The 57,671-nt window shown below is 47.2% G+C and carries 52 protein-coding genes and 2 pseudogenes (1 of these 54 running past the window's edge); 37 read left to right on the forward strand and 17 right to left on the reverse strand.

Going from position 1 to position 57,671, the window contains the following annotated elements; translation table 11 throughout:
- Positions 1–47: 47 nt before the first annotated feature.
- A complete protein-coding gene (locus K331_RS0116490) occupies positions 48–290 on the forward strand; it encodes an IS3 family transposase (RefSeq protein ID WP_264177759.1) in 243 nt (80 codons plus the stop codon).
- Between the two features lie 59 nt (positions 291–349).
- Here K331_RS0116490 and K331_RS0116495 read toward each other — a convergent pair whose 3' ends face one another.
- The gene (locus K331_RS0116495) at positions 350–718 is read right to left on the reverse strand and encodes a winged helix-turn-helix transcriptional regulator (protein ID WP_018884553.1); all 369 of its coding nucleotides are present in this window, start codon (positions 716–718) and stop codon (positions 350–352) included.
- 18 nt (positions 719–736) lie between these two features.
- A pseudogene (locus K331_RS29750) lies at positions 737–1,092 on the reverse strand (MmcQ/YjbR family DNA-binding protein).
- A gap of 131 nt (positions 1,093–1,223) precedes the next feature.
- Between K331_RS29750 and K331_RS0116505 the strand changes: the two are divergent.
- From K331_RS0116505 to K331_RS0116515, 3 genes are all read left to right on the forward strand, one after another.
- Positions 1,224–2,087 carry an MBL fold metallo-hydrolase gene (locus tag K331_RS0116505; protein WP_028591144.1) on the forward strand — a complete coding sequence of 288 codons (864 nt, stop codon included), beginning with the start codon at positions 1,224–1,226 and terminating at the stop codon, positions 2,085–2,087.
- A gap of 95 nt (positions 2,088–2,182) precedes the next feature.
- Positions 2,183–3,199, forward strand: a complete 1,017-nt coding sequence (locus K331_RS0116510; protein WP_036635125.1) for a helix-turn-helix transcriptional regulator — start codon at positions 2,183–2,185, stop codon at positions 3,197–3,199.
- A 118-nt stretch (positions 3,200–3,317) separates the two neighbouring features.
- Positions 3,318–4,112, forward strand: coding sequence for an SDR family NAD(P)-dependent oxidoreductase (locus K331_RS0116515; RefSeq protein WP_028591146.1), 795 nt, complete (start codon positions 3,318–3,320; stop codon positions 4,110–4,112).
- A gap of 80 nt (positions 4,113–4,192) precedes the next feature.
- Here K331_RS0116515 and K331_RS0116520 read toward each other — a convergent pair whose 3' ends face one another.
- Positions 4,193–4,720 carry a spore coat protein gene (locus K331_RS0116520; protein WP_051289872.1) on the reverse strand — a complete coding sequence of 176 codons (528 nt, stop codon included), beginning with the start codon at positions 4,718–4,720 and terminating at the stop codon, positions 4,193–4,195.
- A gap of 255 nt (positions 4,721–4,975) precedes the next feature.
- On the opposite strand from K331_RS0116520, the gene K331_RS0116525 reads away from it, so the two are divergent.
- From K331_RS0116525 to K331_RS0116535, 3 genes are all read left to right on the forward strand, one after another.
- A complete protein-coding gene (locus tag K331_RS0116525) occupies positions 4,976–5,602 on the forward strand; it encodes a spore coat protein (RefSeq protein ID WP_028591148.1) in 627 nt (208 codons plus the stop codon).
- Between the two features lie 115 nt (positions 5,603–5,717).
- Complete coding sequence (locus K331_RS0116530) at positions 5,718–7,175, forward strand: amino acid permease (protein ID WP_028591149.1); 1,458 nt, start codon at positions 5,718–5,720, stop codon at positions 7,173–7,175.
- Between the two features lie 140 nt (positions 7,176–7,315).
- Positions 7,316–7,699 (forward strand): hypothetical protein, encoded by a 384-nt coding sequence (locus K331_RS0116535; protein ID WP_028591150.1) that lies wholly within the window; start codon positions 7,316–7,318, stop codon positions 7,697–7,699.
- 263 nt (positions 7,700–7,962) lie between these two features.
- Here K331_RS0116535 and K331_RS0116540 read toward each other — a convergent pair whose 3' ends face one another.
- Together K331_RS0116540 and K331_RS0116545 are read right to left on the reverse strand one after the other, a co-directional pair.
- Complete coding sequence (locus K331_RS0116540; RefSeq protein ID WP_226383617.1) at positions 7,963–8,568, reverse strand: LysE family transporter; 606 nt, start codon at positions 8,566–8,568, stop codon at positions 7,963–7,965.
- Between the two features lie 93 nt (positions 8,569–8,661).
- Positions 8,662–9,768: a sensor histidine kinase gene (locus K331_RS0116545; RefSeq protein ID WP_028591152.1), complete on the reverse strand. Its 1,107-nt coding sequence runs from the start codon at positions 9,766–9,768 to the stop codon at positions 8,662–8,664.
- A 443-nt stretch (positions 9,769–10,211) separates the two neighbouring features.
- On the opposite strand from K331_RS0116545, the gene K331_RS0116550 reads away from it, so the two are divergent.
- A complete protein-coding gene (locus K331_RS0116550) occupies positions 10,212–11,249 on the forward strand; it encodes a glycoside hydrolase family 88 protein (RefSeq protein WP_028591153.1) in 1,038 nt (345 codons plus the stop codon).
- Positions 11,250–11,398: 149 nt separating this feature from the next.
- A complete protein-coding gene (locus K331_RS0116555; protein WP_028591154.1) occupies positions 11,399–12,442 on the forward strand; it encodes a dienelactone hydrolase family protein in 1,044 nt (347 codons plus the stop codon).
- Positions 12,443–12,509: 67 nt separating this feature from the next.
- Here K331_RS0116555 and K331_RS31055 read toward each other — a convergent pair whose 3' ends face one another.
- The 3 genes from K331_RS31055 to K331_RS0116570 form a co-directional block, all read right to left on the reverse strand.
- Complete coding sequence (locus K331_RS31055; protein WP_051289873.1) at positions 12,510–12,989, reverse strand: FixH family protein; 480 nt, start codon at positions 12,987–12,989, stop codon at positions 12,510–12,512.
- 29 nt (positions 12,990–13,018) lie between these two features.
- Entirely contained in the window at positions 13,019–14,386 is a 1,368-nt protein-coding gene (locus K331_RS0116565) for a PepSY-associated TM helix domain-containing protein (protein WP_028591155.1), read from the reverse strand.
- A gap of 152 nt (positions 14,387–14,538) precedes the next feature.
- Positions 14,539–15,411 (reverse strand): MurR/RpiR family transcriptional regulator, encoded by an 873-nt coding sequence (locus K331_RS0116570; RefSeq protein WP_028591156.1) that lies wholly within the window; start codon positions 15,409–15,411, stop codon positions 14,539–14,541.
- A gap of 186 nt (positions 15,412–15,597) precedes the next feature.
- On the opposite strand from K331_RS0116570, the gene K331_RS0116575 reads away from it, so the two are divergent.
- The 11 genes from K331_RS0116575 (at position 15,598) to K331_RS0116625 (ending at position 31,417) form a co-directional block, all read left to right on the forward strand.
- The gene (locus K331_RS0116575; protein ID WP_028591157.1) at positions 15,598–16,617 is read left to right on the forward strand and encodes a Gfo/Idh/MocA family oxidoreductase; all 1,020 of its coding nucleotides are present in this window, start codon (positions 15,598–15,600) and stop codon (positions 16,615–16,617) included.
- A 1-nt stretch (position 16,618) separates the two neighbouring features.
- Entirely contained in the window at positions 16,619–17,605 is a 987-nt protein-coding gene (locus K331_RS0116580) for a Gfo/Idh/MocA family protein (protein WP_028591158.1), read from the forward strand.
- Positions 17,606–17,694: 89 nt separating this feature from the next.
- Entirely contained in the window at positions 17,695–18,180 is a 486-nt protein-coding gene (locus tag K331_RS0116585; protein ID WP_028591159.1) for an NTF2 fold immunity protein, read from the forward strand.
- Between the two features lie 271 nt (positions 18,181–18,451).
- A complete protein-coding gene (locus K331_RS0116590) occupies positions 18,452–19,411 on the forward strand; it encodes an ABC transporter permease (protein ID WP_028591160.1) in 960 nt (319 codons plus the stop codon).
- The gene (locus tag K331_RS0116595) at positions 19,411–20,280 is read left to right on the forward strand and encodes a carbohydrate ABC transporter permease (protein ID WP_028591161.1); all 870 of its coding nucleotides are present in this window, start codon (positions 19,411–19,413) and stop codon (positions 20,278–20,280) included. The genes K331_RS0116590 and K331_RS0116595 overlap by 1 nt, the downstream gene beginning before the upstream one ends.
- A gap of 25 nt (positions 20,281–20,305) precedes the next feature.
- Positions 20,306–21,844 carry an extracellular solute-binding protein gene (locus K331_RS0116600; RefSeq protein WP_051289874.1) on the forward strand — a complete coding sequence of 513 codons (1,539 nt, stop codon included), beginning with the start codon at positions 20,306–20,308 and terminating at the stop codon, positions 21,842–21,844.
- Positions 21,845–22,034: 190 nt separating this feature from the next.
- On the forward strand, positions 22,035–24,341 hold the full coding sequence (locus tag K331_RS0116605) for an AraC family transcriptional regulator (RefSeq protein WP_028591163.1): 2,307 nt from the start codon (positions 22,035–22,037) through the stop codon (positions 24,339–24,341).
- Between the two features lie 36 nt (positions 24,342–24,377).
- A complete protein-coding gene (locus K331_RS0116610) occupies positions 24,378–26,465 on the forward strand; it encodes a glycoside hydrolase family 65 (protein WP_036635129.1) in 2,088 nt (695 codons plus the stop codon).
- 91 nt (positions 26,466–26,556) lie between these two features.
- The gene (locus tag K331_RS0116615) at positions 26,557–27,702 is read left to right on the forward strand and encodes a glycoside hydrolase family 88/105 protein (protein WP_028591165.1); all 1,146 of its coding nucleotides are present in this window, start codon (positions 26,557–26,559) and stop codon (positions 27,700–27,702) included.
- Entirely contained in the window at positions 27,699–30,431 is a 2,733-nt protein-coding gene (locus K331_RS0116620) for a glycosyl hydrolase family 95 catalytic domain-containing protein (RefSeq protein WP_028591166.1), read from the forward strand. The genes K331_RS0116615 and K331_RS0116620 overlap by 4 nt, the downstream gene beginning before the upstream one ends.
- 317 nt (positions 30,432–30,748) lie before the next feature.
- A complete protein-coding gene (locus K331_RS0116625; protein WP_028591167.1) occupies positions 30,749–31,417 on the forward strand; it encodes a Type 1 glutamine amidotransferase-like domain-containing protein in 669 nt (222 codons plus the stop codon).
- Between the two features lie 28 nt (positions 31,418–31,445).
- Here K331_RS0116625 and K331_RS0116630 read toward each other — a convergent pair whose 3' ends face one another.
- Both K331_RS0116630 and K331_RS0116635 read right to left on the reverse strand, forming a co-directional pair.
- Positions 31,446–31,925 carry a GNAT family N-acetyltransferase gene (locus tag K331_RS0116630; protein WP_028591168.1) on the reverse strand — a complete coding sequence of 160 codons (480 nt, stop codon included), beginning with the start codon at positions 31,923–31,925 and terminating at the stop codon, positions 31,446–31,448.
- A gap of 139 nt (positions 31,926–32,064) precedes the next feature.
- Positions 32,065–32,406, reverse strand: a complete 342-nt coding sequence (locus K331_RS0116635; protein ID WP_028591169.1) for a winged helix-turn-helix transcriptional regulator — start codon at positions 32,404–32,406, stop codon at positions 32,065–32,067.
- 352 nt (positions 32,407–32,758) lie between these two features.
- Between K331_RS0116635 and K331_RS0116640 the strand changes: the two genes are divergently transcribed.
- From K331_RS0116640 to K331_RS0116660, 5 genes are all read left to right on the forward strand, one after another.
- A complete protein-coding gene (locus tag K331_RS0116640; RefSeq protein WP_028591170.1) occupies positions 32,759–33,565 on the forward strand; it encodes a carbonic anhydrase family protein in 807 nt (268 codons plus the stop codon).
- A 548-nt stretch (positions 33,566–34,113) separates the two neighbouring features.
- On the forward strand, positions 34,114–34,521 hold the full coding sequence (locus tag K331_RS0116645; protein ID WP_028591171.1) for a MarR family winged helix-turn-helix transcriptional regulator: 408 nt from the start codon (positions 34,114–34,116) through the stop codon (positions 34,519–34,521).
- 78 nt (positions 34,522–34,599) lie between these two features.
- Positions 34,600–36,363 carry an ABC transporter ATP-binding protein gene (locus K331_RS0116650; RefSeq protein WP_028591172.1) on the forward strand — a complete coding sequence of 588 codons (1,764 nt, stop codon included), beginning with the start codon at positions 34,600–34,602 and terminating at the stop codon, positions 36,361–36,363.
- The gene (locus K331_RS0116655) at positions 36,356–38,206 is read left to right on the forward strand and encodes an ABC transporter ATP-binding protein (RefSeq protein WP_028591173.1); all 1,851 of its coding nucleotides are present in this window, start codon (positions 36,356–36,358) and stop codon (positions 38,204–38,206) included. Before K331_RS0116650 ends, K331_RS0116655 begins: the two co-directional genes overlap by 8 nt.
- 411 nt (positions 38,207–38,617) lie before the next feature.
- On the forward strand, positions 38,618–39,367 hold the full coding sequence (locus K331_RS0116660; protein WP_028591174.1) for a sialate O-acetylesterase: 750 nt from the start codon (positions 38,618–38,620) through the stop codon (positions 39,365–39,367).
- A gap of 36 nt (positions 39,368–39,403) precedes the next feature.
- Here K331_RS0116660 and K331_RS0116665 read toward each other — a convergent pair whose 3' ends face one another.
- Entirely contained in the window at positions 39,404–40,555 is a 1,152-nt protein-coding gene (locus K331_RS0116665; protein ID WP_051289875.1) for a glycoside hydrolase family 88/105 protein, read from the reverse strand.
- A 132-nt stretch (positions 40,556–40,687) separates the two neighbouring features.
- On the opposite strand from K331_RS0116665, the gene K331_RS0116670 reads away from it, so the two are divergent.
- Positions 40,688–41,524, forward strand: a complete 837-nt coding sequence (locus K331_RS0116670; protein WP_028591176.1) for an AraC family transcriptional regulator — start codon at positions 40,688–40,690, stop codon at positions 41,522–41,524.
- Between the two features lie 27 nt (positions 41,525–41,551).
- On the opposite strand, the gene K331_RS0116675 is transcribed toward K331_RS0116670, so the two are convergent.
- Positions 41,552–41,929: a MerR family transcriptional regulator gene (locus K331_RS0116675; protein WP_028591177.1), complete on the reverse strand. Its 378-nt coding sequence runs from the start codon at positions 41,927–41,929 to the stop codon at positions 41,552–41,554.
- 133 nt (positions 41,930–42,062) lie between these two features.
- On the opposite strand from K331_RS0116675, the gene K331_RS0116680 reads away from it, so the two are divergent.
- Both K331_RS0116680 and K331_RS0116685 read left to right on the forward strand, forming a co-directional pair.
- Positions 42,063–43,034: an aldo/keto reductase family protein gene (locus K331_RS0116680; protein ID WP_028591178.1), complete on the forward strand. Its 972-nt coding sequence runs from the start codon at positions 42,063–42,065 to the stop codon at positions 43,032–43,034.
- A 375-nt stretch (positions 43,035–43,409) separates the two neighbouring features.
- A complete protein-coding gene (locus K331_RS0116685; RefSeq protein WP_028591179.1) occupies positions 43,410–43,946 on the forward strand; it encodes a GNAT family N-acetyltransferase in 537 nt (178 codons plus the stop codon).
- Here the strand turns inward: K331_RS0116685 and K331_RS0116690 are convergent.
- On the reverse strand, positions 43,930–44,883 hold the full coding sequence (locus K331_RS0116690; protein ID WP_028591180.1) for an AraC family transcriptional regulator: 954 nt from the start codon (positions 44,881–44,883) through the stop codon (positions 43,930–43,932). The genes K331_RS0116685 and K331_RS0116690 overlap by 17 nt on opposite strands.
- A 192-nt stretch (positions 44,884–45,075) precedes the next feature.
- On the opposite strand from K331_RS0116690, the gene K331_RS0116695 reads away from it, so the two are divergent.
- Both K331_RS0116695 and gnpA read left to right on the forward strand, forming a co-directional pair.
- Positions 45,076–46,113 carry a glycoside hydrolase family 88/105 protein gene (locus K331_RS0116695; RefSeq protein WP_025678013.1) on the forward strand — a complete coding sequence of 346 codons (1,038 nt, stop codon included), beginning with the start codon at positions 45,076–45,078 and terminating at the stop codon, positions 46,111–46,113.
- A 1-nt stretch (position 46,114) separates the two neighbouring features.
- Positions 46,115–48,280 (forward strand): 1,3-beta-galactosyl-N-acetylhexosamine phosphorylase, encoded by a 2,166-nt coding sequence (gene gnpA, locus K331_RS0116700; RefSeq protein WP_028591181.1) that lies wholly within the window; start codon positions 46,115–46,117, stop codon positions 48,278–48,280.
- A gap of 194 nt (positions 48,281–48,474) precedes the next feature.
- Here the strand turns inward: gnpA and K331_RS29760 are convergent.
- Positions 48,475–48,825 (reverse strand): annotated as a pseudogene (locus K331_RS29760) (carbohydrate ABC transporter permease); the annotation flags it as partial.
- A gap of 279 nt (positions 48,826–49,104) precedes the next feature.
- On the opposite strand from K331_RS29760, the gene K331_RS0116710 reads away from it, so the two are divergent.
- A complete protein-coding gene (locus K331_RS0116710) occupies positions 49,105–50,688 on the forward strand; it encodes a GGDEF domain-containing protein (RefSeq protein ID WP_028591182.1) in 1,584 nt (527 codons plus the stop codon).
- A 170-nt stretch (positions 50,689–50,858) separates the two neighbouring features.
- Here K331_RS0116710 and K331_RS0116715 read toward each other — a convergent pair whose 3' ends face one another.
- Positions 50,859–51,302, reverse strand: a complete 444-nt coding sequence (locus K331_RS0116715; protein ID WP_018884502.1) for a DUF6376 family protein — start codon at positions 51,300–51,302, stop codon at positions 50,859–50,861.
- Between the two features lie 410 nt (positions 51,303–51,712).
- Between K331_RS0116715 and K331_RS32710 the strand changes: the two genes are divergently transcribed.
- From K331_RS32710 to K331_RS0116730, 3 genes are all read left to right on the forward strand, one after another.
- Positions 51,713–52,660 carry a hypothetical protein gene (locus K331_RS32710; protein ID WP_051289877.1) on the forward strand — a complete coding sequence of 316 codons (948 nt, stop codon included), beginning with the start codon at positions 51,713–51,715 and terminating at the stop codon, positions 52,658–52,660.
- Positions 52,661–52,913: 253 nt separating this feature from the next.
- Positions 52,914–53,690: a carboxymuconolactone decarboxylase family protein gene (locus K331_RS0116725; RefSeq protein WP_028591185.1), complete on the forward strand. Its 777-nt coding sequence runs from the start codon at positions 52,914–52,916 to the stop codon at positions 53,688–53,690.
- A 112-nt stretch (positions 53,691–53,802) separates the two neighbouring features.
- Positions 53,803–54,183 carry a cupin domain-containing protein gene (locus K331_RS0116730; protein WP_028591186.1) on the forward strand — a complete coding sequence of 127 codons (381 nt, stop codon included), beginning with the start codon at positions 53,803–53,805 and terminating at the stop codon, positions 54,181–54,183.
- Positions 54,184–54,288: 105 nt separating this feature from the next.
- On the opposite strand, the gene K331_RS0116735 is transcribed toward K331_RS0116730, so the two are convergent.
- Together K331_RS0116735 and K331_RS0116740 are read right to left on the reverse strand one after the other, a co-directional pair.
- Positions 54,289–54,654 (reverse strand): hypothetical protein, encoded by a 366-nt coding sequence (locus K331_RS0116735; RefSeq protein ID WP_028591187.1) that lies wholly within the window; start codon positions 54,652–54,654, stop codon positions 54,289–54,291.
- A gap of 102 nt (positions 54,655–54,756) precedes the next feature.
- The gene (locus K331_RS0116740) at positions 54,757–55,638 is read right to left on the reverse strand and encodes an AraC family transcriptional regulator (protein WP_028591188.1); all 882 of its coding nucleotides are present in this window, start codon (positions 55,636–55,638) and stop codon (positions 54,757–54,759) included.
- 223 nt (positions 55,639–55,861) lie between these two features.
- Here K331_RS0116740 and K331_RS0116745 point away from each other — a divergent pair, with 223 nt between their 5' ends.
- From K331_RS0116745 to K331_RS0116755, 3 genes are all read left to right on the forward strand, one after another.
- Positions 55,862–56,683: a DMT family transporter gene (locus K331_RS0116745; RefSeq protein WP_404821502.1), complete on the forward strand. Its 822-nt coding sequence runs from the start codon at positions 55,862–55,864 to the stop codon at positions 56,681–56,683.
- A gap of 35 nt (positions 56,684–56,718) precedes the next feature.
- Positions 56,719–57,051, forward strand: coding sequence for a chaperone CsaA (csaA, locus tag K331_RS0116750; protein ID WP_018884492.1), 333 nt, complete (start codon positions 56,719–56,721; stop codon positions 57,049–57,051).
- A gap of 429 nt (positions 57,052–57,480) precedes the next feature.
- Positions 57,481–57,671 carry the 5' end (the start) of a cytochrome ubiquinol oxidase subunit I gene (locus K331_RS0116755; protein ID WP_028591190.1) on the forward strand. Its footprint extends 1,174 nt past the window's final position, so 191 of the gene's 1,365 nt are visible here — the first part of the coding sequence; it begins with the start codon at positions 57,481–57,483; its stop codon lies off the right edge, out of view.

Raw genomic sequence — 57,671 nt, forward strand, 5'->3', positions numbered from 1 at the left:
TTCACAGCGACCAAGGGTTCCAGTACACGTCTCATGCTTACCACGACATGCTGCCAAAGGTTGGCGCCCAAATCAGCATGTCTCGCCGGGGCAATTGCCTAGACAACGCCTCCATGGAGAGTTTCTTCTCGCATCTCAAAACGGAAGGACTCTATCCCTATGATATACGAAATCTGGCAGAGGCACAAAGACGAATTGAGAAATACATACGTTTTTACAACCGAAGACGACCACAGCGTAAATTAAACAAACTGACGCCGGTAGAGTACCGACGCCAGTTTCTAGCTTAGGTGTTTTTTCAATGTCCACTAAATGGGGTCTTGACCATTACAGGATTGGAGTCTTTTACTTAGCGTGCACTCTTTGAATGAAGGTTGTTCAACGAACGATTCTTTTCTCCCCATTCACACATCATGTCCAAGATCGGAATCAGGGATCGTCCGCGCTCAGAAAGAGAGTACTCCACTTTGGGAGGAATTTGTGGATATTCGGTTCGAATAATCAGCCCGTCGGCTTCCAGCTCCTTCAGCATGACGCTCAAGGTCTTAAATGAGATGATGCCAATATTTCGTTTTAGCTCATTGAACCTCATGACGTTATTTTCAACCAGCCAGTATAGTATTGTCATTTTGTACTTGCCGCCGATCAATGATAAAGTGTACCCAAAACCTGTTTCTTCTGCATGGAGTCCTGAAGGAACACAGCTTTCTGACTGCATAGATAGCACCCCTTTCTATTAAGAATTTTTTAGTGCCTGTCTTTTGGGGATTTTAGGCTTGGTTAGTTCAAAGCTATGCCTTACCATATCGTGTATTTCCTGCTCTGGGAGCTCACCATCTAGGATGACGGTATTCCAGTGCTCTTTGTTCATATGATAGCCGGGCTTCACTTCCTTGAATAGCCACGAAGGAAGTCAGCACGACTAGGCTCGCATTTTAGATTGACACATAGATGCCCTTCACGCTGAAATATAAGAGCAAAGGACTTGTTATTCCCACGATGACGTATGACAACCCAATCCTCACCGAACGGAAAATCTTGATAGGAACCCGGGTAGGACAGACAATATTCTATAATGTTATCTCTTGTCATGATTAGTTACCTCCACAGCACAAAAATTCTTGTCTACTTGCTCATATCATATCAGTTGTGCATAGGATTCTGAAACCCAGAGAATATTGATATAGTATAGTAGACAGTTTTGAAAGAGAGGAATTGTGGAAATGAAGCATCAATTTGAACAGCTTACACCACATATTATCATCATGCATGCCGAGCATGAAACAGATCGACCTATTCTGGCTGCAATTACAGGCTCGCGTCGGACACTGCTGCTGGACGCTGGCAATTCTCTTGAGCATGCCCATGCTTTCAAGGCTGAGCTAGAGAGAAGAGGAATTCGAGAACCGGATATCCTGGTATTGACTCATTGGCACTGGGATCATAGCTTTGGGATGCATGCATGGGATATCCCAGCGATTGCCCACACTAGAACCAGTGAGATGCTGACACGGCTGGCCGATCTGACTTGGTCGGAGTCCACGCTGGAGACACTGATAGCTGATGGCACGATTAATGACGAAAGTGCGAGTCACATTCGCCTCGAATATGATGACCCAGCCCAGGTCCGAGTGATAGCTCCAGATATACATTTCTCAGAAAGACTGAAGCTGGAGTTGGGCGACGTAACATGCGAGCTAGTTCATGTGGGTGGGGATCATTCCGAAGATTCCTGTTTTCTCCACGTACTGGAGGATAACGTGCTCTTCCTGGGGGATGCACTTGCTCCAGCAATTTATGGTGGGCCACGGCGTTACCGCTCTACAGAGTTTCTAAGACTCCTTGGGCTGGCTTATGCTTATGATTCAAGCTGGTATGTGGAATCTCATGGCAGACCGATGAGTAATTCAGATTTTCGGGCGGATCTGGCCCCATGGGAGCAGCTTGCTCATACCGTCGATCTTATTGGTGGGGATCGGGACAAGCTCTTACAAGAGCTGACAGCTAGTCTGAGATTACAAGAGCTGCCACCAGATTTGATCGAGAGCGTTGATTATTTTATAGCAGGCTTGAATGAACAAAATTAATGATGATGCATCTGACTGTGAAGAACCGCCAATGTGGCGGTTTTTTGTCGTATAGTGCATTATAGACAATGAAATACATATAGAGTACAGGGGGGATGGCAGTGAAGTTCCATGCTGCGGACCATATCAAAATCGTGCCGGGTTTCTGGTCTGGGTTGCGTCAATTCAATATCACACCGCAGGATATTGCTCTTCAAGCAGGACTCCCGCTTACGGTCATTTCAGAGCCTGTCGTAACGACAGCTCAATATTTTGCAATTTGGCGAGCTTATTCAGACCTTATGGGAGATACGGCCCGTGGTATCATCAGCCTAGCTACGGCCTTCGAAGCAGCACATTATCCTCCAGCTGCCCTGGCGACTTATCATGCCCGTGATTATCGGGATGCACTGAACCGCATGGCACAGTACAAGCCATTCTGTCCTCCAGAGAAGCTGCGGATCACTGAGTCGGGTGAGCTTTGTATCATTGAGCTAGGATGGTTAGATCCCCATCATGCAGGTCCATCTATACTCATAGGTATCACCTTCGCCTATCTTCTAGAGCTTGGCCGCAGAGGGACAGGGCGGGCTATAACCGCCTTATCAGTGGAGCTTTCCCAGCCCATGGGGGACAGGGTGACGCTTGAAGCCTATTTTGGCTGCCGGATTCGGACAGGCACTGTTGGGAATCGGTTGATTCTGAAGCGCGAGCATCTAGATCAGCCGTTTATTACGTATAACGAGGAACTGTTGGCGATTCTGACTCCAGCACTGGACCAATCCCTGGATGAGCAGCAGGACAAGCCTTCTATTAGCGAGCAGGTAAAATGGCTCATCAAGCGCAGTCTCTCCGGGGGGCGAACCGACATTCAAACAGTCTCACGAGAGCTTGGCATGAGTGGGCGGACGCTTCAGCGTCGACTTGCAGACGAGAAAGTCAGCTTCAAGCAGCTGGTGGGGGATGCAAGACATGAGCAAGCCAGAGAGCTTCTTGTAGATCCTGCCCTCGATATTAAAGAAGTGGCTTTCCTCGTTGGCTATGCGGATCAGAATTCCTTCTATCGGGCTTTCCGACTGCGGGAGGGAGAGACGCCCTCGAATTGGCGTGTGAAGCAAGAATTTTGGCGGTAGGTACTAGTTACTATAATACGCTGGAGCTGTAATATGTTCACTACCGGATACAAGTAGGTTCTCACACAACGAAGAAGAATCAGCTTGCCGAGAATGTGAAGCAGAAGGATGATTGAACATGGATATGGGGCTGCGCAACAAGACAGCTTTGGTTACGGGATCGACGAAGGGAATTGGGAAAGCTATCGCTATAGAGTTGGCCAGAGAAGGTGTACATGTATTGGTCAACGGACGTGATAACATAGAAGTAGAGAGAACGATTCAGGAGATTCAATCGGAATTTCCGATGACCTCTCCTCTTAACGCTACAGCAGATCTGGTGGATGAAGAACAGAGAAAGAAGTTATTCGAAAAATATCCTCAAGTTGACATTTTGATTAACAATATGGGGATCTATGAAATTATGCAGTATGAGGACGTTAGCGATGACGTATGGAACCAATACTTCCAGACGAATGTGCTTGCTGCCAATGGATTATGCAGACACTATTTGCCGAATATGCTGAGTCAAAACGATGGTCGTATTATCTTTATTGCGAGCGAGGAGGCCGTCATGCCATCAGGCCAAATGCCGCAGTATGCTGTGACGAAATCCATGCTGCTCTCCCTGTCGAAGAGCTTGTCCAAATTAACCAAAGGCACTGAGGTAACCGTTAATACGATTATGCCAGGACCTACACTTTCGGAGAATGTACAGGATATTATCGAGGGGATTTATGCCAAGCAGGACATGAGCTTTGCGGAAAAAGAAAAGCAATTCATGAGCACCCAATTGCCCCAATCTGAAATTCAACGATTTATTCGACCTTCCGAGATCGGGAGGCTCGCCACATTCATCTGCAGTCCATACGCTTCGGCCTTCAAAGGTTCCCCAATCCGTATGGATGGGGGAATGGTGCCTACGATATTCTAAGTTATTTTGTACTAATAATGACAGCAGTCCAGGAGATCTCCTCCTACGGACTGCTGTTTTTTTATGCAAGGCTGTGTGCTTCACATGGATATGGCCTTATTGGCCATGGCAACATCGTTGGATAGAAGCTTGGGAAGGTCATAGGATGGATAAAACCCGTGCTCAAGCATAAATTGAAACACTTTAGCGTGTAGTTGAATAGCTCCATTCAATTGTTTCTGTAAGGTCTGACGTAATTGTGGCGTCGCAGTCTCTGTAATGCCAATGGCATAACTACGTACCGAGGTCTTGGCAAACCCCAGAAGCAGCCCAGCATAGAAGGCAGTCATATCCATTTCTTTTCCACCTTTTCTTATGCCCTCTGGAGCAAGTGGGTAGTATTGCAGGAGCTCTGTCAGATTTTGCTCAATGGTCTGAATCGCCTCCAGATACAATTGATGGAGCTGCGGGTTCACCACCTCATTCACGACCATTTTAAAGAGTGTCAACTGATTGCTCTGAAAGGCAGTTAATTCATGCAGTTCAAGTGTCTCATGCCAGGCGAGATGCTGCTTAGAGCGGTGGGGTTCATAATTATACAATCGAATTCCTCCTAGATGATTATGCATTAGCCTATGCAGTGCGCCTTTATGCGTTACTCATGACCGGCATAATCTCTTGACAGACAGGTGTTACAGGCGGCCATTACACTAGCTAATTCCATACATTCCTGAATAATCTACGAAGTTGGTAAAGATAATAAACGCAGATTGCAAACAAGGAATCACCGCGCTTGCAGTTAATTATTGCGACAGGCTTGTAAGGCTCTCAAGAACATGAGACATCAAGCTTGTCATGTACAAATTACAGGAGGAATCACACACATGGAAATGCAAAATCACCAGAATATTGAAACAGGAAAAATCCCACCACAGCTTAATCATGGCGGACATGAGATGTTCGATGTTCATGAGGTATTGGCAAGCGCTGTCCATGCATTGGACACCTATACGATGCTGAGCCAGCAGGTCAAGGACCCCGAACTGCAGGACATTCTGCAACGCCAGATGCAATTTATGGCTGAGGAGTACAACACCACTTTGGAATGCTTCAAGACAGGGCTGGACCCATCACAGCCTACAAAGAGCTATAAGATGAAGCAAGGCAATGATTTCGTATTCGGAATGAAACCAGGCCAACCGAAGAAGCCGATTCAATCCGCAGCGGAAATATCTGATCAGATTATTTCCTTAAGCATGCTGAATGCTGTGAAAGGCGGAGCTGTGATGAAGACTAATGCGGCCTTGGAAGCAACAAATCCGGTCGTTCGTCGTGTCCTTGCAGACTCGCTGCCTAACTGTATCGAGATGGCCTATGAGATTTCACTATATCAGAATAAGCATGGCTACTATCAGGTTCCACAGCTGCCACAGCAGGATATGCAGCTCATGCAAAATGGTTTTGCTCCTGCAACCTTGCAACCGCAGATCCCTGGCACCGTTACTCACTAATCAAGGCTATACCGACAAAGAGCAAGAGATATGGTAAGATCTACTGCCGGCATCTCTTGCTTTCTTTTTTGTTCTCATTATAAGGACTTAATTAAACAGTAAAGGAAGGAAATGAATGAGTAAAGCGGCTTCGAGCTCCTCGACCAAAGAAGGAACATTAAAATGGTGGCAATTAAGCCTTCTCGGTGTGGCTGGTACGATTGGAACAGGCTATTTTCTGGGCTCCAGTCTGGCGATTTCCATTGGGGGACCCGCTGTGTTGCTGGCTTATGTTTGTGCTGCCATGGGTACATACATCGTTTTTGATGCGCTGGCCCTAATGACATCAGATCATCCGGAGCAAGGTTCTTTTCGCTCCTATGCGAAGAAGGCATTCGGAGGGTGGGCTGGCTTCGCTAGTGGTTGGATCTATTGGTTCTCCGAACTGCTCATCATGGGAAGTCAGCTGACAGCCTTGTCCATTTTCTCCCGATTCTGGTTCCCGACGGTTCCCTTATGGATCTTTGCAGCAGGCTTCGGTATCGTTGGACTTTGCATCGTTTTTTTTGGTAATAAAGGCTTTGATCGGGTTGAAAATGTATTGGCCATCATCAAGATTGCTGCGATCTTCATGTTCTTGGCCCTTGCTGTGGCACTGTTAGCAGGGTGGTTTGGAGGAGCGAAGTACGATCATAAGGTGCCGCTTGATGCTACCTCGATCTTCCCGACAGGAGCGATCGGATTGTGGTCTGCCTTTCTGTTTGCCTTTTATGCATATGGTGGCATTGAGGTGCTCGGTATTATTTCTTATCGATTGCAAAAACCAGAGGAGGCCCCAAAAGCAGGGAAGGTTATGTTGATATCTTTGGCAGCAGTATATGTACTTTCTATTGGTCTGGCATTAACGATGGTCCCTTTGAAGGCATTTAATCCCAAGGAGAGTCCGTTCGTATTGGCCCTTAGTAGTGAACAGTTGGCCTTTATTCCACACGTGTTCAATGGTGTGCTCATCGTTGCCGGATTCTCTACCATGACAGCGTCTCTCTATGCAGTTACGTCCATGATGCTCACACTGGCACAGGAGGGAGATGCGCCCCGTCTGTTCTCCCGAACATGGAAAAAGAAATACCCCTTGTACGCGTTATCTCTCATTGGCTGTGGGTTAATTGGGACCATTGTGATGTCTCTCCTGCTGCCTGGGAAAGTGTATGAGTACATTACGACGGCGGCTGGGATCATGCTGCTCTACAATTGGGCATTTATCCTGCTATCCTCAGGCAAGCTTCTGAAGAAGAAGAGATTCAGAGCGGCCAAGCGCTGGATTGGATTGTTGCTGATTGCCATGGCCGTATCAGGAACATTATTTCATGCACTTAGCCGTCCTGGGTTCTATATGAGTCTGGTGCTTGTTTCCCTAATCGCAGTAAGTGATTGGGTGGTGCAGCGAGTTCGCAAGAAGGGTAGCTCGGCACCAAGTTCTGATTCGACACCAAGCTCTCATACCAAGCATGGGTTCAATATGGAAAAAGTAAAAGGTTCAGTATCCGGACTCCGCATAACGGGAATCCGGCTGCACAAAAACAGAGTGAAATGAGCAGACATAGCATTTCCTAATTATATTAAGTTTTTATTAAATTTTTGGTGTTCTACAATTCATTGTTGATAAACAAAAAAAATTAGAGTAATCTTATCAGGCTATCAGGTTGCATCATCTTAGATAACAGGAGATAAAAAATGAACGTAGGCATCTTTCTAAAAGAAATCGAAGTAGAGTTTACAGCATTTATTAACGACAACAACAATTTAGATGGTAAAAAGCGCTTTATTGTCAATAATTTGCTGGCCTCTTACCTTCACACCCACTTTGAACATACTTTTAGGCATATTACATTTCGGCAGTATGGATGGGTGGCCTCAGATAATCTGGTTATTGATTTTTTATACTCTCAAGCCCATCCTGTGTGGAGAAAAGGATCTCTCGTTTATGATGTTGCTAAGATTAACGAGAATGAATCTGGAGCAGTAATTAACCCTTTATTCGGAATAGATAGGGCGAGAGCAGTAATTGACCCTTTCAATGTACATCATTTCTTGGATTATGCTCTACAGGGAATATGAGTTTAATACACAAGCTTATGAAGCTTTTATAGAGACGGATTGTAATATGAAGCGCGACACCTATATGGTTCAGGATTTGACTCAGTTGGTGTTCTAGCGAATCGGACGATCCCAAGGAGACTAAACGCCAAAATTCATGCGGTTTCCGATGCATTCGGGAACCCACTTCGCTAGGCCCGTGATTCACTTCGAGACTATGGCCTTTTGATACACATGTAATTGGGAATGTAGCAGGTCTTGGACACATGAGGTTGAAGGCAGGCCTAGGTGAAGAATAGGAACTGGATAGCTTTTCCCCCGAAATATACTCCAAAGCCGACGAGTGAAAGGCCAGATACGACAGAGATGAATTTGAGAATACCGAAAGTAAGGTATTTGCGGAACAGACTTGCCGCTGCGGCCATGACGACATCCCATAAAAGAATGCCTAGGACGATTGCGCCACTATTCAACAGCACTTGTTGGACTGAGGATTCATTCATGCTCTTGGCCAATATCGAGCCGTAAATACCAAGCCAGAACATGATGGAGAGGGGATTGAACAAAGACATCAGAAAGCCCTGCAGGAATGACCAGGAGAGTCCTGACTCACGGCTTCTCGACTGCGATGCAGTGAGGGTTCCCGCATTTTTCATACTTTCTATCCCCGTATAGATGAGTACAAAGCATCCAAATAACCACAGAAAAACCTTCACAAACGGAAGCTCAAGCAGGTGGATAATTCCTAAAAAAACCAGCAGCATGTGCAGGATATCTGCGCAAATGGCACCCAATCCAACAAACCATGCAGGAAAAAATCCACCCCGAATCCCCTTGTCCAATTGTGCAGCATTGATCGGCCCAATGGGTGCAGAAAGGGATAAACCCAAAAAAATATGGCCTATAAATGTGGTAATAATATGACTCCCCTCCTCAAATAGCTATAGACAGCATATTCTTGGCAAGGGCTTTATAGGACAAGGCTAGGAAAAGACCGGATTCTCGTTCCTTGGCAATGACAGTATGAATTTGAATAGATTACCTTTGTGCTCCAGTATTAGCGTTCCACCATGCAGATCAATAATGTTTCTAGCTATGGACAGGCCTAATCCTGTCCCTGTCTGGATCCCTTCGCTGCGTCGGGAGTAGTCAACTTTATAGAAACGCTCGAAGAGCTTATGTTCTTGCTCCGGCGTGAGCGGATGCCCATTATTCTCAACTTCGATATGAATATGCTGGTCATCCAATTTCAGTGAGATGCGAACGGTACCGGGCTTGATTGAGTATTTCAGGGCGTTCATCAGCAGATTATCAACAGCGCGGGCTATTTTTTCACTATCAATAAAGACGCTAACCGGCATGTGATCAATGTCCTTCACAATACGAAGCTCGTTCTCATGGGCGATCGGTTCGAATTCGAATAGTAATTGCTCCAGCAGCTGCTGGACATCAATTTGCTGAAGCTCCAGGTGAGTATCTATACTGGTCAGCCGGGTGTATTCAAACAGATCATCCAGCAGCCTCTTTAGGTGTGTTGCCTTGCTGTACGTATTTTGTACGAAACGGTCATACTCCTCCTGATTATGAAAGGAGTTGGTCCTTAAGAGCTCTAAATACCCAATAATGCTCGTAAGCGGGGTGCGCAGGTCATGAGAAATGCCTGTAATCATCTCCATCTTGGAGGTCTCCATTTCACGTTCCTTAATGATCTGCTGCTGCAATCGTTCGGCCATCATATTGATATTCCGCGCGACACTTCCGAGCTCATCCTGACGGTTCATAGATACCCGATAATGCAGGTTGCCCTCGGAGATGACGTGAAGGCCATGCTCTAGCGTGCTTAGATCCTTTACGATACGGCGTGTCAACAATAAAAAGATACAAATGACATTTATGATGAAGATAACGGTCATGAGATAAGGAAAGGTGTTAAAAAGCCATGTACTATTCAGCCCATTAAAAGTCTCTAGTAGAAGGTATATCAACAGATTATTAATCATAGTAGCAATAATGATGCTCAGCACCATCCGAATTAAAATATGGACCTGTATACTTCTTTTTCGACGCAATTTTGGTGAGAATTTATTCAATGTTATAGCCAACTCCCCAGACGGTTTTGATATAGTATAGTCTGCAATGACTATATATCGTCAACTAAACGAATGGACTTAAGTGGTACCGCGTTTGCGACAGACATATACCGCCCACCCGTTTGGTCTGACATCTTGATTACTCAGTATGCTGCTTGATAATAGGGTTAATTCATTGGGAACAGGTATTAAATATTAGAGTTAAATGTGCACAATTCCAGAGAAAACATGAAGAAGACTTGATTTTATATACAATCAGGTAGATGATCTACATAGGGAAGAGCTAAGAGGTCTATTCCTTCGGCAAGCTAAGGCAGAGAGGGATCGACCAGAAGATTTTGGCGAGCAAGACGATTTATCTTCAGCAAAATAATGAATGCGCTTACTATTTATGTGCTTGAGCAGCCTACACCAGAGGCATTACAAGGATGGGAGAGATTCATATGAAGAAATTCGAATGTAATGAAGCAGAAGTAATGGAACTGATCGATCGGGTAGTTCGGCGAACGATGAACATGGATTTTACCTGGAATTGGTCCTGCGGAGTGGCTTTTTACGGGATCAGCAAAGCTTGGGAGGTAACTCGGAACCAGGAATACATTGATTTTCTCGTTCATTGGGTGGAGGAGTATCTGGAGCTTGGTATACCAACCCTGATGGTCAATTCCTGTGCAATGGGACATACCTTGCTGACCTTGCATGAAGCTACGGGGGATGAAAAATATCTGGAGCTGGCGCTTATGAAAGCGGAGTATCTGCGCAAGGATGCTATACGCTTTGGTGAAGGTGTATTCCAGCACACGGTCTCATCAGATAACGATTTCCCTGAGCAAGCGTGGGCCGATACTTTATTCATGGCAGCCTATTTTCTGCTCCGACTTGGCTTCAAGCTGGACAATAAGGAATACATTGACGATGCACTGAATCAGTTCTATTGGCATGAGGAATATTTGCAGGATACGAAGACAAATCTGTTCTACCACGCGTGGGACAATGTGAGACAGGACCATCTATCTGGGATCTACTGGGGCAGAGCCAATGCGTGGGCGGCATACACTATGGCGCAGGCGTACAAGATGCTGAATCCGTTCATGCCGATGTGGATGCAAATTGGTGGTGCACTTGGAGACCAGCTGAGTGCATTGGTGCGACTGCAGACAGCGGACGGGCTGTGGCGGACCGTATTGAATGACGAGTCGTCCTATGAGGAGACCTCTGCTTCGGCAGGTATTGCAGCTGCGATCGTCATTAACGGACATCCACTGCATCAGAATTACATGAGAGCAGCCTATAAGGGTATCCTTGCCAATATTGATGAGGATGGCTCTGTACGTAATGTATCGGCAGGTACTGCCGTCATGTATTCAGCGGATGACTATAAAGTGATCTCCAAAAAGAGAGTGCAGGGCTGGGGACAAGGCCTGACCCTGGCGTATTTGGTATCCATGATTCAGAATAAGGAGCTTGTAAGCAAGATCTAACTAAGCTCTTAGAAATTAGTGAGCATGGTTTGCGATAACTAGCATTGTAAGTAGAACAAAAAACAGCTGATCCGTTGATTAGCTGTTTTTGCTCGATCGCCTACCAGCCACAATCTTAAGAATCAGCACGGTTACAAGGAGGAATAACGATGAGAAAGCCTGATGCTTACCTCGAACACCTTTTCAACACCTTAGACAGCCGGCGCGATGAGCAGACCGAACCATGGGTACAACAAAGGGAACGAATTCTGACCAAGCTTCAGATGCTGCTGGGAGCATTCGAGCTTCCTCAGCGCGGAGATATTGGGTTAGACCCTGTTCTACTGGAACGGGTCGAACTGCCAGAGGTAGTCCGGGAGCGCGTAGAATTCACTACGCTTCATGGATTGCGAATGCCAGCATATGTCATGCTTCCCCAATCGATCAAGCCAGGTGAACGCCGACCTGGTGTGCTGCTATGGCATGGCCATGGATATGGTAGCCGCTCCTTGGTGGGACTGGAGAAGGACGGCAGTCCGAAGCTCGATAGTAGTAGCAGTAAGCCGACAGATAATATCGCACTCGAATTGGCCCGTAGAGGCTTAGTCGTGCTGGTTCCTGAGATTGTAGGCTTCGGGGATCGCATGCTGGAGCGTGATGAGAGACAAGACCCCTCACTCGGGAACTCTTGCTACAATCTTTCCACCGCTCTATTGATGAGTGGAAAGACAACTGCCGGCTTACGCGCCGCCGAAGCATGGCGAGCAGCTGACTATCTGTCCACGAGGCCTGAGGTATCCGCCCATCAGCTTGGTAACATGGGACATTCTGGTGGTGGAATGGTGGCTTCCTTATCTGCTGCCTTGGATTCACGGATGAAGGCATCCGTGTTAGGCATCTACCCGAACACCTACCGCGGAAGTATATTGGCTATGCGCCATTGTCTATGCAACTACATACCCGGCCTCCTGAATCACGCAGAGATGCCAGATGTTCTGGGGCTTATCGCTCCACGGCCGCTTTTTATAGAGGCAGGGATACATGATCCAATATTCCCGGTACAGACAACGAAGACGGCGATTCATTATTTGCAAACATTGTACAGCAGCATGAATGCCCACGCTCAGTTTGGCTATGATTTATTTGAAGGAAAGCATGAGTATAACGGCCGGATGTCCTATGATTGGCTAGCGAAGACGCTTCATTCGATATAGGTCGATCCAGCCTGAAAGCTTACCTTTCCTACTATAAGTGCAAATTCTATTTCAATGAAAGCTATTTCTAATGGTGCCCTTCATGCGAAGAAGGGTGTACAGGAGTCCGATCTGTCTGATTAGAGGGCTCTACGTCGCCTACGGTGAACCGCTTGGTCGGCATCACGGTGGACCCCTGAGAGGAAGCGGTCACCTGGACGAAGTACGTACCGTCTTGTGGCAGGCTGACTTCTGCACGGAACCTTCCGTCTCCTTCATAGCTGGGGAGGACCTCTTCATGATAATAAGAGCTTTCGCCGGCAGGTTCGTCATTCCAAAAATAAAAATGAACCTGCTCCGCATGCTCTACTTCCTGCCCGTCCTGTGTCAGGGTGGCAGTATAGGCTTGGGATATGCCTGACTGAACAGGAGAGGGGATATGAATGTCAATGCCGAGCACATTCTCTTGCTTGTATTTGGCTGCTGTGTCTGGTCTGACAGAACTGCAAGCCGTTAAGAGCAGCAGCAATGCCAGGGCAATCAAGTAGCTGTGTTGTGTTAACCTCATCTCTAAATCCCGCCTTGTACTTATATGAATTAGGAGTTGAATATTTGCCTAAGCTTGGCAGAACGGGTGATGACCAATACATCTAGGAGTGCAACCACGATCAGGGACAAGCCCACCAGCGGGAATAGCATCCCGTAGATAATCAGCAGGATTACAATGCCTTTAATGCTTCCATAGCTTTGTGCTCTAGGGGCTCCCATGTGTGTCTTGGGCTTACGTCTCCACCATAGCAGAAAGCCTGTAATTACAATTCCAGCGATGCCGATACATACGATTAGCCCGATCCATTGATTAAGCAACCCGTATTCCAATCCCTTATGTAGGGTAATCCCCCATGCCATCCATTTGCCAAGCACCTCATAATGCTCATAGCGATAATCCGCCAAGACAGCCCCCGTATATTGATCGATATGGACGGTAGCCTCATCTCTTGCTTTGGGTGGGAAGACAGATAACGTGAACACGCCCTCAGCAGATTTTGGGAAAATCACCTCATAGGTTGGATAGATCTGTAGCTGGTTAGCTGTATTCACTACGTTGTTAATGGATAGCTGTGTGTACTCCTGACTTGGGTTGGAGAGAGGAACCTCCAGATTCTCTGCAGCCCAGGGCACATCTGCGATGTCTTTGGTTTTTAACGTACTGGAAGGTGCGCTGCCAACCCAGATGGAGGGAGGATAGCCGAGTCCGGAATTCGTCACCAATGTCTGTACCTTTGTTCCCCAGAATCCGGACCAGAGCAATCCTGTAATGATCAGGAATACCATGGCTGCTGAGATCCAGAAGGCAGGGACTACATGCAGATCTCTTAACAGATTGCGTTTTGAGGTGTTGATCCGTGGAACAATGACACCCTTCCATTTCTTCCAGTCTCGTGGTATCCACAGATACAAGCCTGTAATGACGAGAATCAATGCCCAGCAGGCGGCCAGTTCCACAATTCGGTCACCGAAGGTTCCAAGCATTAGCTCCCCATGGAACTCCTCAATACGATCCATTAGTCGATGACGGTCATTCAGCTCGCCAATGATTGTGGAGCTGTACGGGTCTACAAATATCGTGAGCTTCTCATCTCCAAGCCCTAGCTTCACTTCGGCAGAACGGGTCGCGTCTTCTCCGGGACGGTATCTCAGTACGTTATATTCTGGATATGCCGCCTTCACGGTGTCGATCAGCTGAGAAGGCTGCAGCTTGTTGCCCTCATCCTTTACAACATAATAATCCTGATACATCCGTTGCTCTATTTGCGGCTTGAATAGATATACCGAGCCAGTTACAGCCAGAATCAGGATGAAGGGAGCAAAAATAATGCCTGCATATAAATGCCATCTCCAGATCGCCTGGTAAATCGTCCCACTGTGTAGCTTCTTTGAGTCGGAACTGCTGTGTCTGTCCATAAGTCTCTCCTGTCTACTTCATATGTACCAGGGTACATTATAACCGACATGACCTATTTGAACATGACCCCATAGGGCTATAGCTATTCACTCCATGATTCGATGCATGGACATAATCGATCATGGAGTGAATAGCTGACACAACCCTTTAGCTACATATCGTTCATCCTATCGCCATCCCCGTCGTAGAACCTCTTGAGTGACTGGGTTCCAAGCTGTCGATTTTGCTGATAATCGATTTTGTAGATACAGGAATAAATTACGTTCAGCACATATTCAAAGGCGATCTGTGAAGAAAAGGTACCGATCTTGGCAAGCTTCATCTCATCATTAGGAACCTGTATGCAGAGGGTGCTGAGACGTGCCAGCTCGCTATAACGACTGGCTGTTATAGTGATGAATGGAATGCGCTCAAAGGCTAAATGCTGGGCGACCTTAATATAGCTTGATGACTTTCCATGATAGGTTAAGAATATGGCACAATCACGTGACGTAAGGTTAACCGTGTGATGAGCCCATTCCGACAGTTCTGTCGCTATAATGACATATTTATTGATTTTGAACATTTTGTTCTGAAAGCTCTTTGCCCGGATTTGCGAGTCTCCTACGGCGTATATGAAGATTCTCTCGGCCTGATCCAACAGCTGTGCTGTCTGTGTAAGCAATTCATCGTCCATGAAGGTGACAGTTTTGTCGATGGTCTCCTTCATTAATTCAGCAATCTCCCGCGCCACCTGAACGGAGGATTCACCAACGCCGAATGGATAGTTAGGGTCTACGGGGGACAGACTTTGGCTATCTTGCTGGAACTCCCGGGCAAGCGTAATCATGAACTCCTTAAAGCCCGATAGTCCGAGCTTATGAGTCAGACGATTAATGGCGGAGTGTGAGGTATAGGTTGCCTTCGCAAGCTCTTGAATGTTGAGCTGAAGAATCTGCTCCTTATGGCTCAGAATATAGGCAGCAATGCTTTGCTCATTGGGAGTGAAGCTATGCATTTCAGATAATTGTGTCAGGATCTTCAACAGTCTCGCCTCACTTCATAGTGTACATTTTGCATACATGCATCAAGCTATAATGAACATTTTGTGCAAAAATCAATGGTCTTCAGTAGGAATTAATGATCAAATGTACCGTTATATCCGCAAATACTATACCCCGTGCATTCTTTTACTATAATGATGTTAAAGATACGTCAAGGAGGAAAGAATATGCTGACTATCGGATATATTGGTAACGGCAAGAGCACGAACCGCTATCATCTTCCTTTTTCGATGAATAGGGAGCACTTGAAGGTCAAAACAATCTTTGCCCGCACCCTGGAGAAGCAGGAGTGGGAGCGAGTACCAGGGGTTCAGTACACAGATGATCTAGCTGCATTCATACAGGATGAGGAGATTCAACTGGTCGTTATATGTACACACACAGAGTCCCACTACTCCTATGCCAAAATGGCTCTTGATCACGGAAAGCATGTATTGGTCGAGAAGCCTTTTATGCTTACGAAATCTGAGGCTGAGGATATCTTCCAATATGCCAAGGATAAAAATCTCATTATTCAATGCTATCAGAACCGACGATATGATTCGGATTTTCTCACGACCCAGAAAGTCATAGAATCCGGTAAGCTTGGAGATCTGCTGGAGGTGGAGATGCATTATGATTATTATCGTCCAGAGATACCACATGCTGTGAAGCAGTACTCCAAGTACAATAGCTTTTTGTATGGACACGGTGTTCACACGATTGATCAAGCTATCTCGTATTTTGGAGAGCCTGAGAGGATTCATTATGATGTGCGTCAGCTGCTCGGTCCGGGTAGAATGAACGATTACTTTGATCTTGATCTGCACTATAGCCCGTTCAAGGTGTCGATCAAATCCAGCTTCTTTCGCTTGAAGTCTCGTCCGAGATTTGTCGCTTACGGAACTAAAGGCGTATTCGTCAAGCAGACTGAGGATCGTCAGGAAGAGCATTTGAAGCTATTCTATCTACCGAAGGGACATGCCGATTTTGGAGTGGATCTGCCTCAGCACTATGGCATTTTAACATATATGGATGATGAAGGTCATTATCATGAGGAGAAAGTCGTATCGGAGCGTGGGGATTATGCACGTGTCTACGACGATATCTACCAGGCGATTGTTCATGGACAGGAGAAGTTCATCCGGGATGAAGAGACGATCCTAGTCATGGATATACTTGAAAAAGGAATGGAAGGGTGCGAATAATATGAAACTGGGCATTGTTGGAGCAGGTATGATCGTGGCGGATCTGTTGAGCTTTATCCGTGAGATTCCTGCCATTACCCTGGCTGCAATCAGTTCAAGACCGAGCCATGAAGAGAAGCTGCTGATGTGGCAGCAGACCTATGGTATTGAAACGATTCATCTGGATTATCAGGAGATGCTCGCGAATGAAAGCGTGGATACAATCTATATTGGCCTCCCGAATCATCTTCATTATGCATACACCAAAGAAGCTCTCCTAAGTGGAAAGCACGTCATATGTGAGAAGCCTTTCACCTCTAATCTTCGTGAATTTATGGAGCTCAAGGAGCTTGCTCAGCAAAAAGGGCTATTGCTGCTGGAGGCCATCAGCAATCAGTATCTGAAGAATTATGCAGCAATGAGGGGGTATCTCCCCAAGCTTGGTGACATCAAGATCGTGGAATGCAACTATTCCCAGTATTCCTCGCGTTATAATGCTTTCAAGGCAGGAGAGGTCCTGCCGGCATTTAATCCCGAGATGTCTGGTGGAGCCCTGATGGATATTAATTTATATAATATTCATCTTGTGGTAGGCTTCTTCGGTAGTCCGCTTAAAGTCGAGTATCTTGCCAATATGGAGAGAGGAATAGACACCTCCGGTATTCTTCTGCTGGATTATGGTCATTTCAAATGTGTATGCATTGGCTCCAAAGACAGCTCCGCTCCGAACGCAATGAACATTCAAGGGAATCAAGGCTATATCCGCATGGCCAGCACAGCTAATGTGATAGACAGCTTCGAATACGTTGCCAACAAGCAGACTCCGGTTCGAGTCGATGTGAAGGACCATTCCCACAGAATGTATGACGAATTCGTTGAATTCGAACGCATTATCCGGGAAGCAGATCTTGCCAAGGCTCAAGAGATGCTGGAGCATAGCCAGAAGGTAATGCAGGTCGTTGAGCTCGCCAAGTCATCTGCTAATCTTGTGTTTGGTGCAGATCGTTAAGCATAGAGATTTGTCCTTGAACAGGTGAGGGTCCACATGAGAAGATATTAGGGACGGCTCACCAATTCATCAACTAAGGATGATTCAAGATGACATTTATGGATTCATGGGAGCAACTCATGGCAGAGCAGGCCCTGGAGCGAGATCGACTTCGAGTGAATCACCTCATCATACAGGTCGAGGACAAGAAGAAAAGCAAGACGAAGGTGCACCAGAGGGACAAGAAGGTTGAGTATGCGTTGGTTAAGCGTGATATAGAGAATGAGCAGCTCATTGGAAGGTTCGAGCTCTATTTTGCGGATATCGACACGTTGATCAAGCAGGACCGGATCAAGGCTGATGTGGCATTCGGTGAGCTGATTGACGAGCATGCGGTTGCGAAGGCCTTATTTCCATATGTAGCGGAGCATTATCCCTATATTTTGGAGGACTCCCCCTTTGCGATTAGCTATAACCCTGTAGCTGAAGCCTGGATTATTGAAGGAACACTTCCTCCTGGCTATATGGGCGGAGTATTCTACATCGCTCTTGCCAAGCATAATGGTCAGCTGCTGATGATGTATGGAACCAGGTAAGCTTACAACAAATATGAGCAAGCTCTGTGGTTAGATAAGAACCTACGGAGCTTGCTTTATTTTGTGTTCATGCTCCAACCCCCGCTATGCCTAGCACCAACCGTTTCGCCAGCGGATGAACCGATCCTACAGACCACCGTGTGTGAAGCGAATTGGCTCATTCCGTGGTCGATTGCATGATTGCAGCCAGAGCCGTAGACCCCTAACATGTGAGCTGAGGAGCTCGCTCGTCAGTCACACCATCATCTGCCAAAGGGGGTCGAAGATCATTATGGCTGAGCTGTCAGATACATCCGTACCGCACCCCGGAGCCACTGTACACTCATCTGTCAAACCAAGCTATCTACGTAATATGAGAAAGCACTGGATGCTCTACGTCATGATCCTGCCCGGTATTTTGTTCTATATTATTTTCAAGTACATTCCACTGGGAGGAAGCATAATCGCATTTCAGAATTTTCAGATTATGAGGGGAATCTGGAGCAGCCCATGGGTGGGGCTGGATAATTTCAAGTTCATTTTCACGTATCAGGATTTCTATCTCGTTCTTCGCAATACGGCGCTTATTGCCCTGTATAAGCTGGTGCTCGGATTCCCTGCACCGATCCTGCTGGCACTGCTGTTCAATGAGGTGAGGAAAATGCTGGCCAAGCGAGCGCTGCAGAGCATATTCTATCTGCCACATTTCCTCTCCTGGGTCGTTGTAGGGGGAATTGTCTTTGAAGTACTCGCATCAGGCGGATTCGTCAACGCTGTGCGCGGCTGGTTCGGCTTTGAGCCGATATTGTATATGCAGCAGGAGCAGTATTTCCGTACAATTGTCGTCTTATCCTCTATATGGAAAGAGGTCGGGTGGGGCACGATCATCTATCTCGCCGCCATTAGCGGCATCGATCCGACGCAATATGAAGCAGCCGTGATGGACGGGGCCAACCGCTGGAAGCAGACGATCTATATTACATTGCCCGCATTGTTCCCGACAATCCTGATCCTGTTCCTGCTGAATATCGGTAATTTCCTGGAGCTCGGATTCGATCAGATCTACAATCTGCTCACACCAATGACCTATTCCGTCGGGGATATTATCGAGACGTATGTATATCGCTCGGGTGTCCTGCAGGGGCAGTATAGCGTAACCACAGCGATCGGACTCTTCCAGTCCGTTATAGGCTTCATACTGCTCTGGATCTTCAATCGTCTGGCCAAAAAAACCGGAGAGGGGTTGTGGTAATGAAGCAGAGTATCGGTGAAAGATGCTTCCAGATCGCCAACTATATCTTTCTGACAGCCGCAGCCCTGACGATGCTCCTGCCCCTGGTTCATCTACTGGCTGTATCGCTCAGCTCTCCAATTGCGGCTGATTCCAAGGAGGTATTCCTGTGGCCGGTCGACTTTACACTAGCCTCCTGGAAGCATATAGCGCAGAGCAGTAGCCTGTGGCAATCCTTCGGCATCACCGTCTTCATTACGGTTGTGGGTACGTTACTTAGCATGCTATTCTCCGTGCTCACGGCATTTCCACTGTCCCGGCGGGAATTCCTTCTGCGTAAGCAGGTGATGCTGGCTATAGTGATTACCATGATCTTCAATGCACCGATGATTCCATTCTTCCTGACGGTAAGAGAGCTCGGAATGATGAATTCGATATGGGCCTTGATCATACCCGGGGTGATAGGGACCTTCAACATGGTCATTCTCAGAACCTTCTTCATGAGTCTGCCGAAGGAGCTTGATGATACCGCCCGGATCGACGGCTGTCATGATTTCCGAATTCTGTTCCAGATTTATCTGCCACTCTCCAAGCCAGTGCTGGCTACGGTCAGCCTGTTCTATGCTGTAGGGTACTGGAATACCTTCCAGCGCGCCGTGCTATTTCTCCGTGATCCCGGCCTGTGGCCACTACAAATGAAGCTCCGCGGCTATCTGACCAGTCCGGAGGAGCTTGCGCAGGTGAACATGTTCTTGGGAGATTACGACTTCAATACAACAACGTTAAAAGCAGCCACGATTCTTTTTGCAAGCGTTCCCATTATTTTGGTGTATCCTTATTTACAGAAGTATTTTGTGAAGGGCTCGCTGCTTGGCTCGCTGAAGGAATAACACAAGCCTAGAGGAGGATGATGGAATGAGAAGACCACTGACTCGAAGATTGCTGCCTTTCATGCTCAGCATATCTGTACTGCTAGTAGCTGGTTGTGGCGCAGGTAATACGGATGCTGGCAGTCAGGAGGGGGGAGACGGTACCGGCAATGCTGGTGCTGTCAAAGTGAAGGTATTCAAGAGCCATATGGGTATCGGTAGCATCCCGAAGGCAGATAATCCACACGTGAAGTACGTAGCGGAACAGACCGGGATTCAATATGAGCTGGTCACCACTCCGCCGGGCTCTGAGCCATCGGAATACTTGAATCTGATGATTGCATCAGATGACCTGCCCGACATTCTGCGCCCGATTGGAGGCGTCGAGCAGACGCTGATTCAGCAGGGAGGGGCACTGCCTCTGGATGAGCTACTTCCAGAATATGCGCCACATGTCTGGGAGAGCATCCCCCAGGAAGCGTGGGACATTGTCCGCTCGGCTTCCCCGGATGGCAAAATCTATTATGTTCCCAAGGTGTTCCTGATCCCGGAGCGTGCACCTCTGATCCGCAAGGATTGGCTTGAAAAGGTGGGGATGGAGATGCCGAAGACGACGGATGAGTATGTCGAGCTGCTCAAAGCCTTCCGTGATCAAGACCCGAATGGCAACGGCAAGGCTGATGAATTACCTACAAGCGGGCGGGAATTCGGGCGATGGATGGACCATCTGTTCGCGATGTACGGTGTGGCTATGTGGGAGGGATATCCCGAGTGGGATATCTATGATGGGAAAATCCAGTATGCTGGAACAACCGACAATATGCGAGAGGCCATCAAGTTCATTCGGATGCTGTATGAAGAGAAGCTGCTGGACAACGAGACATTCCTGAACAAGGGTGAAGTCTGGCAGGCCAAAATCAACAACAACCTTGTAGGCAGCTGGTATCATCTTCCGGCGAATGTGCGCGATCGGTACAATGCCATGCTGACGCAGGCCCCGGATGCGTATATTGCGGCAATGCCACTGCCCTCTGCGCCAGGCTTTGAAGCATTCGTCACTCAGAAGAGCATGGGTGAGCCTGAATGGATGATCCCGGCCGCCAAGCAGGATAATGCTCCGAACGCTCTGAAGCTACTGGACTTTTTCTACAATCCCGCAAATGATGAATTCACACGCTTCGGGCTGGAAGGAGAGCAGCATATCGTCAAGGACGGAAAGAAGGTCATCCTTCCACCGGCAGATAACAAATCGCTTGTGCTGGGTATGAGAAACCTGACGACAGCCGAAGAGATGGACAGACGGATTGAGGAGACCTATCCCGAGGACCAGCAGCAAATGGTCAAAGACATGTTCGTCGTCAGTACTGCTGACGCGAGGCAGATTGCTGGCGATGGTCTTCCGGCTTCCGTATACGAAGGATACCCGGACATCCAGTCCCATAAGCTGTTCCAGGAGGTGCTTACCAAGATTGTGATTGGGGAGCTCCCACTGGAGGCCTATGATGATTATGTGAGCAAGTGGAAGGCATCCGGTGGCGAGGTAGTAACCCAGAGGGTGCAGGAATGGTATGAGAAAGTGAAATAAGGACCCATTGGAATTAGGCTCACAAGGTAATTACGAGGGGCTACACAGGCTGAGGCAAAGAGCTGAAATGATGGGACCACCGGGGAATGGAAGCACATAGGGAAGCAAATTAGGCAGTAAGGGTGGGTCGTACTGGGCATTCTCGCACTGTATAATGACAGTATATTGCACATAAAGGTGGGAGATAACGGTGACCCTTTCCTTTTTGAAGTGGCTGAAATTCAATTTCACCAATACTCAGACCCGGCTGCTGCTGATTCTGACCATTGCCGTCTTTATGATCATCATTGCAGTGGGCATGTCGACGTATTATTCCTCGAAGGCCGTATTACAGCAGGAGCTCAGTGAGCCTCAGCACCAGATGCTGCGTATCAGCATGAATGATATTGATGAGGTGATTCGGGAAAGTGATCAGATTGCGGTGAAAATTGCACTGAACAGCAATGTGTACGAATTTCTCACGAGCGAAGCGCAAGGCTCTTATCGTAATATCACAGAGCTACTGCAGTTTTTGGAAGCTGTAGTGAGTAGCACATCTTATATTAAGAGCGCTTACATTTATGATGTGGAACGGGAGAGCATGGTTGCTTTTCCCCAAGGCTATAGCTCTAGCAAGTCCAATTTTCCGGATTCGGAATGGGTGGGAGTGGCTGCAGAGCTTCAGGACCGACCTATGCTGGTCAAGCAGCGCGAGATTGCCGTTACTTCGGGTGAATCTGTAACACAGGTTACACTCTATCGGAAAATTATGCTGGCAGGTCAGATGAAGGGCCTGATCGCTGTGAACTTCAAGACGGACCAGATGTTCGGGCATATGCTGCTCTCTTCCATATCCCATCTGGATAGTCATCGCTTCATTCTGGATACGAATGGCCAGCCGCTATATCATATCGGCAGCTATGATGTCGGGGAGGCGGTGGTAGCCCAGATTCTTGCACAGCTGGAGGGCGAACAGATCGGCGAATTCAAGCATGAAGGCCGAATTCTGCTGGCCTCACAGACTCTGTCACCCTACACGGGCTGGCGTTATCTATCATTGGTCTCACAGGATAGCCTGCTGGCGAATACCCGGAAGATTCGTGATACTGTGCTTGTGGTATCCTTGCTGGCTCTGGCGGCAGGAGCAGGGGCGATTGCCTTCTATAATGCCTCTGCCTTCAAGCCTGTGCGAAGAATGAGGCAGCTGCTTAGCGGTTATGACCAGGAACGAATCAGTCCAGAGCTGATTGATCTGGAGAAAATAACGAGTCAGCTTCTTACGGACCATGCTCAGCAAGCGATCAATCTTCGCCAGACACTGCCGGAGGCATCGGCCAAATTTCTGACAGACATCTATGCAGGCAATATGGCGGGCAGCCGGGAGATCGGCGAGAAATGGGAGCGCTACTTCGGGGACTGGTGTGATCGTCCCTTGGCGATTGCCATGTTATCCATTGATGACTATCAGACCTGGTGCGAGCAATTCAGCAAATCAGACCACTCGCTGCTGAAGTTCGCCATTGGCAATATTGTGGCCGAGTTACTGTCTGGCCAGTGGCGTGCGCTATCCGCCGATCTGGGGCGGGATCGAATGCTGGTCATGCTACAGCCGATGGTTCACAGCAAGGGAGCGGATGCAGCCACAGCTATTGGAGAAGCCCTCTCGATGATACCGCGGCTGCTCAAATTCCAGATCTCGGCTGGTGTCAGCCAATACCACGCAGGCTTCATGCAGCTCCAGCAAGCCATGCAGGAAGCAGAGAGCGCGCTTGGATATCGACTGTATCGTGGATATGCGAGCGCTATCTCTTATGAGCAAGTAACCAGCGTGCAAGGCTCTGATGTGACCATTCAGGAGCATGAGAATATAAGCAAGCTTACGGAGGCCATTCAAGCCGGTAGTGTGGAGGAGGCGCTGAAAGTGCTGGACAGAATGATCAATCGCATGCGGAGCGAGCAATGGCCTCCTTCCTCGGCACTGCACGGTCTTGAGACCATGGCAACCAAGCTGGAACGAATGGGGATGACCCGTGAAGTGGAAGGCTGTGGCATGGATATTTCCAGGCTTCGGACGATGCATTTGGATGCAGCTTGGGTGCTACTCCGTCAGCAAGTAGAGGTGATAGCCGAGGACTTCGCCAGCTTGCTGCTGCGTAAGGATTTCATCGTGTGCCAGCAGATGGTTGCTTTCATGAGCGAACATTTGGAGGACCCGATCGGCATTCAGGAGATTGCTGAGCATGCTGGCATCAGCACGAGTCTGGCCAGTCAACTGTTCAGGCAGGAAATGAACGATACGATTCATGGATATTTCACCAAGCTGCGGATGGAGCGTGCAGGAGAGCTCTTGCTGCATACGGATTATCGAATTTCCGAGATCGCCTCTATGGTCGGCTATCAGCATGAGAACAGCTTTATTCGTGTGTATCGCAAATACAAGGACATTACGCCGGGCAAATACAGGGAAATGATGCGCAGCCGCAGTGATGCACTGCCGGAAGCAGGAGGTCCTGCTTGACTTCGGCTCGGCGTGATCAAGGAGGGAAGCCAATCCATGAAGCACAAATCCAACGATCGCAAACCAATCGATCGCAATACAGTTGTGACGAGGAATCATCCAATCCTGACTCAGATCGAGCCGAGATCGCCTCTGTCTGTCGGTAATGGGGAGTTCGCTTTCAGCGCGGATTTCACGGGTCTTCAGAGCTATCCCGAGGTCTATGAAGCTCCGCTTGGCACACAATCCAACTGGGGCTGGCACTGTACAGGTGGCCATCAGGTATTTGGAGAGGAAGACATCGAGTATCAATCCTATGAGACTTATGGGCGCAAGGTGTCTTATCCCATGAAGCCAGCAGGCAAGGACGATGCTTATCACTGGCTGCGCCAGAATCCGCATCGTCTTCAGCTTGGACGGTTATCCTTTCGCCTGCTACGGGATGATGGGCAAGTGGCTCAGATCAACGATGTGACTCCTATACGCCAGGAGTTGGAGCTATGGACCGGGATTCTGCATAGTGAGTTCACGGTGCAGGGGACTCAGGTACTGGTGGAGACAGCCTGTGACCCGAAGAGCGATTGCATCGCTATCCGTGTGCGGTCCGAATTAATCCGTCGTGGACGTCTGCAAATATTCCTTGTGTTCCCATCGCCAGACATGACGCACCGAAGCTGGTCTCGATCTGTGTTCCCAGAATGGGACCAGCATCACAGGCACAGAACTGAGCTATCGACCAGCCGAGACCATTCGGCAGTGATTGCGCGTACGCTGGATGACGATAGCTACACCGTGCAATGGATCTGGGATGCTGGTCGTCTGGAACAGACCAATCCTCATGAATTCACCTTGCATCCTGAGGTAGCCAAGGACTCCAAGAGTTGGTGCTGCTCTGTGGCCTTTGCCCCGCGTGAGGCAGAAGCGAAGCCAGCTGAGGCTGTACTTCATGCAAGCGCGGCCCACTGGCAAGCCTTCTGGATTAATGGAGCAGCCATCGACTTATCGGGCAGTATGGATGCACGAGCTGCTGAGTTGGAGCGCAGGGTGGTGTTGTCCCAGTTCCTGTGTGCCGTGCACAGTGGCGGTTCTATGCCTCCACAAGAGACGGGCTACATGTACAATAGCTGGTTCGGGAAGATGCACCTGGAGATGCACTGGTGGCATGCAGCGCATTTTCCGTTATGGGGTCGTGCCGACTTGCTGCGGCGCAGTATGGATTGGTATCTGAGTATTCTTCCTAATGCACGTGAACTGGCTCACTCTCAAGGATATACAGGAGCACGTTGGCCCAAGATGGTCGCGTATGATGGGCGTCAGACCCCTTCACCAGTAGCCCCTGGACTGATCTGGCAGCAGCCTCATCCCATGGCTTTGGCCGAGATGTGTTACCAGGCTCAGCCAGAACGTTCCATGCTGGAGCAATATAGGGAGCTTGTTTTTGAAGCGGCTGATTTCATGGTATCCTACGCGCATTGGGATCAAGAGCGGGAAGCTTATGTGCTCGGTCCCCCGCTAATACCGGCGCAGGAGAATCATGCCATGGATGAGAGTCTCAATCCGCCATATGAGCTGGAATACTGGAAATATGGGCTGGAGATCGCGGTTCGGTGGGCGGAGCGATTAGGGGAGCAGCCCAATCCCGCTTGGTCAATTGTAGCCTCACAAATGGCGAGACCTCCACAAGCGAATGGCGTCTATCTGGCACATGAGCACTGCCCGAATACATTTACGGAGAAGAATCATGACCATCCTTCGATGGTTGGGGCGCTTGGACTGCTGCCGGGGACGTTAATTGATACGCAAATCATGAGAAATACGCTACTCAAGGTCAAAGCATGCTGGGACTGGGAATCGGCCTGGGGATGGGATTTTCCGATGTGTGCGATGACCGCAGCCCGGTTGGGTGAGCCAGAACTTGCATTGGACTTTCTGCTGATGGATGCGACGAAGAATACCTACCTGCCTAACGGTCACAACTACCAGCGTCCAGGCTTGTGGGCGTATTTGCCTGGAAATGGTGGGTTACTAACGGCCATCGCTATGATGGCTGCGGGGTGGGCAGGAACCGAAGGGCGCAGCAATCCAGGGTTCCCACAGGATGGAAGCTGGTCTATCGAGTGGGAGGGACTCAGCCCCTTGCTCTGATCTGCATCGAGCGACGTTGCTGCTGCTTACATGTAACCGTGCTGCATCATTCCAATCTAAAGGGAAGTTATCACATAGGGGAGGTTCCAAAATGACCGAGACTATACCCAAGACACAAGGGCAGAAGGGAAGAATGTCCGTTGAAATTGCCGATACTCTGCTCTCCGAGTGTAAGAGCGGGAATCATCCGAAGCTTGCTGGCAAGTGGGGTTATGTAGCCGGGATGACACTGATGGCACTCCAACGTGCTGCTGTATGGAACAGGGAGCCGAGATATGCTGAGTTGGTTCAGCGTCATATTGATGATCTGATTGAGAGCGACGGAACCATCCGCACCTATCGGCTGGAGGATTACAATCTGGATATGATTAATGAGGGTAAAAATCTATTCGCTGAGTGGCAGCGTACTGGCGAAGAGAAGTACCGCATAGCAATACAGCATCTCGTTACCCAGCTCAAGGGGCAGCCGCGAACCAGCGAAGGTGGGTTCTGGCACAAGAAAATTTACCCGTTCCAAATGTGGCTGGACGGAGTGTATATGTCTTCACCGTTTCTTGCGGAATATGCAAGTGTCTTTGGGCATGAGGATAGCTTCCATGAGGTGGCACGGCAGATTCTGCTCATTGAGCAGAAGACTCGCAACCCACGGACTGGCTTGCTGCATCACGCCTGGGATGAGAGTAGAGAACAGCGCTGGTGCGATACGCACACGGGGCAATCCTTTCATGTCTGGGGCCGGGCTATGGGCTGGTATGCGATGGCTGTGGTCGATGCACTGGAGCATTTCCCCATTGATCATCCACAGCGTGGGCAGATCATGGGAATTTTAGAACGGATGTCCTACGCCATCGCGCACGCCCAAGATCAGGAAAGTGGGCTGTGGTATCAGGTTATGGACCAGAACGGCAGGGAGGGCAACTATCTGGAGGCATCTGCATCATGTATGCTGACCTATGCACTGGCTAAGGGGCTACGACTGCATTATCTGGCTGAGCTGGATCCCAATGTCGTTGAACGAGCATACGCAGGTATTCTGAGGCACCTTGTTACGGAGGATGACAAAGGAGTGCACCTGCATCGTATTTGTCATGGTGCTGGACTTGGAGGCAGGAAGTACCGCGACGGCTCTTATGCCTATTATATTAGTGAAGAGATTGTCAGTGATGCCCAGATGGGTGTGGCTCCGTTCCTGCTGGCCAGCATCGAGATGGAGAAGCTCGGAGCAGAGGGAGCATGAGATTCGAGCACGAGCAGATCCAACAGAGCAAACGGGCTGAACAGGTTGAGCACAGAGGACAGCTTCAAGCTGCTGTGCAAACGGAGGCGAACAGAGGGAATAAGGAGCATAACATCAGACCAGACAAAAATCGGCTACGATTGAGATATCCCGCTTCCTGGTGGAAGGGAATGTGGCGGGAGGCGCTACCTTCTGGTAACGGTATCCTTGGTGCTTCCGTGCAGGGAGGAATACAGGAGGAGACGGTGCTGCTGCAGAACAGCGAGCTGTGGCACTGGGGCCGTAAGGAGAAGCTTCCTGACGTCAGCCATACTTTGTCTGAGACCCGCAAGCTGATGGACGAGGGGCGATATCAAGAGGCTAGCTGGCATCTAACCCGAGTCTTGCAGGAGAAGGGCTATGCTTCCAAGCTGGCCTCGCGCTGCCCACTTGCGCTATTAAGCGTATCCATGTCCTGTGAGAATGCCTTTCGTCAATACCGCCGTGAGCTGGATATGGATACGGGTGAGGTTCAGGTTCGCTGGCAGGATGGGAAGCGTAGCTATTCAAGGACGCTATTTGTCTCAAGGGCAGATGATTGTGTTGTCTTCAAGCTGGATCATTGGGCCTTGGAGAAGAAGGAGACTGTCCGAACCGTAGAAATGGAGGATCAACTGCAAGTTCAAGGTCAACCTACAGTACGGCCTACAGTGCAAGCTGCAGGGCAAGCATGGCTTAAGGGATCTATAGGACTAGGCTTTCCCCCGGGGGATCGTGCAAGGGACGACGAGGAATTTGAGACACTAAAGTCATCTGTGACCGTGCGTGAGGATGGGGATTATCTGCTGTATGGTGCCCGTAACGACAATGGACAGGATTTTGGGGCCGTATTGCGTCTGATTCGGATTGAAGCGGACGGCAGTGAAGCAAGTAACACGGACTATACTGCTGAGGATAGCTTAGAGCAGGCCCAGAGTAAGCTGGAACAGATCCGACGAGCTGATGGACTTGAGCCACACCTTCAGGGACGACTACATTTTCGGACGAGTGGCAAGCTGCTCGTTCTGGTTAAAATGTTCGTCACAGGTGAGCGTGAGCGCGAATGGTTGCGACTAAAGCAGGAGCTGGGTGCACTCGATACTGATTATGCTATACTGCTGAGTCGGCATACGGAGCTGCACCAGGCACTGTTCCACTCAGCCGAGCTCGAACTGGATGATGTAGCAGATGATGAACGCTACAATGAAGAATTGCTGCTTGAAGCATACGAAGGCGAGGCACCTGCGGGCCTTGTCCGCAAGCAGTGGGCCTATGGTCGGTACCTGTTCATTAGCGGCGTATCCGAGCATGGAAGCCTGCCCTTCGGATTATATGGCTTATGGGGTGGAGATTACCGGCTGATCTGGGGTCATCATATGGCCAATGAGAACGTGCAAATGATGTATTGGCACACACATGTTGGGGGCCTCACTCGGCTGAATCAGTCCTTATTTCGTTATTACAATGGACTGTTGGAGGACTTTCGGGACAATGCCCGCAAGCTCTATGGCTGTAAAGGAATTTATGTACCGGCTGGAACAACGCCGGGGCAGGGTGCTCCGAATCAGATTGTCCCGGTCATCATGAACTGGACAGGGGCAGCTGGCTGGTTGGCCAGACATTACTATGAGCATTTTCAATATAGCGGAGATATGGATTTCCTGCTGGAGCAGGCGTTGCCTTTTATGAAGGAGGCTCTGCAGTTCTATGAGGATTTTCTAGTGCTGGATGCGGGAGGGGAATATGTCATTTACCCGTCTGTCTCTCCCGAGAATACCCCCGACAACTTTATGCCCAAGGACGGGAAGCCGCTAGCACATCCTATGCCTACGGCGATCAATGCGACAATGGACGTGGCCATTATTAAGGAGCTACTGCAGCATGTCATCGAAGCCTGCCGCATTGCGTGCGTCGATCTGGGTGAGATTCCGAAGTGGGAGGCCATGCTGGAGCGCTTACCACCTTACATGTTGAACGAGGAGGGGGCCGTAAAGGAATGGCTGCATCCGGATTTTGAGGATCGACAGCATCATCGCCATTTATCGCATCTGTATCCAGTGTTTCCGGGTCAGGAAATCTGTCGCGAGGAGCAGCCGGAGCTCTTCCAGGCCTTTGAAGCAGCGGTACATCAGCGTCAGCTAGGTGCCCAGAGTGGCTGGTCGCTTGCCCATATGTCATCCATCTATGCCCGACTTGGTGACGGAGAGCAGGCACTGGAGTGTCTGGATGTCCTTGCCCGCTCATGTCTGCTGCCTAACGGCTACACCTTGCATAACGATTGGCGCAATATGGGAATATGCATGTCCATGCCCGCCGCACCTGTGCAGTTGGATGCCAATCTGGGCTGGGTTAATGCAGTGCAGGAAATGCTGCTCTATGTGTCATCCCGATGGATCAAGCTGTTGCCCGCCCTTCCGGCGCGATGGAGTCGAGGCTCCATGAGCAACTGGCGCATACCCGGAGGAAGTCTTTCTATCGCTTGGGATCGGACATCAGGAGAGCTTCGGGGTGAGTTAGTCGCCACACGCAATCTTAGAACGAAGCTCCAGCTACCGGACTGGGGGAAGGGATGCGCATTGTATTGTAGAAAGGCTGGTAGTCAGGAAGCTTTTGTGTATGATCACGGTGAGGCTGAAGGGAACAGCACTCATACAATTACTCTTGAATCTGGAGATACACTGCTCTTCAAGCCTGCTCCATTTTTTCAATAGCAGATGTTTTCAGCAGCAGATCTTGTTTAAAGTGATACCACGCCTGTAAGCTCCTACACTATAGCTGTTAACACAAGGTGATAGCAGGTGGAAGTATTATGAATGTACTGTACAAAATAACAGCATCCCCCAGCACAAGCATCGGAGCAGCAGTGGCTTATACCGATGAGTGTGGGAGATGCTTTTTGGGCTAGCTAGCGTGCGAAGCTGTGAGAGCTACCCACGTACGTTTTTTTAATAGGTTTCAATTCCATGTTATGGTAATATAAACGTTAAGAATGGATGAATGTAAATAGTACATATGGAGGTAATTAAGTTTGAAGACTCACTACTATTTCAGTTGGTTTAATGATTTTTTTCCAGAGAAGCTGGTCAAATTGTTGCATGAGGATATAACAGACAGAAAATCGCTTGTTATGATTAGCGCTAATCCGTCTAGTTATGCAGGTGAGCAAATTAACATTGATGATATTTCTGAATGGACATGGTTGAATCAGGCTAACATTATTTTTGATGAATATCATTTCATTGATTACCGCATGCAGAAGGAAGATGCCCAGCGATTCATTCAAAACGCTTCTGTCATTTTTTTATGCGGTGGATATCCTGTTTTGCAGAATGATTTTTTGGCGGAATATGAATTATCGGATGCGATTAAGAACAGTAATGCCGTTATAATGGGTGCCAGCGCCGGCGCGTTAAACATGGCTGCCAAATGGTTAAGCTTGATAAACACTGGCAATGAAGTTGAAACAAGTACTATTTATGATGGTATTGGCTTTGATCATTTTGCCTATGAATCTCATTCAAAACGCGACTACGCTACGTTTGTTCAAGGCTATCTGTTCCCCTTGTCTGAGGAGATTGATGTTTATGCTGCAGAACAGGAGAGCGCTATACGTGTAAAGGACGGCAAAATAGAAATAATGGGTCCTGTATATTTAATTTCCCGCTCAAAGATTCAGAAATTGGTTGAGACGCTCTAATTAGAGTGAGTGGCTGTTCGCTAACACACTAACTTTGAAAAGCTTTTATATACCACGCATCCATAGCAGAGTGTTCAGAACCTGATAGAGGTTCATGTAGTAGTGTAAATCCAAATTTTTCATATAATTTACATGCAGTTTTTAATTCATGGATTGTTTCTAAATAGCACTTTTCATAATGTTTAGAGGCAAATGACAGAGCTGTTTCCATGAGTTTATTGGAAAGTCCTAAACCTTGAACTGTTGGACTTAAGTATAGCTTTTGTAATTCGCATACTTTATCATGTTCGTTAAACGGCGCTATACCAATTCCACCAACAACTTCTCCTTCCATTTCTACTACCCAATAGTTCGCATGTTTTAAATTATTATAATATTGGTGTAGGTCATTAAGTTGAGGGTCAAAATAAGCTGTTCCAGGAATAGCTAATCCAAGTGATTTTAATGAATCTTGTATAATTTCTTTTACTTTTGCATTGTCTTCTTTTGTCATTTCTCGAATAACCATATACGATCTCCTTCAGTCTGTGGTTCGGAATTTCGGTTCGTGATCCGCCGGACAAACGTACACATTTTGCTCGGAGGGTTATTACACCAGTCTACAACTTTATTTTTAAGTCTAATACTCTATTTTCATTCAACAAAATCTATTGAGGTTGATTTTTTACTCCCCACTCGCACAGGTTCTCCAATATTGGCAGTAGCGTCTTCGCTTTATCTGTGAGACTGTACTCTACCTTCGGTGGGACCTGGGGATATTCCTTACGATTCACCAGTCCGTCTGCTTCGAGTTCTTTCAGCTGTGCGCTCAGTGTTCTGTAGGTAATGGCTCCAATTTGCCGCTTGAGGTCATTGAAACGAACAGTTTCGTTCTCGGCCAGCAGATACATAATAACCATCTTCCACTTGCCACCAATCACTGAAATCGTATATCCAAATGGCGTATCCTCAATGTTCTTAACCTTACCTTTATATTCAGCCATACTCATAAGTACACGTCCTTTCGGTTAACCCTCAAAAAAATAATAATGGCAGGCATTAACTCATTCAGTGAAGATCCCTTACTAATATCCTCAAAGAACAAGGGATTGTCAAAGGGAACTCCTGTATGGGTGTGCTCATATCTGCTTCTCTCCTTATAGTTCGTTATCACCTACATCTTACGTGTATATGAACCGCAAAACGTGATCGACAGTACAGAAGCCATCCACGGTATCATGCGAAAATAATGTTCAATAATGGATGGATAACTAAAAATTTCATGTTCTGCATGACATGGATGGTCAATTCAATCCATTACTTATTTTATTATGGAAAGGGTGCTAACAGGTGAATAAGCTTATGTCTGCAATGCTTGGCTGTGGAGCAGCTGCCTTATTATCATTAAGCGGATGCTCCATTGCTGGGAATGAAAATGTATCAAAAGTGACGCCATTACCGAATCATGAGGCTGTATTACATGCTGAAGCAGGGCATACTAATACTAATGTCAAAGCAGCGGATAGTCATCATTTCTCATATACGGATCAAGAGGAATGGCAGATTGTATCCGGTAACCTTCAATCCCCTATTGATATTCTCACTCAGAATGTGATTCCATATCAAGGCTCAGAAATCCAGTGCAACTATGAAAATATAGGTCACTCCGTCGTTAATAATGGGCATAGCATCCAGGTAGAATTGCAGGGCACCGCTGAAATTGATGATCGAACGTATGAGCTGAAGCAGGTTCATTTCCACGCACAGAGCGAGCATACAATCAACGGTCAGCATTTTCCGGTCGAAGGACATTTTGTTCACACAGCACAGGACGGTAGTACGGCGGTCATAGGTGTGATGCTTGTTGAAGGAAGGGAGAATCACAGCTTCCAACAAATTCTTGATGCTGCAAAAGAAGCTACGAAGGGAGCCACCAACATCCCAGTAAAGCAACTGGATTTAAGCCTGCTGCTGCCGAGTAAATTAAGCTATTATCACTACCTAGGCTCGCTCACTACACCTCCGTTAACCGAGCATGTAGAGTGGTATGTCCTGACGGACCCAGTCGAGATCTCGCAGAGACAAATCAATGAATTTAGTCAGTACTACAGTGATAATAATCGCAATACGCAAAGTCTGCAGGGACGTAATGTTTTCATATATGAATAGGGATGCACTTGTTAATTCAACGAACCGATACTATTTCAATAGCGAACTGATTGTCTTGTAACGCATGGTCCTGATTTGTCTTAGCTCAGCCATATTACTGTCAAAGCTCAGTCCAGTGCCAGTCAGACCTCGACCCAAATCCCTCTTGTACCAGTACATCTATCAAATCAGTAGCAGATTTGCGCTGGTCAAGTTGAATCAGATGCAAGCTATTCCATAACGGGAAGTCGCCGTGTTTTTCTGCTGTGATCTTATGGCTGTGATCTTGTGTGTGTAGATGCTGTAGTCCTGCAGCATCTTTTTTTTCGTTATGAAGTCTATAGAACGGAATAGCTTGCTCGTAAATCGATTGAATATGCTCTAGTATCTGACTTGTCTCCCCTCCATTTTACTCCTTAAGCTCAGAGAACTGAACAACAGAAATATGTTGTGTCAGAAGTTCCATATTTTCGAATTTGACTTTCCACACTCACAACTCTATTATCTTATAGTATAAGATTTATTACCTTACAGTATGAGACATTAGTAGAGAAGGTGTTGATTGATCCATGGATTATAGAGCAGCTGCTGTGGAATTATTTGAATGTATCGTCCAATCACGAAAACCAGCACTGGAAGAAGGGGGCCATTTTTCTCGTGGCGAGATGGGGATTTTGATTGCCCTTAGCCAGCAGGATGGCGTTACTTCAGGCTATTTGAGTGAATTTTTGTCTGTCAGTACAGGCCGTATAGCTACGGCGCTGAAAAGCCTTGAAAAAAAAGAAATGATTGTAAGGCGTACAGATGATAGTGACAAACGCAAGGTTATCGTGTTCATTACAGATGCAGGTAAGCAATTTATGCTCGATAAATACAATGAAGGTGTTGCGTGGACCGAGAATGTCCTTCGAAAGCTGGACGAACAGGATGCCAAGGAATTCATTCGACTCATCAAGCTCATTGTCGCCAAAGGCTAGCTAGACCCGTGCGTATTGCAGCGTTCTGCTGTACTTCATAAGACATTACAGATTACTAGATCAAAGGAGAGCAACCGAATGCTGAAGATATTCAAACATCTAAAGAAACACGAATGGCTGCTTGTGCTGTGCAGTCTGGTCTTCATCGTTGTGCAGGTCTGGCTGGATCTCAAGCTGCCGGATTACATGGCCGAGATTACAACGAAGCTGCAGACCGCAGGGACGCCAGTATCCGAGCTACTCATTCCCGGAAGCTATATGCTGTTCTGTGCTGTGGGTAGTATGATTGCCTCGATCATCGTAGGCTATTTCGCGGCCCGAGTTGCGGCAGGATTGGCTATGCGCCTGCGTGCAATGGTCTTCGACAAGACCTTATCCTTCTCCATGGAAGAGATGAACAACTTCTCGACAGCAAGCCTGATTACTCGCTCGACGAACGATGTTACCCAGATTCAGACGGTCGTTGCTTTGGGACTTCAGGTCATCATCAAGGCTCCGATTCTGGCTGTGTGGGCCATTGTAAAGATTGCAGATAAAAACTGGCAATGGACCGCTTCTACAGGAGCGGCTGTAGCTGTCCTGATTGTTATGCTGAGTGTCATTGTTATATTTGCGATCCCAAGCTTTCAGAGAATTCAGCGCCTGACTGATAATCTGAACAGGGTCACCCGGGAGCATCTGACCGGACTGCGAGTGGTACGTGCTTATAATGCAGATCAGTATCAGGAAGACAAGTTCCAGCAGGCCAATGTCGAATTAACGAATACCAATCTCTTTGCAAGCCGATTAATGGCTATGATCAGCCCGGGTATGACCTTTATCATGTCCGGTCTGAGTGTCTCTATATACTGGATTGGTGCTTTTTTGATTAATGCTGCGGCTGTGCCTGATCGTATTACACTGTTCTCCAATATGGTCGTGTTCTCATCCTATGCCATGCAGGTCGTCATGGCCTTTATGATGGTGAGCATGATCTTCATCCTGATGCCTCGTGCGTCCATATCTGCCAAGCGGATCATGGAGGTGCTCGATACAGAGTCCAGCATTGTGAACGGACAGGAGACCTCAGGAGCACCGGATGTTACCGGTCAAGTGGAATTTCGCAATGTTAGCTTCAAATATCCAAATGCGGAGGAACCTGTCTTGCGTAATATTAGCTTTACAGCAAGACGTGGTGAGACGGTTGCCTTTATCGGTGCGACGGGCAGTGGTAAGACGAGTGTCATCAATCTGATTCCCCGCTTTTATGATGTCTCTGAAGGAGAAGTGCTCGTGGATGGCGTGAATGTCAAGAGCTACGATCAGCAGGCGCTACATGATAAGATCGGATACGTTCCGCAAAAAGCCGTACTATTCAGTGGTACCGTGGCATCCAACGTATCGTATGGAGTTAACGGCGAAGCTGGAGACTCCGAGGAGCTCGTGAAAGCAGCTGTTGCTATTGCTCAAGGCACGGAGTTCGTGGAGAAAATGGAGGGTAGCTACGAGGGGAACATATCGCAAGGTGGAACCAATGTGTCTGGTGGACAAAAACAGCGCCTGTCCATTGCACGCGCGATCTATCGTCAGCCGGAAATATATATCTTTGATGATTCCTTCTCGGCACTGGATTACAAGACGGACCGTATTCTGCGCTCCGCACTCAAGAAACAAACGAGCCGGGCGACGACGCTTATTGTGGCGCAGCGCATAGGTACGATCAAGGATGCTGATCGCATCATTGTATTGGAGCAGGGAGAGGTTGTAGGGAGCGGTACTCACGAAGAGCTGATGTCAAGCTGCAGCACTTATCAGGAGATTGCGTATTCGCAGCTTTCGAAGGAGGAACTCATACATGGATAAGAACGAACATGCCGTCGACAGCCAGCCTACGAAAATGAAGCAAAATGGCTCCACAGGAAAAGCGCCTGCCATGGGGAACGGAAACGGAGCTAAAGTAAATAATTTCAAAAAAGCCATCGGTCAGCTCACAGCCTACAGCAAAGCTTATGTTCCTATGATTATACTTGCTATGGTCCTGGCTCTAGTCGGCTCAGCCTTTAATGTCATTGGTCCGGATAAGCTTAGCGATGTCACGAACCTCATACAAGAAGGGATAGCTACCCGTGTTGACATCGATGCTGTTCAGCAAATTATGCTTGTCTTGGTTATGTTGTACGGACTTGCTCTGATATTTAACTATGTGCAAGGCTTTATTACGGCTACCATCGCACAACGGATCAGCAAGAAGATGCGAGCTGAGCTGTCCCGGAAAATTAATCGTATTCCCTTGAAGTATTTCGATGGAACGAGCCATGGTAATGTACTAAGCCGCGTAACGAACGATGTCGATACGATCGGCCAGACGCTGAATAATAGTCTGGGTACGCTGGTCAGCGCGCTCGCAACCTTCGTGGGTGCGCTCGTAATGATGCTGTACACGAACTGGATTATGACCGTGACTGGCATTTTAGCGACACTGCTCGGGTTTGCTCTGATGAGCCTGATTATGAAGCATTCACAAAAATACTTTGTAGCACAGCAAGCAGAGCTGGGTCAGATCAATGGTCACATTGAGGAGACGTATACTGGCCACAATGTAGTCAAGGTATACAATGGAGAGCCAGCTGCGAAGGAAGCTTTTCACGATATTAACAGTCGTTTGTATACGAATGCATGGAAGTCCCAGTTTATGTCCGGGCTCATGATGCCTGTCATGATGTTCATTGGTAACTTTGGCTATGTCGCTGTCTGTGTCGTGGGAGCTGTACTGGTTAATCAGCAAGTAATCACGCTAGGGACTATTGTAGCCTTCATGGTATATATTCGTCTTTTCACCCAGCCTTTGTCACAGCTAGCACAAGCAGCTACCAACCTGCAATCAGCTGCTGCTGCGAGTGAACGCGTCTTTGAATTCCTTGGAGAAGAAGAGCTGGCTGATGAGCGTGACAAGACATTGAGACTGGATACCGTCAAAGGAGACGTCGAATTCGAGCATGTGCGTTTTGGCTATAATGCAGACCGGATGATTATTAAGGATTTCTCCATGAAGGCCGAGGCGGGTCAAAAAATTGCCATCGTCGGCCCGACAGGTGCCGGCAAGACGACCCTTGTGAATCTGCTCATGCGTTTCTATGAGCTGAATGGTGGGGAGATCTACATTGACGGAACACCAATCAGCCAATTGACACGCGACAATATCCATCAATTATTCTGCATGGTGCTGCAGGATACGTGGCTATTCGAAGGGACCATTCGAGATAATATTATTTTTTCCAAAGTGAACGTCACCGATGAACAGGTCGAAGCCGCTTCTAGAGCAGTAGGACTGCATAGCTTCATTAAGACGTTGCCACAAGGCTATGATACGGTACTGGATGATAAAGCCACGCTGTCAGCTGGACAGAAGCAATTGATTACGATCGCCAGAGCTATGATCGAGGATGCACCTATGCTTATTCTGGATGAGGCAACCAGCTCGGTCGATACACGTACCGAATTGTTGATTCAACAAGCGATGGATCAGCTCACTATTGGCAAGACTTCCTTTGTCATTGCTCACCGCCTGTCTACGATCAAGAATGCCGATGTGATTCTCGTTATGAAGGATGGGGACATTATTGAGATGGGGAACCATGTGGAGCTGCTGGAGAAGGGCGGATTTTATGCCGATCTGTACAATAGCCAATTTGAGCAAGCATCTTGAGGTGGTACAAAAGCAAGCATCCTGAAGTAATGTAAGCCCCTATTTCTCATAAGCACTGCTATACAAGACATGTCTGGAGATGATCCTGGACATGTCTTTTTTATTTCACATCGAATCTTCTTGACCAGCAAGTTAGACTCAGATCAATAAGGGGAATCCAGTATCCCGCGTCACTCCATTTCCCATTCTGGACTCCAGACGACGTCCAACAAATGTCCAGCTGGATCTTGAAAATACCCAGAATTTATGCGCTTGATTGTAAAAAACGGACAGAGGGCATAGGAAATGTCACGTAAATCTAGTATGCTTTGCTGGATAGTGTGTGTATACAGAACTTCATATGATCCTGCTACTAGTACATAGGTGTTCCTATACAAAATTTGAATTGTCACTTTGAAGGAGTGGACTTGAATGCAGACAGATATGGATCTGGTGCTCTTTGCTGGACAAAGTAATATGGCAGGGCGGGGCTCTAGTAAGGATGCTCCAGCAGTGGAAGAGGGAGGAGGCTATGAGTTTCGGGCCATTAGTGATCCTACCGTGCTGCATCCCATTGCTGAACCGTTTGGCGTGAATGAGAACAAGCCGGGTGGAATCAACGAGGAAGGGATGAAGACAGGCTCATTGGTCAGTGCGCTGGTTAAGGCTTATCATGAGCGGGCAGGGCGAATCATAGTTGGTGTGTCCGCTTCCAAGGGGGGGACGGAGATCAGCGAGTGGCAAAAGGATGGCATATTATTACCCGACGCCATTGAGCGCTTCAGGACAGCGGAAGCCTGGTTAACTGACAACGGCTACAGCATTGGCCATCGCTGGATGGTCTGGTGCCAAGGGGAAACAGATGGAGATCGGGGCACGAGCAAGACGGATTATAAAATAAAGCTGGCCTCACTACTCAGTGAGATACAAGCCGCTGGAATCGAGCATACTTTTCTAATTCGAATCGGGAATCACCGTGATGATCGTGAGCGTTATGTAGGGATCATGGAAGCACAGACGGAGTTCTGTAAGACAGAACCACAGATTACACTAATTGCTACCGCATTCGATCAAATGGCAAGCGAAGGTCTCATGCACGATGAGTTTCATTACACTCAGGCCGGTTATAACAAATGCGGTACACAGGCAGGGAGCAATCTGGCTGACTGGCAAATGAACTAAAGGCAGTTGATCCTCATGATCAACTGCCTCCGAACATCAAGACACAGGCTGCTTTGAAAGCTGCTCTGCAAGGCTCATTTCAGCACACATGAGAATGAAGGCGCCTGCTCCATGCAGATCATTCTCGCTCGTAGGCCGGGCAATATAGTGAGCGTAGTCGCCAATCCCTGTACCGATGCAGATATGTCCGATCACGACATGACCCTGGTCATCGAAGTTAAGGGTATTAATTACGCCTTGGTAGCCTTTCCAGGCATACTTCAGGTATTCGGCATCCAGATAGCCCAGACGAACTGCTTTGGCGATGGCATGAACGAACAGGGCTGTACAGGAGCTTTCAAGCCAATTATCCGCTCTATCACCCTTGTCGATGACCTGGTACCATAGCCCTGACTCAGCATCCTGATATCGTGTCAGACTGATGAGCAGATCCTGCAGGATGGCTGTCAGCTTGGCTTTATCCTTGTGATCCTCAGGCAGATGCTCGAACATTTCAAGTAGAGCAACAGGATACCACCCAATCGCGCGTCCCCAGAACTCTGGAGCGAGACCAGTCACGGGATCAGCCCATTTGGCGGCCTTGGTCTCATCCCAGCCGTGGTAGAGCAAGCCCGTATTCGGATCTTTGGTATGCTCAGCCATCAGAAGGGCTTGGTAGGTCATGAGATCAAAATATTCACTAGCCCCGAAGGTTTCACCGAATTGGACAGCGATCGGTCCAGCCATATATAGACCATCCAGCCACATTTGATTTGGGTAATGCTCCTTGTGCCAGAAGCCTCCTGACGGATTGGTTTTCCATGATTTCAATAGAGGGACAAGCTCGAACAGGGCTTTCTTATAGCGCTCATCACCTGTCTGCTCATACAGGTTGAACAGCAATACCCCCGGCTGTATATCATCCAATTCGGTAGACTTATACAGCTTGATGCTTCCATCTTCCTGCACCTGACTATCTACCCAGCGTTTGATATAGGTGTAGTACTCATCCTTGCCGTTAATCTTCCAGCATTTTTCCATGCCAGATAAAAAAACGCCCTGATGATAATGGAACCGATCTGGCGGAAGTAATTCCGGCTCAAATTTGGCCATAAGTGCCTCACAGGCCTTCTCGGCCCATTGGATCGGGGTAAAGGTTGATTGTACATTTGTGGTCTGGTTGGATTCGGATGTGTTCACCGCATTCATTCCTCCTAATTATGTTCTGCTCCTAACGTAGCACAATAATATGTACGGTTTATGCGATAATAAGCAATTTCTTCTTATATCTTGCAGTAATGAAGCTGTGGACTACAATAAAAAGGGAGAGGAGGACGCAACATGAATGAGTTATATTATGACAATGCGGAGGGGACCTTCTCCGTATCCTACCGGAAGATGATGAGCCATCATATGCCAGCCAATCATTTTCACAGTACATACGAGATCTTCTTTTTATTATCAGGCAAGCGGGAATTCTTCATTAAGGATCGCACATGGGTCATCCATGAAGGGGATATCGTTATTATTCCTCCGAACACGCTGCACCGTACCACCAATGCGGCCATTATGCCCACTCATGAGCGGCTTGTCGTGAATATACATGAACGCCTCATCCGATCGATGGATGATCCTCAAGCTGTGCTGCAGCCCTTATTTGAGAGGGAATACATCATTGTAAAAAGTCCTCCACACCTACGCACATCTATGGAAGCGCTGGCATTTGGAGTAGCACAAGAAATCCATGATCAAAACCCCGGCTTTGAGATGTACGCACAGACGCTGGCTCTGCAGCTCCTTATTATGTGCTGCCGTAATAGCAATCAGGTCAGCATGGAGCCAGTCGAATCGACGAGCCCCATGCTGGAGCGAATGTCCGAAGTCGTCCGCTATATCAACGAGCATTACATGCAGCGAATGTCATTGGATTCACTGTCGGATACCTTTTTTATCAGTCCATATTATCTGAGTCGCTTCTTCAAGGAAGCAACCGGGTTCACATTCGTGGAATACTTGAACAGCGTTCGAGTGAAGGAGGCGAAGAAGCTGCTGGAGCAGACCACGCTAAAGGTTAATCTGATCGCCAAAAAGGTAGGGTTCGGCAGTGTGACTCATTTTGGAAGAGTGTTCAGGATGGTAACGGGCCATCCTCCGTTATATTTTCGCAAGAGAAGGTAGATGACGGCCAAACTAGTGCTAAGCCCACTACGGCTTGTCTATGTGAAAGATCCCAATCTCATTGTAATGGGCGAGCTTATAGTCGACCGTGGCAAGGCTGCGATGCAGCAGGTCCATCTGCTTCAAGATATGCTCTCTATGTTGCGCCAGTAGTTCTCGCCTTTGCTCACTGCTGGAGGAACCCTGTATGCAGAGCATCATGAATGCTTTGATATCATCAAGTGACATGCCGCTGTCTCTGAGACAGCACACTAGCTCCAGCCAGGAAATATCGGTCTCCGAATACTTGCGTGTACCATAATCTGTCTTCTTCAGCATAGGCATTAGACCCATCTTGTCATAATAGCGCAAGGTAGACGGCGGTAATTGAGTACGTTCGGCAACTTCCTTGATGGATAGCTCCACAGCAATCTTCCTCCCCCAAAATCAATGATTGGACTTGACTTAAACCCAAGTTTAACTATTATTCTAGGTTTGATCAATAGAGCGCTTCCAATTATGGATAGCTGAAATATCATCAAATGAAGGAGTGAGTGTGTTGAAGTACAGAAGACTGGGCAGAAGCGGGTTAAAAGTAAGCGAAATCGGGCTGGGCAGCTGGCTCACCTATGGATCGGCTACCTCAGAGCAAGCCGCACGGGCCTGTATTGAGAAAGCCTATGAGTTGGGTATCAACCTGTTCGATACGTCCAATTCCTATCCTGGAGCAGAGGAGGTCGTCGGCCATGCCTTAAGAGCGTATTCCAGAAGTCGTTATGTACTGGCTACCAAGGTATTCTTCCCTCAAGGTGAGGGGCCGAATGAGCGGGGCCTATCGCGCAAGCACATTATGGAGCAATGCGAAGCCAGCTTGAAGCGATTAGGGACCGATTATATTGACTTGTATCAGTGCCACCGATTTGACAACGACACGCCTATGGATGAGACACTGCGAGCGCTTGATGACCTGCAGACACAAGGGAAAATATTGTACGCAGGAGTTAGCGAATGGACGGCAGAGCAAATCGCCAAGGCATCGGACATCCGCACCCGACTGAATATGCGTCCGCTAATCTCCAATCAGCCGATCTACAACATGTTCGAACGATACATTGAGAAGGACAGCATCATTGAGCAATGTGAGAAGGATGGGCTGGGACTGATTGTATTCTCGCCACTTGCTCAAGGAATTCTCACGGGTAAGTATACACCCGGAGGACAGATTCCTGCAGGCAGCAGGGCCGCGAATAATCAGACCAATGGGGTCATTAACAGCTATTTGCGAGAAGATGTACTTGAGTGCACCGTTGCGCTTTCGCAATTGGCGGCTGAGGTCGGCTGCTCGCTCTCTCAATTTGCCTTGGCATGGGTACTGCGTCAGTCTGTTGTAAGCTCAGCCATTATTGGCTCCAGTCGACCTGAGCAGATTGAAGAGAACATTAAAGCGATCGAGCTGGAGCTGACTTCTGATATCCTGGCAAGGACAGATAGTATTTTATCCAGCATCAGTCATTTCGCACCTATGAGATAATATAGACGTTGTCTAAGCTTAATCGACTACCGTTTTGCAGGATGACGTCAGATTACTACAGAGAGCCTATCGAAGAATCCCGTTTTTGCCTCCAACGAGAGCAGAACGGGATTTTTGATTATGAATTGAATAGAATCAATATTATTGTAAATGCAACAATTATTATGATACTATAACAGGGGACTATACGGTGTAATGTAACGTTCGTTATCCTTGAATTTATGCCGACCAAGCGATTACCAGTCTGCTAGTACCTTTACCGAACCTGACTTCATTTATATGATTTACAGAGCGGCCCGGCTCACATGGATCTAGTCCATTTATCAGGTATAAATTTGAACACAAAACTATAGTATAAAGGAGCTTGAGCTTAAGATGGATATTGAAATAAAGAAGTGCAGCATAGATGGAGTAGAGCTACTGCGACAAATAAGCATCGAGACTTTCCGTGAGACATTCGAGGATCAGAATTCGCCAGAGCAGATGAGAGCCTATCTGGACAGTGCATTCAGCACCAGGCAACTGGAACAGGAATTGTCCAATCCCTGTTCAGAGTTCTTTATTATCTATATCCAAGCAGAGCCTGCCGGGTATCTGAAGTTAAATGTGAATGATGCCCAATCGGAACCCATGGGTGAAGATTCCCTAGAGATTGAGAGGATCTATGTGAGAGCCCAATTTCAGAAGCAGGGGCTTGGACAACATTTATTCAATAAGGCTATGGAAATAGCCACTTCGCACAACAAGTCCAAGATTTGGCTGGGTGTGTGGGAGAAAAATCTGAACGCTATTGAGTTCTACCAGCGATTGGGCTTTGTCCAGACGGGAACCCACAGCTTCTACATGGGTGAGGAGGAACAAATGGACTGGATCATGACCCATAGCACCATTGTTCCTAGACCCAGCCTGTAAATTCAAGGATCGAGGCTTTGGCGGACTGAAGCTCGGAATGCGCAGCTTTTTTACGCCAGGCCTTGGGTGATTCGCCTAATAGCTTGTAGAAGCAGCGATTGAAGCTGGATATAGAGCGGAAGCCTACCTGCTCCGAGATCGAGAGGATGGACTGCTCTGTGCTCTTGAGGAGCTTACAGGCTTCTTCAATGCGTGTACTGTTGACAAAATCAAGAGGGGACGCGCCCATAATTTCAGAAAATTTCCGTCTAAAATGAGTACTGCTCAAATGGCACAGCCCCGCCAATGTCTCGATAGCAATGGGGGTCATATAATAATTCGAAATATACTCCAGCACAGGCGACAGAACCATTGCCCCCTTGGAATGCTGAAATTCCGAGTTAGAGTCTGCTTCATTCCCCAGCTTATTCCCCTGCGAATATAATCGGATTAGCTCGGTATAGAGAGCCAGCAATAGACCATAGGCTGTCTGCTCATAATGAATACTTTTCTCCTCCAATACCTCCACCGCCGAAGTAACCAAAGTATAGATTAACGGGTAACGATCCTTACTTAAGATCAAGCTGTCGTGCCTCACATTGGGTAGGGCAGGAACAGAAGCAGAGGAAGCGCTATCAAATACAGACTTGAACAGCTCCTCTGGAGAGAAGAATAGGTATGACCAACGGCTGGCCTCATGAGGTGAGCTGTAGGTTGTATGTGGCAAGTACCGTGGCATACAGGTTACGTCGCCTGCCTTGAAGGACACAGAGGTATCCCCGATATCCATAAATCCACTATCTGAATGACATACACCGATCTCCAGATGATTGTGAAAGTGAAGGTGCTCGCTTTTGCGATCGGATATTCTCCAGCGTTCACCGCTTAGAAGTAATACGGGAAAATCAATTGGCATGCTGTAGTGACGATATTCAATAACGGTTTTTGTTCTTCCCATTACGATTTCTCCTTACTTGCCATGTATGCTTTAGATTATATAGCAGCTGGCAGGTAGCATTCAAATCTATATAGATCATAAATGATTGAAAATGCGCAGTTTTTAGACGAATCTGCTTAGATTAGCTTATTTTAACGAGTTACACTTATGGAAGAAAGCGCTTTATAATGATGCTGTGAGGAGAGATCAGGTATGGGACTGAGTATCGAATATGATAAGGGGCACATTCTGAAGGTCATTGATCAGGTTGTGGATAAGACGTTGTCTATGGATCTGACATGGGACTGGCCCTGTGGAGTAGCCTATTATGGGGTATCGAGAGCCTATCAAATCACTGGCAATGAGTCATATCTGGAGCGATTGAAGCAATTCGCGGATGAATATATTGAGAACGGTCTGCCCGATTGGACGGTAAATACCTGTGCGATGGGACATATGCTCCTGACGCTATACGAGGAGACTGGCGAGCAGATCTATTGGGATATCGTAATGCAGAAGATTAATTACATCCAGAACGATGCCTTGCGTTTTGCAGATCGGGTGCTACAGCATACTGTGTCTGCGAACAATGATTTTCCAGAGCAGGCTTGGGCGGACACCCTGTTCATGGCAGCGTTTTTCTTGCTACGCGTGGGAAGCAAGCTGGGTGACAAGGACATGATTGAGGATGCGTTAAATCAATATTATTGGCATATCAAATACCTTCAGAACCCCACAACGGGCCTTTGGTACCATGGGTACAATCATGTCAACCGGGACCATATGTCGGGCATGTACTGGGGAAGAGCTAATGCATGGGGAGCGTATACTATGTCTCAGGTCAAGAGGCTGCTGAAGGATTGGTACCTGTATCCGCAATGTATGGATGTGGAATGTGCGCTCCGGGATCAATTGGCGGCGCTCAAGACCCTTCAGACGGAGAATGGCCTCTGGCGGACTGTACTGGACGATGAGGAGGCTTATGAAGAGACCTCGGCTTCCAGTGGCATTGCAGCTGCCATGATCAATAACGGGAATCCGCTGCATGCCAAATACGTGCAAAAGGCGCTTCAAGGCATATTGGGACAGATCAGCGAGGATGGACGTGTACTGGGTGTCTCCGGTGGCACGGCTGTAATGAATAATCGAGAAGGCTACCGCAGTATCTCCAAGGATTGGATTCAGGGCTGGGGTCAAGGACTGGCACTGGCATTTCTGTGCGATATGATTCAGGCGAAAGGGGAGAAATAGGATGACAGCGACACGCAAAGGCGGCTTTACCCTGCCGGGTGAATCGGGCTACGAAGCATTGACGCTCCAGCTTGCCGAGAAATGGGGTGCAGACGTCATTCGTGATAGTGACGGTACACAGCTATCGGATGAGATTATTAATGCTGGCTACGATATTTATTCCACCATCTGCATCATTCGTGATCATAATGAGTGGGCTGCTCGCAATCGCGATAAGCTCCAGCAGAGCTTTCTGATTACCCAGCCGAAGGTTGCGGTACAGAACTATCTGTCCATCTACCTTATGGAGGATTTCTTTGCCGAGCAATTCCAGGTCAACGACACCGACGCCGCACTCAAATACTGGCAGGTGTATGACCGTACGACCAATACAGAGGTGGCGCGCGAGCTGTGGCATTATGACAGGGAGAGCGGTAATGTGGTCATATCGGGCATCACACCGTGGCACAAGTATACCGTAAGCTTCCTGGCATACCGTATCTGGGAAGAAATCTCGATGTACAACCATACAACGAACAATTGGCAAAAAGAGCATCTGATGCAGATTGATCCGATGTATGAGCAGACTCAGACCTACTTGCTGGATTGGATGGAGAACTGGTGCCAGTCTCACAAGGAAACCAATGTAGTCCGGTTCACCTCCATGTTCTATAATTTTGTATGGATCTGGGGAAGTGACGAGAGAAATCGACATCTATTCACGGACTGGGGCTCCTATGATTTTACCGTAAGTGTCCGTGCACTTCAGCTCTTCGAGGACAAGTATGGCTACAGCATGACAGCTGAAGACTTTGTAAATGGTGGACATTATCGTGTCAGTCACATTCCTGCGGGCCAACGCAAGCTGGACTGGATGGCCTTTATTAATGATTTTGTCATTGATTTTGGTAAGCAACTGATCGATATCGTCCATAAGCATGGCAAGCTCGCATATGTCTTTTATGATGATAGCTGGGTAGGAATCGAGCCGTATAACGAGCGCTTTGAGGAATTCGGATTCGATGGACTGATTAAATGCGTATTCTCAGGCTATGAAGCAAGACTGTGCTCTGGGGTGAAAGTAGACACGCACGAAATCCGGCTGCACCCCTACTTGTTCCCTGTGGGCCTGGGTGGAGCACCGACCTTTGCCGAGGGCGGGAACCCGACACTGGATGCCAAGCAATACTGGATCAACATCCGGCGCGCATTGCTGAGAGAGCCGATAGATCGGATTGGACTCGGCGGTTATCTGCATCTGGTTGAACCGTATCCGGATTTCTGCGATTACATTGAGAAGATTGCCGATGAATTCAGAGAAATCAAGCAGCTTCATGAGTATGGCAAGCCTTATCAAATCCAGACGAAAGTTGCCGTTCTCCACAGCTGGGGGAATCTGAGAGCGTGGACGTTGTCTGGCCACTTCCATGAGACTTATATGCACGATCTGATCCATGTTAATGAAGCACTGGCTGGATTACCAGTAGAAGTGCGCTTCATCCACTTTGATGATATCCGTGCAGGTGTCCTTCAGGAGGTCGATGTCATCATTAATGCTGGCTTTGCAGGCTCGGCCTGGAGCGGAGGACAGCACTGGCAAGATTCGCAAGTCGTTGAGCTACTGACACAGTGGGTGCATGAGGGCGGTACATTTATCGGCATTCATCAGCCTTCTGCTGTGGAGGGATTCGATAGCTTTTTCCGAATGGCGCATGTACTGGGCGTGGATGAAGACAGAGGTTCACGGGTTAGTCATGGAAAATGGGCTTACGAGACCGTAAATGCTGCAGGCTTGATCCCGGAAGGGGCTTACGTTACTCCAAAAGGCAATGTTCATTTGACCAATGGAGACGCCCAAGTGGTGCTGGAGCAAGACGGACAGATTGCGCTGTCAGTTCATAGCTTCGGGAAAGGGAAGGGGATCTACCTGTCTTCCTTCGAATTCAGCTTCGTTAATACAAGATTGCTATTCAATCTTATTCGTTATGCAAGTAATGAGGATCAGGACAATCTCTATATCCCCGATAATGTAAATACGGAATGTGCATATTATCCAGATAGCGGAATGCTCGTAGTCATTAATAATAGCGATCAGCCGCAAGAGACCTCCATTCCTACAGAGAATGGAACGTTAAGCTATAGCATTGAGCCGTTCGATACGATCATTAAGGGTATTCGGGGCGTATAACTCACGCTGATGCTCTTCTTGGATGTTGCTTCAAAGAAATATGCACCTCTAGAATCTTATGATTTTTGATCCCGGAGGTACATTGTGATATGGATTAGAATGAAGTTAGAAGTCGCTGAAATAGCGGCTTCTTCTTTTGTTAATCAACAAGAATGACAGGCTACCATTCATTATTCCTTTAGAGCACCAATCTGTGCCCTAGGCAAGAGAAGTGCCCATGGCGTATTTAACAACCCGAGATTGTTGATCAGTAGGAAAGAGGGAATAAGCCCCCCATGAAATACCATGGTGATAACGATAATGAGCATGATGGGATTGCTGAAATAAACGTTGCGGCGGGAGAGAGCATAGGCACCGAGCGTCGTCATGATCAAGTTAATGGCTGTACCTGCTATTACGTATATAAGCGTATTGCGGTAGCTAGTTGCTACCATCGGATTTTCCAGAACCGCCTTGTAGGCTTCCAGACTAAAACCCTGTGGATAGAACAGCATACCACGAAACCAGGCCATTTCGATCGGATCGCTTAAAGATGCGAACAATATTCCAATTACAGCACTGGGCAATATTGTGTGCAGATACTCAAAATTAGATGTACTGCTAGACTATACAGATGTGTTACATTAAGAGTACTATTTTTAAACTATTCGGGACAGCTCCAGCACGACAAATGGATTCCATCATGATATGTACAGATCAGTAGGAGGATCAGACTTGGCACAGACTATCGCTACACGAGCAACGCAATTGATAACAACACATGCCTGGTTCTTGTGTGGAAATAGGTATGAATTTCACGATGAAATTGTGACAGGATGATGGTTATGAACGAGTTATTCATGGATTTTTTAACTATCCTGTTGCCGACTTATTTTTTTCTATACATGGCTATTACCTTGATTCACCGGAACACAAAAAGTCTACTGAACCGGATTGCCGCCTTTCTCATGCTGGCATTTCTTTTTTATTTCATCGGAGAATATGTAAAAACTTCCTTACTTCCGCACTATCAAATGCAGGTCGTGTTATACGGGAATTCCCCCATGCTGCTGTTTGTGATTTGCTTCCTCGTTCACCTTTGTGTGCTAATGGGAGATCCGATCACATCCTCACTGAAACGGTGGCTGCCTCTCATATATGCAGCACCTTTTACATTATGGGCGGTATTTCTGGCGACGAAGGACCATCACGTGCTGTATGATGCATCTGTAACGGATGGACACAGTCCTCTGGACCCGTTGTTTCTGTTGTTAACCCTCATTTTTGTTGCAGGGTACATTCTGCTATCCGTCGTTATTTTGGCGGTTAGCTGCTATCGTACACAGGAGATTCGACTCAAAAAAATACTCGGCTCGATGCTGCTTAGCCTGTTTGGCCTCTTTGCCTGTTTCATTGTAGTGACCGCACTTTTGCAATCCAAGCTGTTAACATCCCGCAACGCTATGATACTCTATTTCATTGGTTACTTACTCTGGGCTGTTGCGCTTCGCCATTTTATTGGTAAGCATAACATTATGCCGGATTACCGCAAGCTATTTCATATTCTATTCAAATCCGCGCCTACGGCTATTTTGCTGCTGGATGGAAAGGGAGCAGTAAGGGAGATGAATCCGCGGGCCAAGCAGTGGTTCGAGGGTATAGCCGAGAAGGAGATTTCAAGACATTTTGATAGCAAAGACGGGCTGAGCCTTGCTGAATTGCTGCTCTCATTTCAACTGAAGAGGGAGGACTCTACTCAGTGGGAGGTGCGCATACACAATCCGAACCAGAGAGATCTCGATCTGATTATGGGGCTTGATGTGCTTCAGGAAGCCAATGAGGAACTGTTCGTGATGCACCTGACCGATGTCACCTCCTTGAAGGATACGGAACGCAGATTATTAGAATCAGAGGGAAGATACAAGCATTTTGCTCATCATGATTCCTTGACAGAGCTGTATAATCGTGCGGCTATTCAGGAGCAGTTGCAGGCGAAGCTGGCCGAAGATAGGCCATTTGCAGTGGTGCTGGTTGACCTGGATCACTTCAAACCCATTAACGATACGTATGGCCATCTTGTGGGAGACCTTTATTTAGAGCATATTGCCAGTATGTTCAAAGCACATGCTCGACCAGAGGACCTGATTGGACGATTCGGAGGGGACGAGTTTGTAATCGCCTTCTCGTGCGCTGATGATAGTGATATTCGTCAGATGGTCGATCATCGCCTCGCCCCACTGTATAATAATCAGTTCCTATACGACGGAACAAGAATTCCAATCTCGTTCTCGGCTGGAGTCAGTGTATACCCCAAGGATGGGCAGGATATTAACACATTGTTGAAGAAGGCCGATGAGGCCATGTACCGTGTAAAACGCTCTGGACATGATAGAAACTCATACTTCATGACACATGAATCATCAGTCTAAGATATACACGAAATGAATTAAAACGTGTACACTCATAATCTCCAGCGATTATAGTGTAAAAGTCCGATTATCGCACAGGTGGCGCACACTTTGGGAGCAGCTATAATTTGTAAAATAAAAGCGCTCAAGGAAATGTCTTACAACACTTTGAGCGCTTTTCGCATATCTAATTAATTCGGAATGAGTTGGTTGATTTGATTCAACAGCTCGTTAATCTGATTGATCGTCTCAGGAATTCCGGTTGCTTCAAAAGCAGCTTTTCCTTCTTCCAGATTGGTAATAGCTTTATCGAGTCCTTGCTGTAGCGTATCGTTGTAGCCAATAATTGACTGATGCAGCTCTGCTGCATATTCCGGAACCTGCAGATCGGCATATTGGACGGTCTGTTCCTTGAGCGCAACAAGCTTGTCTTTCAATTCCTCTCTAGCCTGCGGATCTGTAGCAGCATCCGTAGCCCATGTCTCCATGCCCTGTGCAAACTCCGTCAAGCTCTGCATATAAGTAGCTGTATCCGCGGCAAAATTGACGCCTGTACCTACTTTTTCCACCAATCCACAGCCAGGTACAACCAATAAGACCAATAACAGCAGACTTAATCCGTATTTCTTCATCATGCTCACTCCCTAGGAAATATCTTCTGTACAATTTTACTGTAATTCATACGGTCAAGCCGGCACTTGGTTGCGTGAAAGTCATGAGTTGTCATAGCTATCGAGTCTATGGAGACAGTAGCTCAAGGTCTTTTACTCAAGGGATTCATTGTTAAATGGTAAGATTCAGGGTAAGGTTGTAGCGATGATTTAGCCATGCATACAGAGTTCTAACTACGGATGATGATTTTTTGGCACTGTACTATCACCATGCAAGATTATGTAGTTAAGGATTTTCGCACTTTTCTGAAACCCAATAAAAATTAAATATGCAATATTATAGATAATATTTATAAATCAGCAAGTATTTGTTTAGACATGTCGAGAAATATGAAATACATTGAATCTATAAATCACGAGGGGGAAGTTACATAATGAAATCTTTGTTTAAGATTTGTTTAATGGTATTTGCATTTTTCTTAATTTCCACACAAATGACATTTGCTGCAGATGTAGATGGAATGCAGGGGATTAGCCCACCAGCGGGGACAACAGCTACCGGGCCAAGCGCAAGTAAGAGCTATCTGGCAGAAAATGCAATTGATACTAATAAGGGAACCTCTTGGACAGCTGCCGGAATGTCTGCAAAATTAGAGTTGAGTTTTTCTGAACCAACTTATTTGGAATTTGTGCAGATTGCTGCTCTCGCCAGTCCTATTTCAAACAATACATATACAGTTTATGGACAGCAGAATGGTGAGTGGGCAACTATTAGTTCTGCTATTACATTTAACGTAAACCCACAAGTCACTATTTTGGATCCGATTGAAGTTATCGCAGGAGAATATGATGCTATTAGAATTGATGTCGTTTCTCAAAGATCGTGGGTATCCATTGCTGAGGTAACTATTGGCACTGATCGGACGCCAGGAGAACCAGGAACCGAACAACCAGGAACCGAACAACCAGGTACTGAGCAACCAGGAACTGAACAACCAGGTACTGAGCAACCTGGAACCGAACAACCAGGAACTGAACAACCAGGTACTGAGCAACCTGGAACCGAACAACCAGGAACTGAACAACCAGGAACTGAACAACCAGGTACAGAGCAACCTGGAACTGAACAGCCAGGAACTGAGCAACCATCCGGCAACCGTGCTATCATGGTTGTCACGATGACGACAGGGCTGGAGAAGGAATTTGATTTGAGCATGAAAGAAGTCAATAACTTCATTTCCTGGTACGAAGCAAGGCAGGCTGGATCAGGCAAAGCTTCATATGCCATCGACAAGCATGATAATAACAAAGGACCGTTCAGCAGCCGTAAGGATTACATTCTGTATGATCGTGTGCTGACCTTTGAGGTAAGTGAGTACTAATACAAATCATTCTAGGGCTTCATCAGCTAATGCTGATGGAGCCTTTTTCTTATTGGATCGCAGTTCGTGGGGCTTGTGATTTCGTACAATCGACGTCTGCTGGTCTAGTCACATTCAAGTTAATTAACAGTTTTCTGAACGTGTTGATAATTCAACACATCGCTAGGTTTTATTCATTGAATACATACCTTGAAGGATTATAATAATGAACAAGAGTTGTTTAAACGACTCAGTGAATATAGAGGTGACCACAATGGAGATCACAGAAGCAGCCAAGAGATATCACGAAAAAATGTTTCCAGGATATGAATCCAAGCTCATGGAGACCGATCCTGAATTTATAGCATTCTTCGATAATTTTGCATTTGATGAAGTCGTTAATCAGGATGACCTGGATGATCGGACCCGCATGATGGCTATTCTATCCGTATTACTTGGATGCCAGGGCATTGACGAGTTCAGAGCCATGCTGCCTGCAGCACTCAACTGTGGCGTAACTCCGATAGAGGTCAAGGAGATCGTATACCAATCAGTAGCCTACCTAGGCATCGGCAGAGTATTTCCTTTTCTACACACGGTAAATGAGGTGTTGACCCAAAGGGGGATTTCACTACCATTAGCAGGCCAATCCACGACTAGCTGTGAGAACCGCTTGGAAGCAGGCATTCAAGCCCAAGTCGATATTTTCGGTGAACATATGCGTGAGTTCTGGAGATCCGGCCCGGCCGAGACCAAGCACATTAATCATTGGCTCGCAGCCAACTGTTTCGGAGCTTACTATACCAGGAATGGGCTGGACTATAAAGAAAGGGAGATGATCACCTTCTGCTATCTGATGGCACAAGGTGGATGTGAGCCCCAGCTGATCAGCCATGCTGCCGCCAATATGAGGAATGGCAATGATAAGTCTTTTCTGATCAAGATTGTGTCACAATGCTTGCCTTTCATTGGATATCCGAGAAGTCTGAATGCGATCCGATGTGTGAATGAGGCAGTAGCAGAAGCAGAACAAACAGATAAGCAGGACTAGTATCTAGCTCGTAGTATTCATGGATCGCTCAGGAGTAGCTAACTATCAACTACCTTCCCGTGTCTGCTTATATCATTAATAGTGTAGATACTAATCTTGAGGAGGAATGAACATGGCACGACATGAAGAAGTGAAGAATGGCGTTATTTTCCCGATCGGGGAGAAGAACGATGCGTTTGCGCTATTTTTCGTAGGTCAAAGCTATCTCAAAGGATTAGTTGCTGATCCCAAAGTGAACGTCGGTGTTAACTGGCACATACATCGCGGTGGATTTCAGATTCTGCTGGTCACTGGTGGTGAAGGCTGGTATCAGGAGGAAGGACAGCCTGCTCAGCGTCTCATTGCCGGTGATGTCATCGTGACTCATGATGGTGTGAAGCATTGGCATGGTGCGGCCAAGGATAGATGGTTCGAGCACATTGCAATTACCGCAGGTACGCCAGAATGGCTGGAGCCTGTATCAGACGATGCCTACGAGCATGCCACAGCATAGACTAGTATAAGAATGCAATAGCAGCACAATAACAAAGTCAGCGGGAGCCTTGGACTAGAAAATAGAGTTCTAAGCTTCCGCTGTTTTACTAATTAGACTAATATCTTACGAGTGGGAGAGATCCTCAATCGCCTGAATAGCTAGTTTCAACGCTGTAAGTCTTCTTTCTAAAAGAGTTCTTTGTGGACTACGAGCCTTGGATTTAGCATAGCTACTTTCAACGGATGAGGTTAATCCAGTAAGAACTGTGAGAGCTTCTACTAAATCTTTATCGGTGTAATGATAAGGTTTTTGATTCCATGCGTTTTCCAGAATAGCCAAGCCGATCTGAACAGCCTGGAGTCGTTTCCGTACTAGGGTTGTATTTGCGCCACTTTGTGTCATCTGAGACAAGGCATTCTCTAGCTTGTTGATTGTCGATTGCAGCGATTTTGTTGACTCCAATTTATCCGCATTAGTGATATCCTCCAAGTATGTACCGTCCTTTCTTCTTATCTGAATATATTGATTTGGATAGAAAGTCTTATATAGCAGCTAACAACCTTTAAAATGACTAACAACTTGTAAAGCCATTCACTGCTTATGACGACGATATTCCTTAGGGGTGGTCTGATGATGCTTCTTGAAGGACTGGATGTAATGATTCACATGATTGAACCCAACTCGCTCGGCGATCTCGGTAATTGTGTATTCAGTAGTATTTAAGAGCTCGCAGCTTCTTTTAATCCGGTACTGAATCAGGTAGGCGTATGGAGTCATGTGAATGCTTTTTTTGAAGCTGCGCGTGCACTCCGAAATACTCAAATGCGCGATATCAGCAATTTCCTTCAACGTAATAGGATGTGTGTAGTTCTTATGAATGAAGGTTAGCATGAGCTGCAGCCTTTCCTGTTGTAATCGGTTGTGTCTGGAGGACTCCTCAGTATCCAAGGTTATATTGGAAATGAGAATTAGCCAGAGCTGCACAGTTTTTATAGAAACTTCATATTGCCATCCCCAGACTGCCTTCGTCTCAAATTCCTTCTTCATATCCCAAAGAATCTGTAGAAATTCGCTTTGCCAATTCGCATCACCTCGGATGTCCAGACACAACAGGGAGGAGTTCGTTACGGGAAGTACATAGCTTTTCTCCATCGCACTATCCGAATAGAAAGCGAGCAGCTTCTCTGGAAAATTAAAGCTTACATACTGGCCATCAGAAGTAAGCTGAGTAACGATGTGAAGGATACTTTTATTAATGAAAATTGCTTGTCCTGCTTCTAGATCATAATTAATTCCGTTGATTTGAATCGTTAATTTGCCTCTGGTCACTAATGTAATCTGCAATTCCTCGTGCCAGTGCAGATCGTTGAACCCTCTGCCTGGAGGGATCGATTCATGCAACGTATGCGTGTACATAATGTATGGGAACGTCTCATCAGGATACTGAATGGTTTCGTGTAATGGCTTTTTCAAAGTACCGCTCCTTAGTTGACGATATTTCAATATTAATTAGAGATATAATTGCACAATCCAGGCGATGATGGTGATATTATTATATCCAGCTTCGGCTTATCTGTGCACAGATAATCGTCAACGTCTTGGAGGAAGTATGTCAAAAATCATGAAATCTAGCTTTTCGTCTCATCCGTACATGTTATTGTTTATCAGTATTCTGTCTGTCTCGATCTCTTCTATTATGATAAAATTTTCAGATACGCCTACTTCTGTGGCAGGGATGTATAGATTGTTCATAGCTGTCATACTTATGCTCGCTATTGTGCCTAGGAGGTCGCTTCGCTCCTTGAAGATGAACAAGAAGGACTGGGGTCTGGTCACTCTGGCTGGGCTATTTCTGGGGCTACACTTTTTATTTTGGATGGAATCCCTGGTTCATACCTCGGTTGCCAGCTCCATGGTTATCTTAGCCCTGCAGCCATTGTTTGTTATGATTGGTTCATACCTTCTGTTCAAGGAGCAAGTGAGCCGGCTGACGATTCTTTGCCTGATTGTTGCTCTGCTTGGTTCCATCGTGATTGCATGGGGGGACATCGGCGTGTCAGCAGCAGCATTGCTGGGAGACGGCTTATCGTTAATAGGTACACTTTTCGTCTCAATGTATCTGCTGGTAGGGCAGAAGGTAAGCCACAAAATCCATGCCAATATATACAGCATTATTGTATTCTTGATTGGCGGCACCGTCATGCTCATCTACAACCTGATTCATGACTACTCACTCATTGCATACAGTGCGTCAGATTGGACTTATTTCTTACTGCTTGCTGTAATCCCAACAATTTTTGGACAGTATCTTTTTAATCTATTGTTACACTCCATCGGGGCGACTACAGTCTGGGTAGGTATTATTGGCGAGCCAGTTCTAGCCATTATTCTGGCGTATTTGTTACTAGGGGAGCATATTTCCTGGTTGCAGCTGACAGGTGGCTTGATGACCTTATTGGGGATGGGCTTGTATTTCTGGTCCAAATCGCTCAAATATAAGCTTCAGAGCAACCATTAAGAGTTGTACATTTTAATCTAGAAGGAGAAGGAACAATGGCCACAATAGATGATTTCCTAAAGCTTGATCTTCGTGTCGGGACGATTACGCAAGCGGAATTTTTTGCAGAAGCCAAAATACCTGCGATCAAGCTGCAAATTGATTTTGGAGCGGAGATAGGGGTTAAGGCATCCAGCGCGCAAATTACCCAACGCTATAAGGCTGAGGAACTGATTGGAAAGCAGGTGGTATGCGTGGTTAACTTCCCGCCCCGCCGCATAGCTGGCTTCAAATCTGAAGTATTGGTGCTAGGCGGTGTACCGGAAAAAGGGGATGTTGTGCTGCTACAACCAGATATGCCTTTAGCGAATGGCACAATCATTGGCTAGCATACTTAGCTATGTAGGTACTAGTACAGCGTAGTAGTGCAATATCACAAGTAATGAAGACCCGGAGAGCAGTTGCCAAGCGCAGCTGCTCTATTTCTCGTTCATTTAGCAGGACGCTTATTAGCATGCATCAGCAGATTGAAGCAATAGCCCCATAGAGTGATTTCAGTAGTGTTCACCAAGTTGTCAGAAAGAAATGGTCCTTTCTTGAACATTTAGGTACGAAGTTGTGTCATGAATTGAATTACTGAAAATTGCAGATAAAATAATTTTAAATATTTCATTTTGTCATGCTGCTAATAGATTGGCCAATTCTATATTCAAATTCGTTCTGGTCAAAGTGCTAGCTTTGCTTGTGAAAAAAATATCTTTCCAAGACAGACAAGTATGCTATGAAAATTAAAAGAGAGGTAGAAGGAGGTAGTACATATGGCTGTGGATACAGTGTTGTGGAGTCAGCTGACTACAGGAATGACTTTAGCGTTTCATGCTATTTTTGCCACTCTTGGAGTCGGGATTCCGCTGATGATCTCCATCGCAGAATTCATTGGCATTCGTAAGAAGGACCCTCATTATGCGCTGATGGCCAAAAGGTGGTCACGCGGATTTGTCATTTCCGT

The sequence above is a fragment of the Paenibacillus massiliensis subsp. panacisoli DSM 21345 genome (assembly GCF_000426545.1).
GTDB lineage: Bacteria > Bacillota > Bacilli > Paenibacillales > Paenibacillaceae > Paenibacillus > Paenibacillus panacisoli.

What these genes read in the sequence shown, in the direction of transcription:
- K331_RS0116555 (WP_028591154.1), top strand. Translation starts at nt 11,399, where the DNA reads ATGAGAAAGCCTGATGCTTACCTCGAACACCTTTTCAACACCTTAGAC.
- K331_RS0116590 (WP_028591160.1), top strand. Translation starts at nt 18,452, where the DNA reads ATGGCTGAGCTGTCAGATACATCCGTACCGCACCCCGGAGCCACTGTA.
- K331_RS0116515 (WP_028591146.1), top strand. Translation starts at nt 3,318, where the DNA reads ATGGATATGGGGCTGCGCAACAAGACAGCTTTGGTTACGGGATCGACG.
- K331_RS32710 (WP_051289877.1), top strand. Translation starts at nt 51,713, where the DNA reads ATGAAATCTTTGTTTAAGATTTGTTTAATGGTATTTGCATTTTTCTTA.
- K331_RS0116610 (WP_036635129.1), top strand. Translation starts at nt 24,378, where the DNA reads ATGAAGCACAAATCCAACGATCGCAAACCAATCGATCGCAATACAGTT.
- K331_RS0116615 (WP_028591165.1), top strand. Translation starts at nt 26,557, where the DNA reads ATGACCGAGACTATACCCAAGACACAAGGGCAGAAGGGAAGAATGTCC.
- K331_RS0116690 (WP_028591180.1), bottom strand. Translation starts at nt 44,883, where the DNA reads ATGGGAAGAACAAAAACCGTTATTGAATATCGTCACTACAGCATGCCA.
- K331_RS0116535 (WP_028591150.1), top strand. Translation starts at nt 7,316, where the DNA reads ATGAACGTAGGCATCTTTCTAAAAGAAATCGAAGTAGAGTTTACAGCA.
- K331_RS0116635 (WP_028591169.1), bottom strand. Translation starts at nt 32,406, where the DNA reads ATGAGTATGGCTGAATATAAAGGTAAGGTTAAGAACATTGAGGATACG.
- K331_RS0116585 (WP_028591159.1), top strand. Translation starts at nt 17,695, where the DNA reads ATGACATTTATGGATTCATGGGAGCAACTCATGGCAGAGCAGGCCCTG.
- K331_RS0116640 (WP_028591170.1), top strand. Translation starts at nt 32,759, where the DNA reads ATGTCTGCAATGCTTGGCTGTGGAGCAGCTGCCTTATTATCATTAAGC.
- K331_RS0116645 (WP_028591171.1), top strand. Translation starts at nt 34,114, where the DNA reads ATGGATTATAGAGCAGCTGCTGTGGAATTATTTGAATGTATCGTCCAA.
- K331_RS0116575 (WP_028591157.1), top strand. Translation starts at nt 15,598, where the DNA reads ATGCTGACTATCGGATATATTGGTAACGGCAAGAGCACGAACCGCTAT.
- K331_RS0116525 (WP_028591148.1), top strand. Translation starts at nt 4,976, where the DNA reads ATGGAAATGCAAAATCACCAGAATATTGAAACAGGAAAAATCCCACCA.
- K331_RS31055 (WP_051289873.1), bottom strand. Translation starts at nt 12,989, where the DNA reads ATGAGGTTAACACAACACAGCTACTTGATTGCCCTGGCATTGCTGCTG.
- K331_RS0116665 (WP_051289875.1), bottom strand. Translation starts at nt 40,555, where the DNA reads ATGAATGCGGTGAACACATCCGAATCCAACCAGACCACAAATGTACAA.
- K331_RS0116650 (WP_028591172.1), top strand. Translation starts at nt 34,600, where the DNA reads ATGCTGAAGATATTCAAACATCTAAAGAAACACGAATGGCTGCTTGTG.
- K331_RS0116510 (WP_036635125.1), top strand. Translation starts at nt 2,183, where the DNA reads ATGGCAGTGAAGTTCCATGCTGCGGACCATATCAAAATCGTGCCGGGT.
- K331_RS0116550 (WP_028591153.1), top strand. Translation starts at nt 10,212, where the DNA reads ATGAAGAAATTCGAATGTAATGAAGCAGAAGTAATGGAACTGATCGAT.
- K331_RS0116695 (WP_025678013.1), top strand. Translation starts at nt 45,076, where the DNA reads ATGGGACTGAGTATCGAATATGATAAGGGGCACATTCTGAAGGTCATT.
- K331_RS0116725 (WP_028591185.1), top strand. Translation starts at nt 52,914, where the DNA reads ATGGAGATCACAGAAGCAGCCAAGAGATATCACGAAAAAATGTTTCCA.
- K331_RS0116600 (WP_051289874.1), top strand. Translation starts at nt 20,306, where the DNA reads ATGAGAAGACCACTGACTCGAAGATTGCTGCCTTTCATGCTCAGCATA.
- csaA (WP_018884492.1), top strand. Translation starts at nt 56,719, where the DNA reads ATGGCCACAATAGATGATTTCCTAAAGCTTGATCTTCGTGTCGGGACG.
- K331_RS0116530 (WP_028591149.1), top strand. Translation starts at nt 5,718, where the DNA reads ATGAGTAAAGCGGCTTCGAGCTCCTCGACCAAAGAAGGAACATTAAAA.
- K331_RS0116580 (WP_028591158.1), top strand. Translation starts at nt 16,619, where the DNA reads ATGAAACTGGGCATTGTTGGAGCAGGTATGATCGTGGCGGATCTGTTG.
- K331_RS0116495 (WP_018884553.1), bottom strand. Translation starts at nt 718, where the DNA reads ATGCAGTCAGAAAGCTGTGTTCCTTCAGGACTCCATGCAGAAGAAACA.
- K331_RS0116620 (WP_028591166.1), top strand. Translation starts at nt 27,699, where the DNA reads ATGAGATTCGAGCACGAGCAGATCCAACAGAGCAAACGGGCTGAACAG.
- K331_RS0116745 (WP_404821502.1), top strand. Translation starts at nt 55,862, where the DNA reads ATGATAAAATTTTCAGATACGCCTACTTCTGTGGCAGGGATGTATAGA.
- K331_RS0116710 (WP_028591182.1), top strand. Translation starts at nt 49,105, where the DNA reads ATGAACGAGTTATTCATGGATTTTTTAACTATCCTGTTGCCGACTTAT.
- K331_RS0116595 (WP_028591161.1), top strand. Translation starts at nt 19,411, where the DNA reads ATGAAGCAGAGTATCGGTGAAAGATGCTTCCAGATCGCCAACTATATC.
- K331_RS0116715 (WP_018884502.1), bottom strand. Translation starts at nt 51,302, where the DNA reads ATGATGAAGAAATACGGATTAAGTCTGCTGTTATTGGTCTTATTGGTT.
- K331_RS0116520 (WP_051289872.1), bottom strand. Translation starts at nt 4,720, where the DNA reads ATGCATAATCATCTAGGAGGAATTCGATTGTATAATTATGAACCCCAC.
- K331_RS0116730 (WP_028591186.1), top strand. Translation starts at nt 53,803, where the DNA reads ATGGCACGACATGAAGAAGTGAAGAATGGCGTTATTTTCCCGATCGGG.
- K331_RS0116565 (WP_028591155.1), bottom strand. Translation starts at nt 14,386, where the DNA reads ATGGACAGACACAGCAGTTCCGACTCAAAGAAGCTACACAGTGGGACG.
- K331_RS0116490 (WP_264177759.1), top strand. Translation starts at nt 48, where the DNA reads ATGCTGCCAAAGGTTGGCGCCCAAATCAGCATGTCTCGCCGGGGCAAT.
- K331_RS0116630 (WP_028591168.1), bottom strand. Translation starts at nt 31,925, where the DNA reads ATGGTTATTCGAGAAATGACAAAAGAAGACAATGCAAAAGTAAAAGAA.
- K331_RS0116505 (WP_028591144.1), top strand. Translation starts at nt 1,224, where the DNA reads ATGAAGCATCAATTTGAACAGCTTACACCACATATTATCATCATGCAT.
- K331_RS0116655 (WP_028591173.1), top strand. Translation starts at nt 36,356, where the DNA reads ATGGATAAGAACGAACATGCCGTCGACAGCCAGCCTACGAAAATGAAG.
- gnpA (WP_028591181.1), top strand. Translation starts at nt 46,115, where the DNA reads ATGACAGCGACACGCAAAGGCGGCTTTACCCTGCCGGGTGAATCGGGC.
- K331_RS0116685 (WP_028591179.1), top strand. Translation starts at nt 43,410, where the DNA reads ATGGATATTGAAATAAAGAAGTGCAGCATAGATGGAGTAGAGCTACTG.
- K331_RS0116660 (WP_028591174.1), top strand. Translation starts at nt 38,618, where the DNA reads ATGCAGACAGATATGGATCTGGTGCTCTTTGCTGGACAAAGTAATATG.
- K331_RS0116670 (WP_028591176.1), top strand. Translation starts at nt 40,688, where the DNA reads ATGAATGAGTTATATTATGACAATGCGGAGGGGACCTTCTCCGTATCC.